Raw genomic sequence first — 56612 nt, forward strand, 5'->3', positions numbered from 1 at the left:
CGGCACGCCGCTGGCCGAAAAGCCCCTCGCCCTCGTCATCGCACCCACACGCGAGCTGGCGCTGCAGGTCAGCCGCGAGCTCGGCTGGCTCTATGGCGGGGCAGGCCTGCGCATCGCGACATGCGTCGGCGGGATGGATGCGAGCAAGGAACGCCGCAATCTGCGCGGCGGCCCGGCGATCGTTGTCGGCACACCCGGGCGCCTGCGCGATCATATCGAGCGCGGGGCGCTGGACCTCTCCGGCCTGATCGGCGTGGTCCTCGACGAGGCGGACGAGATGCTCGACATGGGCTTTCGCGAGGACCTGGAAGAGATCCTCGACGCGACGCCCGATGCGCGGCGCACGCTGCTGTTCTCCGCCACCATGCCGCGCCAGATCGAACGATTGGCCGAGCGGTACCAGCGCGATGCACTGCGCCTCTCCCTCGTGGGGGAGGATCGCGGGCATGGCGACATCGCCTATCAAGCAATCACCGTGGGCCCGTCGGAAATCGAGAATGCGGTGGTGAACCTGCTGCGCTTCCACGAGGCGGAGACGGCCATCGCATTCTGCGCCACGCGCGAGAGCGTGCGGCGGCTACACGCGACCTTGCAGAACCGCGGCTTCGGCGTCGTGGCCCTGTCCGGCGAGCATTCGCAGAGCGAGCGCAACAGTGCGCTGCAAGCCCTGCGGGACGGTCGCGCGCGGGTGTGCGTCGCGACCGACGTTGCGGCGCGCGGGATCGACCTGCCGTCGCTAAGCCTCGTGATCCATGTCGAGATCCCGCGCGATGCGGAAACACTCCAGCACCGCTCGGGCCGGACGGGGCGCGCCGGGCGCAAGGGGACTGCGGCCATCGTAGTGCCCTACAACCGCCGCCGCCGGGTCGAAGGCATGCTCCGCGGTGCCGGGATCGACGCGCAATGGATGGACGCGCCGACCCCGCAAGCGATCCGCAAAAAAGATCGCACGCGCCTGATCGAAGCGATCACCGAGCCGCGCGAGTTCGAGGACGACGACCGCGAGATCGCCGCCGACATCATGAGCCGCATGAGCCCGGAGGACATCGCCGCCGCGCTTGTCCATGCCCACCGCGCCGATCTGCCCGCGCCCGAAGAGTTGCTCGCCAACACGCCCGAGGCGCGAGAGAAGGCGAAGGCCGAAAAGCATCGCCCCGGCTTCGAGGATGTGGTGTGGTTCAAGATGGACATCGGCCGCCGCCACAATGCCGAGCCGCGCTGGATCCTCCCGTTGATCTGTCGCCGCGGGCACATCACCCGTAACGAAATCGGCGCGATCCGCATCGGCCAGCACGAAAGCTGGTTCCAGGTGCCGCGCGCCGTCGCTGGCAAGTTCGCCGACGCCGTGGCCCGCACCGCCTCGCCCGAAGACGAGCAGGACGCGATCGCCATCGTCGAATCGCCGGAGGGCCCCCGCGTGGAGGCGCGCCAGAACCGCAAGCACGGTGGAGCGAAGGTCCATGCCCGCCTGATGGGCAAGCGGGATCATGGCGGTCCGGGCAAGCGCCCCGGCGGAAAGCCTCCCTTCAAGAAGGGCAAGCCGGGCGGCGGCAAACCCTTCAAGGGGAAGCGCAAGCCTGCGAAAGGCTAAGCTGACCGCCCGCGCTCAGTGCGTGAGCAGCAGTGGCACCGTCACATCGCCCAACATGGCGCGGGTCGTTCCGCCGAAGATTCGCTCGGCAAGCCGGGTGCGGCCATAGGCGCCCATCACGATCAGCCCGACCTTGCGCGCTTCTGCGGCCTTGCGCAGCGCGGCGTCGACACCGTCCTCGTCCTCGCCGATCTCGACCATCTCGCAAGCGATGCCGTGGCGCGAGAGGTAGTCCGCTCCGGCGACCGGAGGCAAATCCGGCAAGCTGCCCGCGCGTCCCTTGCGCGTCTTTTCCTTTGCAGTTGCCAGATAGACGTGGCTCGCTTGGCGCAAAAAGGGCACCGCTGCTTTCAGCGCGTGGCTCGCTTCCGCCGACCCGTCCCAGGCGACCAGTACCGGTGCGCCCACTTCGAAGCGCTGGCAATCCGCCGGCAGCACCAGCACCGGGCAATCGGCGTTCACCGCCAGCTCCCCGGCAGTGAACGACGCGCCTTTCGCATTGGTGCGCGGTTCCTGCGCGCCGACTACGACGAGATCGTTGAGCGAGGACGCGTGCAGCAGCGCGAGGGCCGTCGGCCCGGCGGCATCGACCCAGTCCCACGACACGCCCTCGTTGGCCATGTCCTTCTGCGTTGTTTCCTTCAGCGCGGCCGCTTGCTCGCGCCAGACCGGAACCATCGCAGCGAAGGCTGCGCCATAGGGATCGACTGCGCCGGCAGCCTCGTAAGGGACCGCATGCAACAGGGTGAGATGCGCATCGAACGCGCGCGTAATGTCGAGCACCGCGTCGAGGCGCTTCGAAAAGCCGTCGTCGCCGGTGGCGTTGAACAGGATGGATTTCATGATGCGTCTCCTTCTCGATTGTTCCGCAACAGACATGCCCCCAGTGCCGTACTTGCCTGACAACGTTATTCCGAGTGCAAGGCCATTTCCTTGATCCGGCGCAAACGCGTCCGGAAATCGGCGGTGAGACGGTAACCCCGCATAACGCTAGGAGAACTGGAACGCGCCAGCCTGTCGGCCATTGCCCCTGTATGGACATTCAACGCGAGCAGCGGAATTTTCGCCAGAGCAAGCCGTCGCGCCTCGGCAGGGGCATCGAACGGCTCACCCACCCCTTGGGTAAGACCCTCGCCGATCTGGTGCCTAAGCGCGCAGTCGAGATGATCCTGAACGGCCTCGACCGGGCCGTCGACGCGCCGCAGCTGGTCCGCTTTGATCACGAACCCAAGGATTTTGACGCGGCCCATCGGGCTGCCGAGAAGGTCACCCGGGCGGCACGCAGCGTCAGCGCGACGACCGGTGCGGCGGCGGGCCTGGGCGGCGCATTGTCGATGAGCGCCGACATTCCAGCGACGATCGCGATTGCCCTGCGCGTCATCCGCGACACGGGCCGCGCTTATGGCTTCGAAGGCCAAGGCGAGGCGGAGAAGCTGTTCCGCCTCCAGATCCTAGAGCTCGCCGCGCTGAACGATCCGGAGCAGCGCAAGGCCCGCATCGCCGATCTCGAACAGGGCATCGGCGGGGAAGGCCAGCTGGTCCACGCCGACCACGAACGCATCACGCCCATCGTCGACCAGGTGGTCGAGCGCATCAGCCGCGCCCTTGCATTCGCCTCCGTCCGCAGCCGCATCGGCATGGTCGTGCCGCTGGTGGGATCGGTGGTCGGCGGAATCGTCAATTCCTCGTTCCAGAACGACGTCGGCAAGGCCGCCCGCTTCGCCTTCCAGGCGCGGCGGCTGCGCGCGGAAGAGGGTGTGATCGAGGGGTAAGCGGGCGCGAAGCCTGCTCTACCCCCCCGCGTGATAGAAATCGTAGATCTTCTGCGCGACCGCCGCGCTGATGCCGGGGGCGCGTTTCAGGTCGTCGAGCGCGGCCGCCCGCACCTTCCCCGCCGTTCCGAAATGCAGCAGCAGCGCGCGCTTGCGTGAGGGGCCAATGCCGGGGATTTCGTCCAGCGGGCTGGCCGTGATCGCGCGGCTGCGCTTGGCGCGGTGGGCCCCGATGGCGTAGCGGTGGACTTCGTCGCGCAGCGTCTGGAGATAGAATAGCAGCGGCGAGTTGACCGGCAGCGTCTTCTCGCGACCGTCGGGGAAGTGGAACACTTCGCGCCCCTCGCGGCCGTGGTGCGGGCCCTTGGCGATGGCGATCAGGGGCAAGTCCTCGATCCCCATTTCCGCCAGCGTATCGCGCACGCTGGACATCTGGCCCTTGCCGCCATCGATCAGGACGAGGTCGGGCCAGACGGTCTCGTGGCTGTTCTTCTTGCCCTCCTCGCCGTCCGGGTTCTCGGCGAGATTGCGGAAGCGGCGGCTCATCACCTCGCGCATCATGCCGAAATCGTCATTGGTTTGTGCGGTCTTGATGTTGAACTTGCGGTACTGGCCCTTCTCGAACCCTTCCGGCCCGGCGACGACCATCGCGCCCAGCGCCTTGTCGCCCTGGATATGGCTGTTGTCGTAGACCTCGATGCGCTGCGGCACATCCTCCAGCTCGAGGAATTCGGCGAGCTCGCGCTGGATTTTCGCCTTGGCACCGCTCTCCGCCTGCCGCCGCTCAAGCGCTTCCACCGCGTTGCGCGTCGCCTGCTGCATCAGCTTGCGCCGTGTGCCGCGCTGGGGAATGGAGATGGCGACGGCGTGTCCGGCCTTTTCGCACAACGCCTCGGCGATCAGCTCCTGCTCGGGGAGTTCGCGATCGACGAGGATGGTCTTGGGCGGCGGCACCTCTTCATAAAATTGCAGCAGCACATCGGCGAGCACCTCCGCCTCCTCCACATCGCCCGTATTGCGCGGGAAGATCGCGCGATGGCCCCAGTTCTGCCCGCCGCGGATGAAGAAGGCCTGCACGCCCATGTGGCCGCCCTTGGCCGCCAGCGCGAAGACATCCGCATCGCCGACGCCGCTGGCGTTGATCGCCTGGCTGCCCTGGATGAAAGTCGCCGCGCGCAGGCGGTCGCGCAGGATCGCAGCCGTTTCGAAGTCGAGATCCTCCGCCGCCTTAGCCATCTGCTTTTCGAGGTCGGATTGCACCGCGCTGGACTTGCCGCCGAGGAAATCCTTCGCCTCGCGCACCAGCGAAGCATAGCCCGCCTCGTCGATCCGGCCGACGCAGGGGGCGGAGCAGCGTTTGATCTGGTACAGCAGGCAGGGCCGGTCGCGATTGTTGAAGAAGCTGTCGGTGCAGCTCCTCAGCAGGAACAGCTTCTGCAGCGCGTTGAGCGTCTTGTTCACGCTGCCTGCGCTGGCGAAGGGGCCATAGTAATTGCCCTTGGCCCGCCGCGCGCCGCGATGCTTCTGGATGCGCGGATAGGCATGGTCGGCGCGCAGCAGGATGAAGGGGAAGCTCTTGTCGTCGCGCAGCAGCACGTTGAACGGCGGACGATAGCGCTTGATGAGCTGCGCTTCGAGCAGCAGCGCTTCAGCCTCGGAGTTCGTAACCACGATCTCCATCCGGCGGCACTGGCTGACCATGCGCTGCAACCGGTTGGTGAGCGCCTTCACCTGCGTGTAATTCGCCACCCGCGCCTTCAGGCTGCGCGCCTTGCCGACATAGAGCACGTCGCCCCGCGCATCGAGCATGCGGTAGACGCCGGGGCGGGGTTTCAGCGTCTTCACCGTCTCGCGGATCGCCGTGAGCCCGGCTTCCAGATCGGGTTGCGCGCTGGCGACGGTATAGGTCGCGCGTTCCTCGTGGAAACGCTCCTTGCCTCTCGGGTCGTGGGGGGAACCGGCTTTCGTGCGCGACATGGGTGGCAGATAGTGCGCGCACTCCGCTTGTGCAAAGCCGCGTTTGCCGCCATCCCCACCCGCCATGGACGGGAAAGACATCGCACCGCCGCGCACGGTCGGCTTCTGGGGGACGGCGCTGTTCCCGCTCAACGGGATGATCGGGGCCGGGATCTTCGCCCTTCCCGCCGTGCTGGTGGCGGCCGTCGGCAATTTCGCGCCGTGGATGATGCTGGTTGGCGGCGTGCTCTTCCTGCCGCTGGCGCTGTGCTATGCCTGGATGAGCGCGCGGTTCGAACATAGCGGCGGTTCGGTGCTCTATGGCGAGGCAGCGTTCGGTCGCTTCGTCGGCTTCCAGGCGGGCTGGGCACGCTATGTCAGCGCCATCGTCACGGCGGCGGCGAACATGCATGTGATGGTCGCCTATCTCGCGGTGGTATTTCCGGGACTGGACGGGCCGGTCGCAGCTCCGGTTGCAGTGGCTGTCGGGCTGGCGATCATCACCGCGATCAATCTTTACGGCATGCGCGCTTCGGTCGGGACGCTGGGCGTCATGACCGCAATCAAGCTGTTGCCGCTGGCCGCGCTGGTGGTGTCGGCATTCTTCGCCAGTGGAGAGCTGGGCGCTGTTACTCTCCCGCAGTTTAGCCAGGTCGAGACGGTGATCCTGCTTACATTCTACGCCTTCATCGGCTTCGAGGGCGTGATCGAGGCGGCGGGCGAATTCAAGAACCCCAAGCGCGACGTGCCGCTGTCGATCGTCACCATGGTGAGCGGGGTGACGCTGATCTACATGGCGGTGATCTGGGCCTTCATCCTGATCGGTCCCGAATTCGCGGGCGAGAACAATGCGCTGGCCGGCTCCGCCGAAGCGGCGATGGGCCAGATCGGGTCGCTCGCCATCGTGATCGCCGCCAGCTTCAGCATCGGGGCGAACAATTTCGCCAGCGGCGTCGCCCAGCCGCGGCTGATGTACGGCATGGCGCGGCGCGGCATGCTGCCGAGCTGGTTCGCCTATGTGCACCCGCGATTCTTGACGCCGTTCAACGCCATCCTGTTCTACGGCGTGGCGGCCATCCTGTTCGGGCTGTGGGAGGGCTTTACCGTGCTGGCGGTGGCGGGCACGCTGATCCGGCTGGTGACCTATATCGTGACCAGCTGTGCCCTCCCCGTGCTGGAGCATCGCGAGGGGCGGATCGTGCCACTGCACCTCGCTTGCGTGATCTTCGCGGTCGGCAGTTCGCTGTTCATCGCGAGCCAGACCGCGTTGCAGGCCTGGCTGGTGCTCGGCGGCATATTGGTGGTCGGCGCAGTGCTGTATTTCGTCGCCGCGCGGCAGCAGCCGGACTACGCGCTCGACGAGGGCTGACATGGCGGAGCGTTACGATGCGATCGTGCTGGGCGCAGGCGCCGCCGGGCTGATGTGCGCCGCGAGGGCGGGCCGGCGGGGCAAGCGCGTGCTGGTGCTCGAACGCGCGGAGAAGCCGGGGAAGAAAATCCTCATCTCGGGCGGCGGACGGTGCAATTTCACCAATATCGGCGCGGGTCCGGCGAATTACCTTTCGCAAAATCCGCATTTCGCGAAGAGCGCGCTGGCCCGATACACGGCGCGCGATTTCCTCGAACTGGTCGAGAGCTACGGCATCGCCTGGCACGAGAAGACGCTCGGCCAGCTGTTCTGCGACGGCTCGGCCAAGCAGATCGTGGCAATGCTGTTGGAGGAATGCGCGAAAGGCGACGCGGACGTGCGTTGCGGCGAGGAGGTCGCCTCGGTCGAGCATGACGACGATTTCACCGTTGCGACCCAGACAGCTGCTTACAGCGCACCGGCCCTCGCCATCGCCACCGGAGGGCCGTCGATCCCGAAGATGGGCGCAACCGGTTTCGCCTACGATCTCGCCCGCCAGTTCGGGCTCAAGGTGGTCGAGCCGCGCCCCGCCCTCGTCCCGCTGACTCTCGGCGGCGAAGAGGTGCTTTTCCGCGAGATCTCGGGCGTCTCCGCGCCGGTCGTCGCCAGCGCGGGCAAGGCCAGCTTCCCCGAAGCCGCCCTGTTCACCCATCGCGGCCTGTCCGGCCCGTCGATCCTACAGGCGAGCAGCTATTGGTCGCCGGGCGAGCCGGTGGTCGTGAACTTCCTGCCCGGTCACGCCGATGGCTGGCTGTTCGACGCCAAGCGCGAGATGCCGCGCGCCACTCTCAAATCATTGCTCCGCGATGCCCTGCCCGACCGATTGGCGGACATTCTCGCCGAAAAGCTGGGCATATCGACCGAACTGGGCAACGCGCCCGACAAGGCATTGCGGGCCGCGGAAGAGCGGTTGCGGCGTTGGGAATTCCGCCCCAATGGGACCGAAGGTTTCGCCAAGGCCGAGGTGACCGTCGGCGGTATTTCGACAGCCGAGCTTTCCAGCAAGACCATGGAAGCAAAGCGAATTCCCGGGCTCTACGCCATTGGCGAGGCAGTCGACGTCACCGGCTGGCTGGGCGGCTACAACTTCCAGTGGGCCTGGGCGAGCGGCGTCGCGGCGGCCGAGGCGTTGTGAATCGCTGCCGCTAGGGAAGGCATTGACGGGCGCGGCAAGTTGACCGGACCCGCGGAATCGCTAGCTTGCCATGTGACGGACCCGTGAAAACACGGGCCGCGCAGGGGATGCCGCCACACGCTCGCAACGGGTATGGGGTAGCGCGGAAAGGAACTACATGCGCCAACTCCAGGGCATGGATGCGAGCTTCGTCGCGCTGGAAACGCGCAATTCGCCGATGCACATCGGCTCGATCCTGATCTACAACCCGGAGACCGCGCCCGGCGGCTTCGTCCGCTTCAAGGACATTTTGAGTTTCTTCGAAAGCCGCATGCAGCTTTCCCGCACGATCCGCCAGCGGCTGGTGCGCGTGCCCTTCGACCTCGACTATCCCTACTGGATCGAGGACCCGGACTTCGACCTCGAATATCACGTCCGCCATATCGCTCTGCCCAAGCCAGGCGACTGGCGACAGCTGTGCATCCAGGCGGCGCGCATCTTCGCCCGCCCGCTCGACCTGACGCGCCCGCCGTGGGAGTTCACCGTGGTCGAGGGTCTGGAGAACATCGAAGGCGTTGCGAAAGGCAGCTACGCCATGGTGACCAAGGTCCACCACGCCGCGATCGACGGGATGAGCGGGGTCGATCTGCTGGAGGCGATGCACACGCTCGATCCGAACGAGGCCGCCCCGCAGTCCCCGGACGAATGGCAGCCGGAGAAGGTGCCCAATCCCGTCGAACTGCTCGGCAAGAGCTATTTCAACGCGATCACCAATCCGATGAAGCAGCTGGAAGTCGCGGCCAAGGCTGCGCCCGGCCTCGCCAAGGCTCTGAAGGGCATGGTCGCCAAGGAATTCGACCTGTCGCGCGAGATGATCGCGCCCAAGACCCGCTTCAACCGCAAGATTTCGGGTCACCGCGTGGTCGAAGGGCGCAGCGTGCCGCTTGCCGATATCAAGATGATCCGGCAGGCGGTCGACAGCGCAAAGGTCAACGATGTGTTCCTCGCTATCGTCGGCGGCGCGCTGCGGAAATACCTGCTCGCCAAGGACGACCTGCCCAAGAAAACGCTTACCGCGATGGCCCCGATCTCGGTCCGCACCAAGGACGAGAAGGGCGACATGGGCAACCAGGTCGCCGCCATGGTCGCCCCGCTGGGCACGCATATCGAGGACCCGCTGGAGCGGCTGCAATATTGCCACGACCGCACCAAGAACTCGAAAGCGATGACCGAGGCGATGGGCGCCCGCAACATGACCGAAGCGAGCAAGGTCAGCCCGGCCCTGTGGATGAGCCTCGGCGCGCAGCTTTATACCCGCCTCGGCCTCGCCAATCGGGGGGTCGGCCCGATCTTCTCGACCGTGGTGACCAATGTCCCTGGCCCGCCGGTGCCGATCTATTCGAGCGGCGCGCGGCTGGAGAGCCAGATGGGCCTCGTCTGCCTGACCGACGGCATGGGTCTGGGCCATGTGGTGCAGAGCTATACCGACGAAGCGACGATCAGCTTTACCGCCTGCCGCGAACTGCTGCCCGATCCCGATTTCTACATCGAGTGCATCGTCGAAAGCTTCGAGGAACTGCGCGATGCGGCCAAAGCGGCGGCGGAATCCCCGGCGAAGAAGCCCGCCGCCAAGAAAGCTGCGCCGAAGAAAGGCGCGACTACGACCAAAAAGCCTGCCGCGAAGAAGCAGGCTGCAACGAAAGCGCCCGCCAAGCCGAAGAAAACCGGCACGAAACGGGCCACCAGCCGTTCGACGGCCACCCGAGAAGGGAAAGGATCGCAAACATCATGACTACCGCAACTGCCAAGACGGCAACCGAAGCGCGCCCGCCGCACACGCTGCTTGCCCTGACCGAGCCGAGCCGAGCCATGGGCGAATTCGCCAGCTTCCTGGCGCTGCGGCCGCTGCTCAAGCGCCTGCCGAAGGGCGACGGACATGGCGTGCTGGTGCTGCCCGGCTTCATGGCGTCGGATGCCTCGACGCGGCCCTTGCGCACGATGCTGGAGCGGCTCGGCTACGATGCGGTCGGCTGGAACCTCGGGCGCAACCTGCGGGTCGACAACGCTCGGATCGAAGCGATGATGGCCTGCGTGGATGAAATCCACGCGCGCACCGGCGACAAGATTTCGATCGTCGGCTGGAGCCTCGGCGGGGTCTTCGCCCGCGAGCTCGCCAAGCTGGCACCCGAAAAAGTCCGCATGGTCATCAGCCTCGGCAGCCCGATCAGCGACGATCGCAATCACACCAATGCGCGGCGGCTGTTCGAACTCCTCAACGGACGCGAACCCGAACCGATGCAGACCGGCAATTTCCGCGATCTCGCCAAGGCGCCGCCGGTGCCGACCACCTCGATCCTGACCAAGGGCGACGGCGTGGTCCACTGGCGCGGATCGGTGCAGGCGGCCGATCACGAATGCTGCGAGAACATCGAGGTGATCGCCAGCCACATCGGCCTCGGCGTCAATCCGGCAGTGGTCTATGCCATCGCCGACCGCCTCGCCCAGCCGGAAGGCGAGTGGCATAAGTTCAGACCGCGCGGCATCGCCAATATCGCTTTCCCGCGATCGCGCCTGCACTGACCCGCTAGAACGCCTTCCTGACGTCGATGCCGAGATAGCGCCCCGTGGGGTCGATCCGCAGCGGATCGTAGGCATCTGGCACGACACCGTCCTCATCCACCACGCGGCGGCGCGCGTCGAAAATATTGTCGGCCTTGAGCGAGACCCGCAGGCCCTTGAGCCAGCCCTCGTCCTTGTCGAACACCTCGCCGAGATCGGCGAAGAGCCGAAGGTCGAGGGTCGCAAGATCGTCGAAGAACAGGTCGCTCGACCCGGGCAGACCGCTGCCGTTGAGCCGCGCCTTTCCGGTGTATCGGCCCGACAACCGCAAGCCGTAGCCCTGCCAGAATAGCCCACCCTCCAGCCGAGCAGAGTTCTCGGCAATTGCGCCGCCGCCCAGCACATCGCCGGCGAGCTGGTCGAACAGCGGCCCGCCGTCTGTTAGAAGTATCTCGTTCTCCAGCGCACGATCGAAATTGACGCTGAAGAAATAGCGTGGTCGCTTGTCCTCATCGTCGCCGCCGCGGTTAATAGGGTTCATCCCACCACGTCGCCCGCCACCTCGGCTGGCCTGACCTCCCGTCCGTGCGCCATCGGCAGAACACATCCGCTCACGCAGTGCCTTGAGCCGCTCGGGGTCGATCTCCCCATCCTCGTTCCTTAGCCGGGCCAGCATGGCCTCCGGCAAGCCATCGAGTTGGGGCGGATCGGCGCAGATGGCGGTGCGCATGGCGGCAAATCGTTCGCGCTGCTCGGCGCCCTCTCCGCAGAAACGCTCGCGCGCAGCGGCGATCTTCTCGGGATCGGGATTGCCGCTGTCGTCCAATAGGCGTGCGCGGAACTGTTCGGGGATCTGCGAGAGGTCCGGCATCTCGCCTTGCGGCACTCCGCAGAAGGCCTTGCGCAGCGCTTCCATGCGCGCAGGGTCGAAGCCGCCACGCGCGCCTGCCTCGCGCTGCTGCGCTTCACGCCCTGCTCCGCGCCCGGAACGTTCACCCCGCTCGGGCGCCTTGCCGATCTGCCCGCGCGCGTTGAACCCGATCGACAGAATACGGCTGCGCGTTTCGAACAGGGTTATCGGGCGGCGATCGATTGCCAATAGGTCGCCATCGGCATCGCGCGTCACACGGTCGGGGAAGGCTTCCTCGAAGGCGGCGCTGAAGCCGGGCGTAGAGGTAACATCGTTGGAGCGATTGATCCCGTATTCCAAGTTCAGCCGCGCATCCTCCCAGAAGGGCAGGCGCCAATTGCCGGAGAACTTCCAGTCCGATTGCGTTTCCGCGACGAGGTTAGGATTTCCGCCGGTGACCAGGGTGACCAGCTCGGTCGCCCCGCTGGCATAGTCGAACACCGGCACGTTGAACTCGTCGATCCGCGGGCTGCCCAGATTGGTCAGGCTCGGCGCGACTTCGCGGCGGAAATAGGTCGCGCCCAGCGTCAGGTTCTCGAACGGCCGCCAGGTTGCGCCAGCCGTCCAGTCGGTCAGCACGCTGAAGTCGGACAGTTCGTCGATCCCCGCGGACAGGTTCAGGCTGAGATCGCCGATGGCTCCCAGCGCTCCGTCGCGTTCGGCGATGGGTACGGCGAGATTGATGCCGCCGTCGACCCGCCTACGGGTGAGTGACAGATCCGTATCGGAGCGTGTGTCGGCGCTCTCGAGCCGCGTCCAGTCGAGACCCGCATCCAGCGTTACGGCCACGTCGCCCGCCGGAAGTGCGAGCGGATAGCCGGTGAGGGTCGCGTTGTTGGTGATGCTGTAGGTCTTGCTGTCGGCGACATCGAAGCCCGAGGCGCCGAACCGGTCGATTTGCGTTTCGCCATCCGTGAAAACCGCGTCCGAGATGAAATTGGCTTTCCAGTCGCCGAATGCGGAATTGAAGGTCCCGCCGAGCGAGATCGTGTCGGTTTCGCTACGCCGTTCGAGCGGTGTCAGACCGTCGTTCGCCAACCCCGACAGGCTACGGCTACGGTCGCGGTTGAGGGTGGCGTTCAGGCTGATGGAATCGCCACTCTCCATGAAGGCGCGCGCATAATTCGCGGTCAGCTCGCCAGCCCAGGTGTCGGACACCAACGAGCGGAATGGGGCTTCGTTTTCGCGCCCTTCGATGGCCAAGCCGCGCTCCGCCTCGGTGAGCAGGCTGCGATCCTCGACTTCGGCATTGAAGTTGAGCCGACCTTTCTCGCCGATCCGCAGATAGGTGAGTTCCTGCTCGTTATAGGAATAGCCGCCGCGCGAAGGCTGCTCGTATTCGACCTCCGCAGTGACGCTCTGGAAATTGGGCTTCAGGATGATGTTCACCACCCGCTGGTCGGGCGAATAGCCGAAGCGCTGGGCCACTTCCTCGGGAAAGACCTCGATCTTGGCGACAGACTCCGGCGGGTAGGAGCGGAATTCGCGCCAGCTCGACACGCGGATCCCGTTGATCAGGAAAACCGGGCGTCCGCCGCCGCGGCTGCCACGGGCTCCGCTACTGGTGGCAGGCTGGATCGCCTCGATGATGTCGGCGATCGAACCGCCGCCGAAAGCTGCGATGTCCTCTTCATCATACTCGGCGATGGGCGGCTGATCCACGATCAGCTGGCCGCGAATTCGCCTACTGGTGACGACGATCGTGTCGTCGTCGTATTCCGGCTCTTCGGTCTCCTGCGCGTCGTTAGCGGGCTCCTGCGCGATCTCGGACGCTTCTTGCGCGAGACCAGTATTCGCGGAAACAAGCGCGGCGAGCGAGACGGTAATTGCAAGGCAATGCTTCAAGGGATCAGCTTTCGTATTTCGATGTAACCGCCCCTCTCCTCCGTCAGTGTAGGAAACCCTTCACCGTTACAACAGGTGATGACGTATCGGATTGTAACCGGTCGAAGCGCATCCCACATTGGTCGGACAGCGACCCGTGGCGCGGCGACGAGCGCCGAGGCTTCCCTTTTCGCAGGCTTGCCGCTACAGGGCGCGACCACGAAGCTTCACTCAGATACGGATAGACAGACTGCATGGCCAAAGAAGAACTCCTCGAAATGCGCGGCAAGGTAGTCGAGCTGCTGCCGAACGCGATGTTCCGGGTTGAGCTCGAGAATGGCCATGAAGTGCTCGGCCACACGGCCGGCAAGATGCGCAAGAACCGCATCCGCGTGCTGGTGGGCGACGAGGTGCTGTGCGAACTGACGCCCTACGACCTGACCAAGGCCCGCATAACCTATCGCTTCATGCCCGGCCGCGGTGGCCCGGGCCAGGGCCCCGGCCCGCAGTAAACGCGCGTGAGCTCGCCAAAGCTCATCCTTGCATCGGCAAGTCCCCGCAGGCGCGAACTGATCGCGCGCCTCGGCGTCACGCCGGATGCCATCGCTCCCGCCGATATCGACGAGACGCCGCGCAAAGCCGAACTGCCGCGCGATTATGCCAAGCGTATGGCGCGCGAGAAAGCGGAAGCTGCCGCGGCCGACGATGGCTTCGTGCTGGCGGGCGACACGGTCGTGGCGGCCGGTCGCCGCATCCTGCCCAAGGCGGAGGACGAGGCGACTGCGCGCCAGTGCCTCGAACTGCTTTCCGGCCGCCGCCACCGCGTCCTATCGGCCATTGCCCTGCGTGCGCCCGACGGCACGATGCGCGAGCGGTTGAGCGAGACGGCGGTCCTGTTCAAGCGCCTCTCTGCAGAAGAGATCGACGCCTATCTCTCCAGTGGCGAATGGGACGGCAAGGCGGGCGGATACGCCATTCAGGGCATCGCGGAGGGCCTCATCAGCCGCATTCAGGGAAGCCATTCTGGCGTGGTCGGGTTGCCGCTGTACGAAACACGTGCATTGCTGAAAGCGGCGGGGTTCGACATTGCCTGAGACCAGGCCGGAGTGGTTCGTCGAGCATGGCATCGGCGAGACGCGCGCGCTGTCGATGGATGGCGACAAGCCCGTAGCCGCGAAATTGCGTTGGCCGGGCGAGCTTGTTCCCGGCGAGGCATTCGAAGGCAAACTGCTCCGCAAGTCTGGATCGCGCGGCATGGCCGCGCATCCGTCGGGCCGAGAGGTCCTTGTCGATCGCCTGCCTCGCGATGCGAGCGAGGGCGCGACCATCCCTCTCACAATCACGCGCACCGCCATGACCGAACGCGGTCGCTTCAAGCTGGCGGCTGCTCGCCCGACGACGGCGACATCCGCACCGGCGGACAGTCCGATCGAAGCCGGAAAACCCGTCCGGAGTTTTCCTGACGGTGCGTGGGAGGACATCTGGCACGCTGCATCCTCCGGCGAAGTGAAATTCAGCGGCGGATCGCTGCTATTCGCCGTAACGCCGGCGATGACGCTGATCGACATCGACGGGGACCTGTCCCCTCGCGAGCTTGCGTTGGCTGCCGTGCCGGAAATCGCGCGCTGGCTGCCGCTGTTCGATCTCGGTGGGTCCATCGGGATCGACTTCCCCACTCTTGCAACCAAGGCGGACCGCAAAGCGGTGGACGCAGCATTGGAACACGCGCTCGCGGACTGGCCCCACGAGCGCACCGCCATGAACGGCTTCGGCTTCGTCCAGATCGTCGCGCGGCTCGAAGTCCCCTCGCTGCTACACCGCTTTGCGACCTCCCGCGTCGGCATGGCCGTGCGCATGGCGCTGCGCCGGGCGGAAATGGTCGAGGGCCCGGGCGTGACCCTTCTGACGGTCCATCCCGCGCTGAAAGCCAAGCTGAAGCCGGAGTGGCTCGCAGAACTCGAACGCCGCACCGGTCGCCCAACGCGCGTCGAGACCGATCCCGGTCTTGCGATCGAGGCGGCGCAGGCCCAGATCGTGCCGCATGACTAAGCCTGCCAAGCCCTGCCCGATCTGCAAGAAAACCCGGAGCGAGGAATTCAGCCCGTTCTGCTCCAGCCGCTGCCGCGACCGCGACCTGTCGCAGTGGTTCGGCGATGGTTACAGCGTGCCCGGCCGCCCCGCCCTGCCCGAAGAAATCGCGGCGGAGGTGACGGGCGGGCGGGAAGACTGAATTCCCCCTTGCCAAGGCGCGCCAGCTTCGCCATAGGCGCGCTCTCATTGCTCGCGGGGGCTTGTTCGCCCCCTTTGCCGAAGCCGTGTGCCCGGGTAGCTCAGTGGTAGAGCAGACGATTGAAAATCGTCGTGTCGGTGGTTCGACTCCGCCCCTGGGCACCACTTCGCTACCCGAGCGATTTCAGCATTTCCGTGACTGCATTCACGCTTTTATCCAGCACCACCAGATCGCGCGGACGGGTCAGGCGATAGACCGGGACCTGTGCCGCGATCTGCGCCGCAATAGCACCTTGCTGCGTCCATAAGCCCATCTCCTCCAGCGCCTCGGGCCGGTAGATCGTCCCGGCGAGCACCGCCGTCAGCCCTGCGCCACCGGTCAGCCGATCCAGCGCGAGTTCGCTTCCGCTTTGGAGCACCACGATCGCGTCGAGCGGCATGGCGCCCGCGCCCGCATGGTGCGCGGGGACCCGACAGTGAAACTTGTCGTCGCGCAGCCAGTCCCGCACGATGATGCGGTCCTCCCAGCCGAGATGCTCGATCGCTTGGCTCCAAAGCTTCAGCCGGCTGCTCGACGGGTAGAGAAGCGCAGCGCCTTCGTCCGGTGCCGCACGGCTGAGATCGTCCGCCACTAGCGCCGCGCCGCCGGCGATCATCGCCGCCGCCATGGTGCTCTTGCCCTCGCCCGCCTCGCCGCAGAACAGCACGCACCGCCCGTCCAGCTCGACGGCGCTGCCATGCCACATCGCCTGTCCGCGCTGGTAGCCGAGCAGACCCCAAGCGCTGCCGAGCGTGAACAATTGCAACTCGCGCGGATCGGCGCTGAGCGAGGGATGCAGCAGGATGCGCCTTCCTTCCTGCACCTGCCAGCCCCCAACCCCGTCCACGGCGAACCGCACACCCTGCTCGCCGATGCCGGTGCGGCCGTCGCTCGGACAATCGGGACATGGTTCGTCGGACAGCAGTATCGCGATATCCGGCTCGCCCTCGTCATCGGTACGAAATGCTTCCCACGCCTCGAGTTCGATCTGCGAGCCGACGAGGAGGCCGGAATGGCGATAGCGCCATGGCAGGACAGGACTTCCCATCATGCGGAACCCCCGCGCTCGCTGCACGCTATGACCATCGAACCGAACAAAAAGGAATCCCCCATGACCCGCATCCTCGTGCTCTATTATTCGTCCTACGGCCACACTGCCAAGATGGCAGAGGCAATTGCCGAAGGCGTGCGCGAGGCGGGCGCCGAGGCAGCGGTACGTCACGTGCCCGAAACCGCTCCGCAGGAAGTGGTGGAAAGCGCAGGTTTCCAGCAGATGGAAGGCCACAGCTGCATCGGCGGGCCGGACGAACTGGCGGAGTACGATGGCATCATCGTCGGCAGTCCCACCCGCTATGGCCGGATGAGCAGCCAGATGGCAGCCTTCTGGGACCAGACCGGCGGACTATGGCAGAAGGGTGCGCTGATCGGCAAGGTCGGCGCAGCCTTTACCTCCACCGCGAGCCAGCATGGCGGGCAGGAGACGACGCTGTGGTCGATCCTCAACAATCTGCTGCACATGGGCATGACCGTGGTCGGTCTCGATTACGGTTTCGAAGGACTGGTCGGCGTCGACGAGGTCAAGGGCGGCGCGCCCTATGGTGCCACCACGATCGCCGATGGCGACGGATCGCGCCAGCCGAGCAAGGTCGAACTCGATGGCGCGCGCTATCTCGGCAAGCGGGTGGCGAACACGGCAGCGAAACTTTGCGGCTGAGGGTTGTGCTGGCGTGATGCCGCGCTAACCCCTCCGAGATGCACGAGACAGCCAGCAGCGCGCTATCCGCCTTCGAACTTGCCGCGATCCTCGTGGTCGCTTCGGCCCTGCTGGGCTGGCTTAATCATCACTTCATCAAGCTGCCGCACGTCATCGGGTTGACGGTGATGGGCGCGCTGGCGGCGATCGCGCTGACGGCGGTCGATGCGGTTGTGCCAGGCATCACGCTGGACGACTGGGTGACCGAGACGCTCCAGCAGCTCAATTTCACCGAAACACTGCTGCAGGGTATGCTGAGCTTCCTGCTATTCGCTGGTGCCTTGCATGTCGATCTCGACCGGCTGAAGGTCGCCTGGCTGCCGGTCCTGCTGCTGTCCACAGTGGGCGTTCTTGTTTCGACCGTGCTGGTCGGGCTCGCCATGTGGGGCGTCGGCATGCTGCTCGCTCTGCCGATCGCGCCGATCTGGTATTTCGTTTTCGGCGCGCTGATCGCCCCGACCGATCCGGTGTCGGTGCTCGGCGTGCTGAAGGAAGAGAACGTCCCCGCATCGCTCCAGAGCGCAGTTGCGGGCGAAAGCCTGTTCAACGACGGCGTGGGCATCGTGGTCTTCATCATCCTGTTGGGCGCGGCGGTGAGCGGCAATGATTTCTCCCTGTCCGAAGGCGCACGGCTGTTCGCGATCGAAGCGGGCGGCGGCATCCTGGTTGGGCTGCTGTTCGGCTGGATCGGCTATCGCGCGCTCGCCAGCATGGACGAATATACGCTGGAGGTGCTGATCACGCTGGCGGTGGTGATGGGCGGCTATGCGCTGTGCTCCTACCTCCACATCTCGGGCCCGCTGGCGATGGCGGTGGCCGGTCTGTTGATCGGCAACCAAGGGGTTACCTACGCCATGAGCGATGTGACTCGCGACTATGTCGTGAAGTTCTGGGAGCTGGTGGACGAGCTGCTCAATTCGGTCCTCTTCCTGCTCATCGGGCTGGAAATGATCGTGCTGACCGTCGGCTTCGACGAAGCGGCGCTGGCGCTGGTTGCCATTCCGATCACGCTGGCAGCGCGGGCGATCGGTATCCTCGTTTCGACCAAGGCCATTCCCGCCGCGCGATTGCAGGACAAAGGCGCAGGCCGCGTGCTTTGGTGGGGCGGCTTGCGCGGCGGCATCTCCATCGCGCTCGCCCTGTCTCTGCCGCCCGGCGAGACGCGCGACCTGATCCTCGCCGCAACCTTCGCTGCAGTGTTGTTCAGCGTCTTGGTACAGCGCGCCACGCTAGGCCGGCTGATCGAGAAGCTGAAGCGCGATCATGCTCCGGCAGTCGAAGAAGACGCCCCAACTGTCCACTGATTGCTTTAGCTGGGCCGCTTCTGTATGCGGCTTGCCGAACGCCCCGGGCAGCGGTCGCATCCGATTCCGCCACCGGGGCGCAGGCTTTTTAAGCGCGAAGGAACAGCTGCATGGCACGTCGCCGCCAGATTTACGAAGGCAAGGCCAAGATCCTCTACGAGGGTCCCGAACCCGGCACGCTGATCCAGTATTTCAAGGACGATGCGACCGCCTTCAACGCCCAGAAGAAGGGCACGATCAACGGTAAGGGCGTTATCAACAACCGCATCAGCGAGTTCGTGTTCACTCGCCTCAGCCACATCGGCATCCCGACCCACTTCATCCGCCGCCTCAACATGCGCGAACAGCTGATCCGCCAGGTCGAGATCATCCCGCTCGAAGTGATCGTGCGCAATGTCGCGGCGGGCTCGCTCAGCAAGCGCCTCGGCATCGAGGAAGGCGAGCTGCTGCCGCATACGCTGCTCGAATATTGCTACAAGGACGACAGCCTGGGCGATCCGCTGGTGTCCGAAGAGGAAATCGCCTGCTTCAACTGGTGCAGCCACGAAGAGCTGCAGGACATGGCCAGCATGGCGATCCGCATCAACGATTTCCTCTCAGGCATGTTCGCCGCGATCGACATCAAGCTGGTCGATTTCAAGCTGGAATTCGGCCGCATCTGGGACGGCGATTACAGTCGCGTGATCCTGGCCGACGAAATCAGTCCCGACGGCTGCCGCCTGTGGGATATCAACACCGGCGAAAAGCTCGACAAGGACCGCTTCCGCCGTGACCTCGGCGGGGAGAGCGAAGCCTATCAGGAAGTCGCCCGCCGCCTGAAGCTGCTGCAGGACGACGACAACGGCCCCGGCGAAGTGCTCGACATGAGCGCGCATCGCAGCCGCTTGCGCTCCCCGGTCAAACCCAAGAAATAGGCATAGGGCGCACGCACTATTGCGGCGCGCTCCGCTTGCGGCACGGCGATTTTGCCTTAGGCTGACGTCCGGACTTGCCGCTGTTGCGGCGCAATCGGGACGCATTTCATGACCAGCTTCACCCCGCGCCGGCGCATTGCCGGCCTGCCCCTGCTCGCTCTGGCAGCGGCGGCCTGCCTCATGCCTGTTCATTCAGTTGCACAGGAAACGGAGCAGGCCGCTGAGACGCAAATCGAGCCGCGCACTGTCACCGGCTGGAACTTCCCCGTCTACGACATCCCCGCCGACCCCGCCGTGCGCTTCGGCACGCTCGACAACGGCATGAAATACGCAATCATGCGCAATGCGACGCCGCAGAACGAGGTGGTGCTGCGCATGCGCTACGACGTCGGCTTCATCGACGAACTCGACGGAGAGCTAAACGCCGCGCACTTCATCGAGCACATGGCCTTCAACGGGTCGACCAATGTGCCCGAGGGCGAGATGATCAAGCTGCTCGAGCGCGAGGGGCTGAAGTTCGGCGCCGACACCAATGCCTCGACAGGCTTCGACGAGACGATCTACAAGCTGGCCCTGCCTCGCAATGACGAGAGCCTGATCGATACCGGTCTCATGCTGATGCGCGAGATCGGCTCGGAGCTAACGATCACGCAAGACGCGGTTGATCGGGAGCGCGGCATCCTGCAGTCGGAAATCCAGACCCGGAACAGCTATCAGGCGCGCAACGCCCGCACCTCCTTCAAATTGCTCGCTCCGGACACGCTTTACGCCACGCGCTATCCCGGTCCCGATGGTGCCGGCCCCACCGCCACGGTAACCGCCGAACAATTGCGCGCGATGTACGAGCGCTATTACCGGCCGGACAATGCCACGCTGGTGATCGTAGGCGATGTCGATCCCGACATGATCGAGGCCAAGATCCAGGAGCGCTTCGCTGACTGGCAGAAGCCGGAAGAGCCGCTATTCGTGACCGACGTCGGCGAGATCGATTTCGAACGCGCTCCCGCAGCGACCAATTTCGTCGATCCGGCAATCGATTATATCGTCGAGATAACCCGCCAGTCGCCTTACGTCGAGCGCCCCACGACCGTTGCCGAGGCGCGCCGGGCATTCCAGATCGGCGTCGCCTCGCAAATCGTCAATCGCCGTTTGCAGAAGCTGGCGCTATCGCCCGAATCTCCGGTCCTGCGCGCGGGGATGCGGATTGCCGATTTTCAGGATGTCGCAACGCATGCAGGAGTCACCGTCTACGCCCGCGAGGATCGCTGGGACGAAGCGCTCGCAGTCGGAGAGCAGGAGATCCGCCGCGCGCTCGAATTCGGCTTCACCGCCAGCGAGATCACCGAAGCGCTGACCAACCTCGATACGGCGCTGAAGAACGGCGCAGAGCGGCAGGCGACGCGGCCCAGCGCGACGCTGGCGAATGGCCTTATCGCAACGCTATCCGACGAGCGGCCCTTCGTGACGCCGGCAACCCGGTACGACGTGTTCAAGCAGATCCGCCCGGAACTGACGGCGGAGGCGGTCCATGCGACTTTCAGGCAAGCCTTCACCGGCTCTGGCCCGCTCATCCTAGTGGCCTCCAAAGTTCCGGTCGAGGGAGGCGAGGAGGCGATCCTGGCAAGCTATGAAATCTCACAAGAGGTTGCGGTCGCGCCGCCCGTCGAGGAGGCGACCGCCGACTTCGCATACACCGATTTCGGCACGCCCGGCACGGTGGTGGCGGACGAGCGGATCGACGATCTCGGCTTCCGCGCGCTGACGTTCGACAATAATGTGCGGCTCAATCTCAAGCCGACCGAATTCAAGGACAACGAAGTTCGATTTCATGTCCGCATCGGCGCGGGCGAGCTGGGCTACGGGCTGGACCATCCAGGCGCGACGATGATGCTGAATTCGGTCTACGGACTTGCAGGGCTGGAGCAGCACGGTTTCGAGGAGCTGCGCCGCATCCTGGCGGGGCGGAATGTGAGCCTCGGCATCGCCTCCGCAACTGATCACTTCCATGCCGCAGGAACCACCAAGGCAGCCGATTTTGAGCGTCAGATGGAAGTGACCGCAGCCTATCTGACGGCTCCCGGCTATCGCGCCGAAGCCGAGGCCCGTTGGAATGCGATCATTCCGCCCTTCATTGCGCAGACCGACGCCTCGCCGATCAACGTCTTCCGCAACGAGGTTCGCCGCGTGATCGCCGGAGGAGACAAGCGCTTCGGGACGCTGGACAAGCAGGAACTGCTCGGGCTGACGCTCGAAGACTTGCGTGCCGCCGTCGCGCCGGGGCTCGAACAGGGTGCGATCGAGATCGCCGTGGTCGGCGATTTCGAAGAACAGCAGGTGATCAACGCCGTCGCGCGGACCTTCGGTGCCTTGCCGGAGCGACCCGAGGCACTGCGCGACTACCCCGAAGCGCGGCAGGTTGCCTTCCCGCAGGATCGCAGCCTGCGCACGCTCTACCACAAGGGTGAGGCCGATCAGGGCCTTGTCCATGTCGCCTGGCCGACCGATGACGACGACGATCATAAGGCGGAGATTACCGGCCAGCTTGCCGCAGCTGTCATCAGCCTCAGACTGACGGAAAAGCTGCGCGAGGAGCTTGGCGCGACCTATTCGCCCGAGGCCTATTCCAGCATGTCGAGCGCGTTCGACGGCTTCGGCTATCTCGGCGCGCTAGCCATCGTCGAACCGGCGAAGCAGGCTTTGGCCTTCGACGCCATCGACGAAATCGCCGCCGAGATGCGTGAGACGGAAGTGGACGACGACCTGCTGGCACGCGCCCGCAACCCGCTGGTGGAGCGTATCGCCAAGCAGCGGCGCGAGAACAGCTATTGGGTCGGCGCGCTCGAAAGCGCCCAGCTGCGCGCCGACCGCCTCGACCGCATTCGTCGCTACGAGCCGCGGCTGCGCGAGATCACCGCCGCCGACATCCAGGCTTTCGCCCGGCGCTACCTGACCGCCAACGGCGTGCTGCGCATTGCCGTCGTCCCGGAAGGCAGCGGCGAATAAATCCGGCGGACGACAAAAAGGCCGGGAAGGCATTCACCCTCCCGGCCTTTTCCCCCGTGACGATTTCAATCAGTAGCGGACGCGGGCCGACACGCCGAAGACGCGCGGGTCGTTCACGAAACCGGTATTGTTGTTGAAATCGATGCCGCCCTTCACATTGTCGGCATCGGTAATGTTGCGCACGAAGGCCGCGACTTCGAGGCTGCCGTCGGTGCGGGCATAGCCGACGCGCAGGCCGCCTTCGATCTGGTTGTTCGCGTTGAACTCCTCGCTCTCGTAGAGGAAGAAGTTCGTCGCGCCCTGATAGGCCCAGTCGGTGAAGGCGAAGATTTCGCCGCCATTGCCGATCGGGAAACCGTAACGCGCCGTTACGTCCGCGATCCATTCGGGCGCATTGGGGAACGGGTTGCCGTCCACCAGCGCGCGCGTGGTGCCGGACAGGACGACGGTCGGATCGATGACGGTACACTGCGCGCAGATGCCTACGGCGAGGTTCTCGTCCTGGATCTTGGTGTCGTTCCAGCTGAGGCCGGCCGTAATCAGGAAATCGGGCGTCACCTGGAAGGCGCTGTCGAGCTCGAAGCCGAGGCCGCGGCCCTTCTCCGCATTGACCAGCTGCACAAGGTTGCCTGCGCCGCCGACGGCAGAGAACTGCGGATCTTCGATCGTGTAGTAATAGACCGCGCCGTTCAGGCGCACGCGGCGGTCGGCCAGCTCGGACTTGAAGCCGACTTCGTAGCTGGTGATCTTCTCCGACAGGGCTATCGAGGGCGGCGCGCCGAAGGCGACGTCGCGCCCCTGGATGGTCGGCGCACGGAAGCCGTTGGCGACGCGTGCGAAGACGCTGGCATCGTCGCTCACGTCGAGGAAGGCGGCGAGGTCCCAGCTAAGGCGCGAGTCCTCGACTTCGCGAAACTGCAGGCCGGGACCGGAGATGAAGGACGGCGAGGTCACGCCGAACTGCTTCTCGTCATCGGTCCAGCGGAGGCCGCCGGTCAGCTTGAGCACGTCGGTCACCTGCGCCGAGAGCTGGCCGAACACCGCCCAGCTATCGTTGGTGTGGCGGACCGTCACGGAAGGCGGGAAATCGAAGCCGACGGTGGTCACGTTGAAATCGCTCTCGAAGACGAACATGCCGACCTGCCAGTCCAGCGTGCCGCCGGTGTCGGAAGCAAGCCGCACCTCGTGGGTGAACTGGTCGAGCTCGATCGAGTCCTGCGTGTCGGAGGGGAACGGGATGAAGCCCGGGCCGCTCACCGGCAGGAAGGCCGCGCCGAAGCCGCCGTCGATATCGCCGCGGCTGGAACCCTCGCTGTTGGCCCAGGAGGTGATGCTGGTGACGGTGGCGAAATCGGCATCGTAGTCGACGCGGATGGTCGCGATGTCGGCCTCGTACTGCGCCTGGTTGCCCGCGCCCGCGTCGTAGAACACGGTCTTGCGGTCGTAATTCTAGTTCAGCTCGTTATCGCCCGGCCCGAGGATATTGGCACGGAACAGCGTCGAGGTGCCTTCGAGGTCGCGCAACTGATACGAACCGAGGATACTCAGCCGGTCGGTCGGCGTCAGCAGCAGCTGGATGCGACCTGCGAGTTCGTCATAGGCGCCATAGGCATCCTCTTCGCCGGTGAAGCCGTTGTCGATGTAGTCGCCGCGGCTCTGCCACAGCCCCGACACGCGGACGGAGGCGATATCCGCCAGCGGCACGGTGATGCCTGCATCGAGCGAGATGGAATCGAAACTGCCATAGCTGATCGAGCCTTGCGCTTCGAAGGTGTCGCCGGGGCGCACGGTGTCGATCTTGACGATGCCGGCAGGTGTGTTGCGACCGAACAGCGTACCCTGCGGACCGCGCAGCACCTCGATGCGCTCGATATCGAAGATGGGGAAGCTCTTGAGCGTCACGTTTTCGAGGACGACATCGTCCATCACCACCGAGACCGGCTGCGAGGCAGCAAGGTCGAAATCGGTATTGCCGAGGCCGCGAATGTAGAAGCGCGGGGCGGCACGCCCGTTCGAGCTCTCGACGAACAGGCCGGGCACGCGTGCGGCGAGTGCGGTGACTTCGGCCCCGGCGTCGAAGATGGTCTTCACCGTGTCGGCATCGAGCGTGGCGGCGGACACCGGCACGTCCTGCAGGTTCTCTTCGCGGCGGTTGGCGGTCACGACGATCGTGTTGAGCTGGCCATCGCCCTGCTGTTCGGCGCCGGTCGGCTCGTCCTGCGCGAAAGCGGGCTGCGAAGCGGCGGCGGCGAGCGCCACCAGGCTTATACCGAACAGGCGGCGGGCACGAATGCGATGGGTCATGGAAAGGTCCTGCTTGATCCCCGCGCGATCCTCGCGGGGCGTTTGGAGGGTAAGGTCGAATGCGACTTGTGGCTCGATAGCCGATTCGCCGGCTATCCGCCTGCTGCAACTGCGAGATGCGTCACCAATCTGTAACCTATGTTGCATCGCGGCTACAGAGTATGTCGCCGGAACACCGTCGCGATGCGGCAAAAGCCTGCCGCTCGTCTTGAAGTGCCGCGCGCTTCGCGGCATAGGCGCGCGCACACTCGCGCTAGCGAAAGGCATCTCATGAAAATCCGCGTTCTCGTCAGTCTCAAGCCCGGCGTGCTCGACCCGCAGGGCCGCGCCGTGCACCACGCGCTGGAAGGGCTCGGCTTTAAAGGCGTGGAGGATGTCCGCATCGGCCGGACGGTCGAACTCGATGTGGCAGACGGCACCAGCGACGAAGCGCTGGATGAAATGTGCCGCAAGCTGCTGGCCAATACGGTGATCGAGAATTACCGCATCGAGAAGGTCGGCTGATGTCTTTCCGCGCCGCCGTCATCACCTTTCCCGGCTCGAACTGCGACCGCGACATGGCAGTGGCGATCGAGCAGGTGTCCAGCAGCGCGCCGCTGCGCGTCTGGCATGGCGATGCAGATTTGCCCGAGCGGCTCGATTTCATCGCCCTGCCCGGCGGCTTCTCCTACGGCGACTATCTGCGGTCGGGCGCGATGGCGGCGAACAGCCCGGTCATGCGCTCGGTCAAGGCCGCTGCGGATCGCGGTGTCCCGGTGCTCGGCGTATGCAATGGCTTTCAGGTCCTGACCGAGGCCGGCCTGCTGCCCGGCGCGCTGATGCGCAATGCCAGCCAGCATTTCATTTGCCGCACCGTCCCGCTCAGGGTCGAGAACGCACAATCGCTGTTCACGAGCGGCTACGAGGCGGGCGAGACGATCAACATCCCGGTCGCGCATCACGACGGCAATTACTTTGCCGACGACGAAACGCTCGACCGCATCGAAGGCGAAGGCGGCGTCGCCTTCCGCTATGCCGAGAATTGCAACGGATCGCGCCGCGATATCGCCGGCGTCCTCAACGCGGCGGGCAACGTCCTCGGCATGATGCCGCACCCCGAACGCGCGATCGAGCCTGCCCATGGCAACACCGACGGGCGCAAGCTGTTCGAAGCGGCGATCAAGGCTTTGGCCTGACCCTAAGCCCGCTTGCGGACAGCCTCCGCATTGCTCCGCACGAACAGCATCCGCACATCGGTGGCAGGCATGGGGCGGCCGAAGTGATAGCCCTGGATCTTGTTGCAGCGCAGGCTGCGGATCATCTCGGCTTCTTCCTCATTCTCCACGCCCTCGGCCGTAGTGGTCATGCCGAGGCTCTCCGCCATGGCGACCACGGCGCGAATGATGGCGAGCGATTCCCGGCTCTGCTGCGCTGCCCCCTGAACGAAGCTGCGATCGACCTTGATGGTCGAGAACTTGAGTTTGCGCAGGTAGCCGAGCGAGGAATAGCCGGTCCCGAAATCGTCCAGCGCGACCGAGCAGCCGAGCGTCATGCACTGCTCCAGCGCCTTGCGGGCCACGCTCGCGTCGCGCAGGAAGATGCTCTCGGTCACCTCGATCTCGAGCCGCTTCGGGTCGAGGCCGCTGTGCGACAGCGCCTGCACCACGGTCGCGGCGAAATCGGGCTCCAGCAGCTGCTCCGGCGAGACGTTGATGTTGACCTTCACATGAGACGGCCAGTTGCCGGCCGCTTCCTTGCACGCTTCCTGCATCACCCAGGTGCCGATCGGCACGATTAGCCGCGTATCTTCCGCCAGCGGGATGAACTTGCCCGGGCTGACGAAGCCATGCTCGCTGCTGTTCCAGCGGACCAGAGTCTCGAAGCTGACGACCTTCTCGGTCTTGGCATCGACCACCGGCTGGTAGTGGAGCAGCATTTCGCCGCGTTCCAACGCCTTGCGGAGCGAAAACTCCAGCTGGCGCTTCTCTTCCGCATTTGCATGGAGCGACGGTTCGTAATCGCAATGCTCGGTACCGCCCGCATCCTTCGCCCGATAAAGCGCGAGGTCGGCATTGCGCAGCAGTTCCTCGACCGTCTTGCCATCGCGCGGACCCACGGCCGAACCGACGCTGGCGCCGACATAGAGGATCTGGTTTTCGATCTGGTATGGCTCTGACAGCTGTTCGATAACGGCGCGTGCGAGACGGTCGATGCGCTTGCGATCGGAGGCGTCGCGGATGACGACAGCGAATTCGTCCCCGCCCAGGCGACCGCAGATCTCGCCTTCACCCGTCAGGCTTTTCAGGCGACCGGCAACCTGCGCCAGCAGCTGGTCTCCGACGAGATGGCCGAGGGAGTCATTGACCGATTTGAAGCGATCCAAATCGATCATCAGGAAAGCGCAGCGCGTGCGCCAATGCGCCGCATACTCCAGCGCTTCGCCCAGCGTTTCATTGAGCAAGAGGCGGTTCGGCAATTGTGTGAGGGTGTCGTAGCGAGCAAGAAAGGCGATCTGGTCGGAGGACTCGCGCTGTTCGGTCACATCGGAGCCGACACCACGGAAGCCAATGAACTTGCCAGCTTCGTCGAGCATGGGGGTGCCGGAGATTTCCCACCAGCGTTCCGCACCGCGAATATTCACGCGGATGACTAGCTCCGAAAAAGATTCCTTGCGCTTCAGCTTCTCAGCGAACTCGCGCAGCCCATCGGAATCGGTAGCGGGATTCAGATCGCGGCCGGAAATAAGGTCGAAAAACAGCTTGCCTTCGGCATCTTCGGCGCTGCATCCGAGCGCAAAGGCGAAGCGTGGCGATACCGATTTCAGGCGGCGGCGCGGATCGATCTGCCAGAGCCAGTCTGCCTGGTTTTCCTCGAATTCCCGCAAGAGCATGGAGACGACTTCGCTTTTTTCCATCGCGGCAGTCTCGTTCAACCGCCCGGTCACTGCGACGCGGGCATTCTCGATAGTGCCGAACGCCGCGAATAACATCGTGAACGTGACAACGGTCAGAAGCAGCCAGTCGCCAGCAAGCAGCGCGGCGACCAGCCCGCCGATCCCTGTCGCGATGGTAAAGGCGATCGATCCAAGCGGGGCGCTGAAACGGCTTGCCGCATTGGCGAGAATTAGAACCGCAGGAATGCTCCAGACGATTGCCAGGTGGTTCGCTCCGCCGGTCTGCGCGAAGAGCATCAAGCCGATCCCCCAGACGACGCCCTTGGCAGCGCTCGCCACGGCATGGCGCCGCATCTCCCAGATGCCAAAATGGACAGTGTCTGCAAAACGCGCAGCCCGATCTTCGTGGGCAGCAAGCAGAACCGCGAAGAACAAGGCCACGCCCCAGGCTCCGATCAGTGCCAGATCGACTTCGCCCCACAGGATCAGGGCGACCAAGGCGAAACCGATCGCATGCGAAATGGCGCGCGCCATCATGCGCTTGCTCAGCTGGGTGTATTGATAGCCGTGGATGCGCGACCACTCGGCACCAGCGGGCGTCGATAGCCCGATAGCTTCCCCAATCGACATTGGTGCGATCCCGTTCGCGGGTGACTTCTCTTGGTCGCTCACCGGGAGACGGTTAACGCTCAATCGTTAGCTGCAGGTAAAGGCCCAATCGATTTTCGTGTAATTACCTGACGTTATCGCAGTTCGCTTTTCCGTAAGGAATACAGCGACGAACTCACTCCACCGTGACCGATTTCGCCAGATTGCGGGGTTGATCGACGTCGGTGCCTTTGACGCAGGCGACATGATAGGCGAGCAGTTGGACCGGTACTGCGTAAACGAGCGGAGCAATGAGCGGATGCACCTTGGGCATCTCGATCGTCGCCAGGCAGCCCTCGCCGGCCTGTTCCAGACCCTCGCGGTCGGAAATCAGGACCACCTGTCCACCGCGTGCGCGCACCTCCTCCATATTGGAAACGGTCTTTTCGAACAGCGGACCGGACGACGCGAGGACGATGACAGGCACATCTTCGTCGATCAACGCGATCGGCCCGTGCTTCATCTCGCCGCTCGCATAGCCCTCGGCGTGGATATAGCTGATTTCCTTGAGCTTGAGCGCGCCTTCCAGCGCCATCGGAAAATCGGGGCCGCGGCCGAGATACAGCACGTCGCGCGCGGGGGCGATCAGCGGGGCCATCGCTGCGATGTCGTCATCGTGATCGAGCGCCGCATTGAGACAGGCAGGTGCTTCCAAGAGGTGTTTGACGACTTCATATTCTTCGTCGCGGCTCATCAAGCCCTTCTTGACTGCCATATGCGCGGCCAGTGCAGCGAGGACCGCCAGCTGGCACGTAAACGCCTTGGTCGAAGCAACACCGATTTCCGGGCCCGCATGGGTCGGCAGCAGCAGGTCGGCCTCGCGTGCCATCGTACTCGTCGGTACGTTGACGACCACTGCGATAGTCTGGCCGTTTTCCTTGCAATGGCGGAGCGCCGCAAGGGTGTCGGCAGTCTCTCCGCTCTGCGATATGAAGAGCGACAGACCGCGCTCTTCCAGCACCGGCTCACGGTAGCGGAATTCCGAAGCAACATCGATGTCGACCGGTACGCGTGCGAATTGCTCGAACCAGTATTTCGCTACCATGCCTGCATAATACGATGTGCCGCACGCGACGATCGTGACCCGCCGGATGCTGGAAATGTCGAAATCGAACTGCGGCAGCGCGACCGAAACGTCTTCCCGTCGCAGATATGAAGAGAGGGTCTGCGCCACCACGGTGGGCTGCTCGAAAATCTCCTTTTGCATGAAGTGACGATAATTGCCCTTCTCGGTTGCCGCGGCCGACGCGCCTGAGGTGCGCACCTCGCGCTCTACCTTCTCGTTTTCCTCGTCGAAGATCTGCGCACCTTCCTGCGTGATCTCCACCCAGTCGCCTTCTTCGAGGTAGGATATCTTCTGCGTCAGCGGGGCGAGCGCGAGCGCATCCGAACCAAGGTAGGTCTCGCCTTCCCCATAGCCGACCACCAGCGGCGAGCCGCGACGCGCGCCGATCAGCATGTCGGGATGGTCGCGAAAAGCGATCGCCAGCGCGAAAGCACCGCGCAGACGGGGCAGCATGTTGGCAACAGCTTCGTGCGGCGTTTCACCATTTTCGAGGCGGCGCGTCAGCAGGTGGGCTACCACTTCGCTATCCGTATCGCTTTCCATCGTGCGACCGGCAGCCTTAACTTCGTCTCGCAATTCCTTGTAATTTTCGATGATCCCGTTGTGGACTATCGCTACCTTGTCGGTCGCATGCGGATGAGCATTGCTTGCCGTCGGCGCGCCATGGGTGGCCCAGCGGGTGTGCGCGATACCGATATCGCCGGGCGCGGGATTGCCGGCGAGAACCTCGACCAGATTGGCAAGCTTGCCTTCAGCCCGGCGGCGGATCAGTTCGCCGCCATCGACCGTGCAGATCCCGGCGCTGTCATATCCGCGATATTCCATTCGCTTCAGCCCGTCGACGAGCCGATCGGCTACCGCTTCCTTGCCGACGATTCCGATAATTCCGCACATTGCTTACTGTCCCCGCTTTGGCGTGGCGTGTGACTTAGCGGTTATCGCCCCGCTTTCAATCGTCTTTACCCGGCGCTGCCGTAGACCGCGCTACCGCTGGCCGCGCCGCAGGCGTGGAGCGCCAGAGCAGTAGCCCCGCCGCGATGATGATGCCCGCACCGGCAAGCGTCGCCACATCGGGAATATCGCCGAACCACCACCACCCCATGAACGTCGCGACCAGCATCTGGATATAAGTCGTGGGCGCTATGGTGGCCGCACCCGCGCGCATCGTGCCCAGATAGGTCAGCCAATGGGCCGTACTGGCCGTCACAGCAACGACCGCGCATCGCGCGATGACCGTCCAGTCGGGCATGGTGACGCGCAGTTCGTCCACGCCGGACCAGTGGCCGCCGAGCATCGCCAGCACCAGCCACGGCATGGCAGCGGTCGCGATAAAGGCCTGCATCGACAGCGCGCTCCCCTGCCCCGCGCTTGCCCGGTTGGCGACGACCATCAGCGCGAAGAAGCTGGCCGAGGCGAGCGGCAACAGCGCGACCCAGCCGAGAGCGGCGAGATTCGGGCGCAATACCAGCGCGACGCCAGCCAGCGCCACGAGGGAGGCGATCCATACGGCCGGGCGCACTTTCTCTTTCAACAGAGGCCCGCTCAATAGTGCGACGAACACCGGCGAAACGAACGCCAGCGCCATCGCCGAAGCGAGCGGCATGACGTAGATCGCCGAGAAGAAGCACAACGACGCTGCCGCCAGACAGAACCCGCGCGCTGCCTGCAGCCAGGGATGACTGGGCCTGAAGCCCGCCGCACCCTCACTGCGCAGGAGCAATGCCGACAAGGCCACCGCCCCGATTGCAAAGCGCAAGGTCGCCACGGCCAGCGGCGACCATTCGCCCGCCATCGTCTTGATCACCGCATCGCCGACGGACAGGGTCGCGAAACCGGCCGTCGCCAGCAGGATCCCGCGTCTCTCGTCGTCTTGCATGATCGGCCCCGCCGCTTGAACAGCATCGTCGCTAGACAATGTGCCGTCCGGTGACCAGCCGTTAACTCTCCCTCGTCCAGAGATCGTCTGCGCGCCGTACGGTTCATTCGGCCAAACCGCCAATGTCGCACCGGCACATTAGGGAAAAATCAAGGTTTCCAACTTATTCACCACGACGAGAAAGACAGCCCAGGCGATCCTGCGATCGAGGGGCTGTATCGCGAACGACCAGGTTTTTCGGGGGTTTAGGCAATGAGCGCATTCGGACGGAAGAACGGGCAGGCAGGCATGGCCTCCGGTGCGCGTCCGAAATTCGGCAGTGCCCGCCCGATGCAAGGCGGCGCACCTGCCCCTTCGCCGAGCGAGAACAAGAGCGACAGCAACGGCGGCGAGCAGTTTCCGCCGCTGCCGGCGGACGGTGGTCCGAGCGACGATGCGATGGCGCGTCTGTCGGAGCGCATGAACGCCCAGCATTCGAACCAGTCAGAAGTCGGCGGCTTCGAAGCGAGCGTCCACAAGATCAAGGAACAGGTGCTGCCGCGCCTGCTCGAACGCGTCGATCCCGAAGCAGCGGCAACGCTCACCAAAGACGAGCTGTCGGAAGAATTCCGTCCGATCATCATGGAGGTGCTGGCCGAGCTCAAGGTCACGCTGAACCGCCGCGAACAGTTTGCGCTCGAGAAGGTGCTCGTCGACGAGTTGCTCGGCTTCGGTCCGCTCGAGGAACTGCTGAACGATCCCGACGTGACCGACATTATGGTCAACGGGCCCGACCAGACCTATATCGAAAAGAAGGGCAAGCTGACGATCGCGCCGATCAAGTTCCGCGACGAACAGCACCTGTTCCAGATCGCCCAGCGCATCGTGAACCAGGTCGGTCGCCGCGTCGACCAGACCACCCCGCTGGCCGACGCCCGCCTCAAAGACGGCAGCCGTGTGAACGTCATCGTTCCGCCGCTGTCGCTGAAGGGCACGGCGATCTCGATTCGTAAGTTCTCGGAAAAGCCCATCACGCTCGACATGCTCAAGGACTTCGGTTCGATGAGCGAGAAGATGTGTACCGCGCTCAAGATCGCGGGCGCTTGCCGAATGAACATCGTCATCTCGGGCGGTACCGGTTCGGGTAAGACGACCATGCTCAACGCCCTGTCGAAGATGATCGACCCGGGCGAGCGCGTGCTGACGATCGAGGACGCGGCCGAACTTCGCCTGCAACAGCCGCACTGGCTGCCGCTGGAAACCCGCCCGCCGAACCTCGAAGGCCAGGGCGCCATCACCATCGGCGACCTCGTGAAGAACGCCCTGCGTATGCGCCCCGACCGCATCATCCTGGGCGAAATTCGCGGCGCGGAATGTTTCGACCTTCTCGCCGCCATGAACACAGGCCACGACGGCTCCATGTGTACGCTCCACGCCAACAGCCCGCGCGAATGCCTCGGCCGTATGGAAAACATGATCCTGATGGGCGACATCAAGATCCCGAAGGAAGCCATCAGCCGCCAGATCGCTGAGTCAGTCGATCTCATCGTACAGGTGAAGCGCCTGCGCGACGGTTCGCGCCGCACCACCGACATCACCGAGGTGATCGGGATGGAAGGCGACGTGATTGTCACCCAGAACCTGTTCAAGTTCGAGTATCTCGACGAGAGCGACGACGGGAAGATCCTCGGTGAGTTCCGCTCCTCGGGCCTGCGCCCCTACACGCTGGAAAAGGCGCGCCAGTTCGGCTTCGATCAAGCCTATCTGGAGGCGTGCCTCTAAGCGTCTAGCCTTGCATGATCGCAGGGACCGACACGGCGAGCATCCCACCGCCGAGCACTGCGAACATCACGAACAGCCCGGTCCACGGCACCCAGCCGACCTGGTTGATCTGCGTTCGTTTCAGCCGCCTGCGCTCCATAAGCGAGCAGATACCGGCGACGACCAGCAAGGCTACGCCCCATAATGCGAGTATTTCGGCATCGCTGGCGAACAGGAGAAAATCAGGCTCTGTCATCGCGCGCCATATGGTGGCGGCAAACAAGCCCCGCAACTCCTTCGGGAACCGGATCGGGAATGGGTCGTTTTGATCTTCAAGCTCGCTGTTGAGCCCTTCGGGAAAGGACAGGACATGCTGAAAAAGATCCTGCTTGCATTTGGAATTACCACGGTGGCTCTGACTGCCACGGCCTGCAACACCGTCCGCGGTGTCGGACAGGACATTCAGTCGGTCGGCGATGCCGGGGACGAAGTCATCTGACCCGACCCCTATCGCAGAGTTTTCAAGACGCCCGCCCTCACCGGCGGGCGTTTTCCTTTGCGGAGCAGATTACGCTTGCCGACGGTACACTACGGTGAGATTGTTCGCTGGCATGGGATAGCGTTTGGTGCGCCTGAATCCGCGGGCTTGGGCAAGTTGGTCAACGTCCGACAGATTTCGCAAACCCCATAACGGATTGCGGGCGTTCAGGCTCTCGTCGAAGGCGGTATTCGATGGCGCGGTTGCGACGTCATCCTCGACAAAAGGGCCGTAAAGTATCAGCGGATGCTCGGCATCGAGGACTGTGGCCGCATGCCGCACCAGACCCTCGGTAGCGCACCATGGGCTGATATGGATCATATTGATGCAGAGCACGGCCGCCGCGCTCGACACAGGCCAAGCCTCTGCTGCTGCGTCCAGCTTCACCGGCAATCGCAAATTGTCCAGCCCGTCCTCTTCGCGCCATGCCGCGATCGATGCGATCGCTTCGGGGTCGGGATCGCTCGGCTGCCAGACGAGCGCGGGAAAGCGCCGCGCAAAGGCCAGCGCATGCTCGCCGGACCCGCTCGCGATCTCCAGCACCAGTCCGCTTTCGGGCAATTCCTCAGCCAGAACATCGCCGATGGGCAGGACATTGCGCCCCGCCGCAGGCGCATACCGCTTCAATTTACCGCCCGATCGCGCCCTTCCCAATAGGGGGCACGCAGCTCCCGCCGCAGGATCTTGCCGCTTGCATTGCGCGGCATCGCCTCGATCACGTCGACCGTCTTCGGCACCTTGAAGCCTGCCAACCTCTCGCGCGTGAAGGCGATGATATCGGTCGGATCCACTTCGCTGCCAGGTTTGGGCACGACGCAGGCTTTCACTGCCTCACCCCAAGTATCGTCCGGAACACCTACCACGGCGACTTCGGCAACCGCCGGGTGGCCGTAGATCGCGCTTTCGACCTGCGCCGGATAGACGTTTTCTCCCCCGGAGATGATCATGTCCTTGATGCGATCCTGGATGAAGACATAGCCGTCCTCGTCCATATAGGCCGCATCGCCGGTGTGCATCCAGCCGTCGATCAGCGAGGACGACGTCGCCTCCGGCAGGTTCCAATAGCCTGCCATGTTCGACGGACTCTTGCAGATCAGTTCGCCGACCTCGCCGCGGGGCAGTTCCTCGCCATCCTCGCCGACAACCTTGAGCTCGGCCCCCGGTACGGCCTTGCCCGCCGATTTCATTCGCTGGTTGCCCTCGAGACTATGGTCTTCCGGCGGCAGCATCGCGATGGTGCCGGTCGTCTCCGTCATGCCGTAGCATTGCAGAAAGCCTGCATCGGGTATCGTCTGCACCGCCTCGCGCAGCAGGTCGAGCGGGATCGGCGCCGCGCCATACATGACGTATTTCACGCCGGACATGTCGGTATCCTTCGCGCGTGGGTGCTGGATCACCATCTGCAGCGCGGCAGGCACGATGAAGAGGCGGGTGATGCCCTGCTCGAAGCCGTCGAGGACGCCGTCGGGGGTAAATTCCGCCTGCACGATGGCGCGGATGCCCGCCGCCATCGCCATGATGCCGAGGCCCGTCCCGCCGATATGCGCGCAGGGCATGCAGACGAGGATTGCCTCGTCGTCATCCCAGCTCGACCACGGCTGCGCCGCCTCCTCTGCCGGAACGCGCAGCGAGAAGAGGTTGGCATTCGTAAGCACCGCGCCCTTGGGGTTGCCGGTGGTGCCCGAGGTGTAAAGCTGGAGGATGGCGTCGTCGGGACCAGCGGCTTCGAATTGTGCCGGATCTGTCGCTTCGATTTCCGCGAGCGCGCTTGGCGTGTCGACCACTTCGGGCGCGCTTTCCATCTGTCCGCACGCCTTGGCGGCAAGCTCGTCGAAACCGTTGTCGATGAAGAGCACCTTCGCGCCCGTGTCGCCGAGGATGTAGGCAATCTCGGGCGCGGCGAGTCGCCAGCCGATCGGGACCATCACCGCGCCAAGCCGGGCCGCGGAGTAGAACAGCTCGAAATAGTGGCGAGCGTTCTTGCCTAGCCAGGCGATCCTATCGCCCTTGGCGACACCATGTGCGCCCAGCATCCCGACGATTTTACGCGAGCGCAGTTCGAGTTCGCTGAAGGTCAGCGCATTGCCATCCTGCTCCAGCGCGACGGTATCGGGCTTCTCTTCAGCCCAATGCCGCATCAGTTCGTCGAATGTAAGTTTGTCCGTTGCCGACATAGGTCCTCTCCGCTGTTTTCAGCTGCGAGGCGCATCATGCCACATCGGTTGCATGGAGCAACCTGCTATTGCCATCGCCCCTGCTTGCGGGCGCTTCGCTCCCGGATTGCAAGCCACAGGAACAGGCCGAGCGGCCCTGCAAAAAAGGTTGCGAGCAGGATCGGTGCCTGCACGACGCGGGAGAACCCCTTGGCATCGGCATCGCGCGCGATCCACAGGCCGACGAAGAGATCGAAGGCTAGATAGTGGACCCAGCCGACGGTCACGCCCGCCTCGGTCGCGAAGATCGTCCGAACGCCTTCGAGTGTGGTGAAATCCGAGGCTGCGCCGCTTCCGCCGCCTTCGAGCAAGCCGCTGAACAGTCCGATCACGCAGACCGCATACGTCAGGCACAGCAGGCCGACACCTAGATAGAGAACCGCCGCAAGCAAAGCGGGCCAGCGCGGCAAGGCAATCAGGCCGATCCACATCACCAGCGCGAGGCCGTTTGCCAGTCCGAAAAGCGTCTCCCACATGGCGGCTTTATCCCTCGTCCAGTCGCGGCAGCGTCTTCGCCGCGCGCATGATCGCGTCGTTATCGTGGATGAAGCGACCGCGTGCCGCTCGGCGCGCCAGGGCCAGCGCCGCATCGGCGACCGTCTCGGCCCTGATCGCCCGATACTGGCGGAAACCGCCATGCAGCATGAGATTGACGAAAGGCGCTGCCGCGAGCCCGATCCGCTCGCCCGGGCGGCGGTCGTTATCCCGCTTGCCGCGCAGCAGGCCCGGGCGCAGGATATCGAGCCGGTCGAAGCGCAGTTTCGTCAAATCTCGCTCGACCTCGCCCTTCACCTTCAAATAGAAGTTTTTCGACGCGATCGCCGCACCGACCGAGCTGACGTGGACGAAGCGCTCCACCCCCTGCGCCTTGGCGGCCTCGGCCACGCTGAGCACGAGATCTTGGTCGACCGCGCGGAACGCCGCTTCGTCCTCGCCCGATTTCTTCCACGTGGTACCGAGCGCGCAGATCATCGCCCTGGGCTTGATCGCTTCGACGACCTCGCCCCATTTTCCAGGCTCGGCCACGAACAGCTCCATCCTGATGCCCTTCGGCAGCTGAGCTTCGCGCCGGGCGATCGCCGAGAGCCGCACATCCTCGCGCCCGACGCAGGCCTCCATCACCTTGCCGCCGATGAGACCGGTCGCACCGATCAACACGATCCGCAGCGCGTCAGACATTGCTCAGCCCTTCCGGGGCGCGCCCGTAGATGCGGCGCACCTGCTCGAGAGCGAAGCGGTCGGTCATGCCCGCGATGAAATCCGCGATGTTACGGCTGCGCTGCGGCTCGCCCTGCGGATGCTTCGCCAGCCAGTCGTCCGGCATGGTCGAGGGATCCTGGCTGTAAGCCGCGTAGAGCCGAGAGATTACATCGCGCGCGCGCTCTGCTGTGACAAGCTGTTCGGGGTGGTAGTACAACCGGTCATACATGAATTTCTTCAGCCGCCGTTCCTGCTCCGCCATTCCGGCAGAGAAGGCCGCGAGCGGTTTGCCCGCACCACGCACTTCGTCGACGCTCCCGACGCCATCGACGCGCGATCGGGTCTCGGTCAGCAGGTCGTTGACCATCAGGCCGATCTGCGTGCGGACCAATTCGCGCAGCTTGCGCTCATGTGGGGCGTGCGGGAAACGCGTCTCCACCGCCCGCCACTGGTCGGCCAGCAGGTCGAGCGTCAGCAGGTCGTCGAGCTCGAGAAAACCGGCGCGCAGGCCATCGTCGATATCGTGGTTGTCGTAAGCGATGTCATCGGCGAGCGCAGCCACCTGCGCTTCAAGCGAGGGCCAAGTGTCCAGTTCGAGCGGAAAGGCCGCGTCGATTTCCGCCAATGCCCAGTTCGGTGCCGCGACCGGACCGTTGTGCTTGGCGAGGCCCTCCAGCGTTTCCCACGTCAGGTTCAGCCCGTCGTGGTCGCAATAGGGGTTTTCCAGCCGCGCCAGCGTGCGGATGCCCTGCGCGTTGTGGTCGTAGCCGCCGGCCTGTACCATCGCCTCTTCCAGCGCAGTCTCCCCGGCATGGCCGAAGGGCGGATGGCCGATGTCGTGGCCCAGGCAGAGCGCTTCGGTCAGGTCTTCGTCCAGCCCCAGTTCGCGCGCGATGACCCGGCCGATCTGCGCCACTTCGATGCTGTGCGTCAGGCGGGTGCGGTAGTGGTCGCCATCGGGAGCGACAAATACCTGCGTCTTGGAGCGCAGTCGGCGGAAGGCGATCGAATGGACGATGCGGTCGCGGTCGCGCTGGAATTCGCTGCGCGGACCGCGCGTGCCTTCGCGTTCCTCGGGGAACTCGCGGCCCCGCGATTTGGCGGGATCGGCAGCATAGGGTGCTCTCGTCATCGGGGGCGGGGTTAAGCCAGCGCACCAGCGCGGACAACGTGAACAGAGGGCGAACCCGCAATCTTATCGGCTAAAAAGAAAGGGCCGCGCGACCAGTGCCGCGCAGCCCTCCTGTCATTCGGCTGCGATCAGTTAATGCCGATCGTGTCCGGATTGCCGTCCGGGTCGCCATTGACAGTGCCGCCGGAACGGATGCTGCCCAGCAGCAGCAGGCCGGCCGCGTGCGGGCTGGCCATCGAGGTGCCCGACAGCGTGGCGTAGCCACCGTCCTTGTAGGTCGACGGAATGGCCGAACCCGGCTCTGCGAAGTCTACCGGCGGGTTGCCGTAGTTCGAGAAGCTCGACCAACTGTCGTTGTTCCGCGTGAACGAGCTGATCGTGTAGATATTCGGGTGATTGGCCGACGCAGGCGACTTGGTGGTCGCGCTGGTGCTTTCGTTGCCGGCAGCCAGCGCGAACTCGAGCCCGCCCTGTGCCGCAGCGATGACGGCATCGTTCAGCGCCTGGCTGAAGCCGCCGCCGAGCGACATATTGGCTACGTCGTTGCCGTTGTCGATGCTGGCAGCATAGTCCACACCGGCGATCACGCCGCTGTTCGAACCCGAACCGCGACGGTCGAGCACCTTGATGCCCACCACGGTCGTACCCGGCGCAACGCCGACGACGCCGATGCCATTGCCCTTGATAGCCGCGATCGTACCCGCGACATGCGTACCGTGACCGTTGCCATCGTCCGCATTCTTGTCCCGCGTTGCGTTGAACGCGCTGGACAGCGCGACATCGACATTGAGGTCAGGGTGATCGAGATCGACGCCGGTGTCGATGACGAGCGCGCGGCCCGCAGCGCCGCTGAGCCCGCCACCGACGCGCGTCACACCCCACGGCGTGCTTTCGCTCGGCTGCGTGCCACCGCCACCGCTGCCCGGCTTGTTGCCGCGGCCCTGCGCGGTCGCCATCACCTGGTCCTGCTCGCAATAGGCGATGCGCGGGTTGTTCGCCTGCATTTTGGAGACGCCTTGCGCCGACGCATTCACCGAGAAACCACGAATGGTATTCTTGTAGGTGAAGCCGACAGCGCCACCCGCTGCCTTGGCCGAGCGGTTGGCTTCGGCTTTCACATTGCCCTTGGCGACGAGGCCGGGGTTGAAGACGCAGATGTAGGAATTTTCGATTTTCGCGCCCTTGGCAGGCGTCGATTGGGCATTGCCGGAATTGGCCAAGCCGGCAGCCGCAAGCGCAACGAGGCTAGCGGCCGCAATGCGACCGTACGTAATTTTCATGTTGTCAGTCCCTTCCCTCAAATAGGAAAAGGCAGCATGACGGCGATCCCGTCGCAATCAATATTGCGATGGTTAATTTCAGCCGAAAATCTGCGCGGTGTACCCGAAAAGACGCATTCCCATGCGCCGCTATATCAATTGATGATCCAGTCGGCTGCCGCACGGCAGTGGATATCGGTGGAATCGAACACCGGCAGCACATTGGCGCGCGTGTCGACGACCAGTTCGAGTTCGGTACAGGCAAGGACGATCGCATCCGCGCCTTCCTTGTCCTTCGACGTGATGAGCGTTTTCAACGCCCGCTCCGCATCCCGCGTTACGCGGCCCAGCATCAGCTCCTTGTAGATGATCCCGTCCACCATTTCGACATCCTCGGGATTGGGCGGCAGCAGCTCCACGCCATGAGCGATCAGACGCTGGCGGTAGAAGCTCTCCGTCATCACGGTGCGCGTGCCGAGAATGGCAGCGCTCTCGCATTCGGCAGCCTGCATCGCGTCGCCGACGGCGTCGGCAATGTGCAAGAGCGGGATGGACACGGCTTCGGCCACCTGATCGTAAACCCGGTGCATGGTGTTGGCGGCAATAACTAGGCCTTGCGCGCCCGCGCTTTCCAGGCGTCGGGCGGAATCGACGAGAATACCCGCCACTGCGTCCCAATCGTCGCCTTGCTTGGCTTCGTAGACCTTCGAATAATCGAGGCTTTCAATGAGCATCGGCGCGCTCGCCATCGGCGGCGCCTGCTTCTGCACGAATTTGTTGATGCGCTCGTAATAGGCGCGGGTCGAGATCCAGCTCATGCCGCCGATCAGCCCGAGTGTGCGCAAGATTAAACCCCTTTTACCCTGATGCAGCAGGCCCTTGGCGAACCCGTCTGCGTTTCAGGTGCTTAGAACGGACGTATCAGGTGCCGGTTCCTCGCTCGGCGACCTGTTCCGCGATCCCTTGCGACGACAGCCAGTCGCGCAGGTCTTCAACGGATTCGACGGGTGCCTCTTCCATCGGGATATGGCCGATGCCCGGATAGCTGACGAGCGTAGCATTGGGCAGGTGCTCCATGTACCAATCGGCTGCTACAAACGGCACGAGCGCGTCCTCTTCGCCCCACATCACCAGCGTCGGCACATCGACCGCGCCGACTGCCTCGGCGGTGAACGGCACACGCGCGGTGCCGAACCGCTCGCGAGTTGCCGCGCGATTTCCCGGATAGCGGGCCATTTCCCAATAGCGATCGACAGCCTTGGGCGTGACCACGTCCTGGTTGGAAACGCTCTGTGACAAGCTGCGCTCTATAAGGCTGCGTGGCATGACCTGGCTAAGAGCCGTGCCGACGCCCGGCATTGCAGCGAGCGTGAAGGCGAGATTGCCGCCGCCCTCCCGCTCGATCGGCGCGCCCGAGGCATCTACCAGCACCAGCCCCGCGAGCCGTTCAGGGTGTTCGATCGCATAGCCCATCGCGATGCTCCCACCCATGGAATTGCCTGCCAGCACGAAGCGGTCGAGATCGAGCTCTTCCGCGACCATGTGCAAATCGTCGACAAAGGCATCGCGGGCATAGCCGCCATCGGATGCGGGCCCGGTCAGCCCATGGCCACGCTGGTCGTAACGGATGACCCGAAAGTCCTCGCGTAGGTTCTCGGCCCATGGCTGCCAGGTCATCAGGTCGGCATTGGAGCCGTGGAGCAGTACGATTGCCGGGGCATCGCGCGGGCCTTCGTCGCGCAGATGCACTGTGCGGCCATCGGCCAACTGCAGCCTCTGCGAAGGCTCGCCGCCGTATTTCGCCCACATCTCGTTAGCATCGGTATCGGGAACGCGGAAAATCAGGAAGGCGACCGCTATGATTGCCGCCAAGCCGCCCAGAATACGCAGCGCCCATTTCACGGCGTCATCTCACCGATCCAGCGGCGGACCACCTCCAAACCGTCCTCGTCGACCGTTTCCTTGCCGATTTCCGGCATGGCGACGCCGGGCTCGGGGCTAGCCATGCGATAGGTCAGGATGGACTTGTCAGGCGATCCCGGAACGATGTCGAACAGATGACCACCCGCCCCGCGCCCTGCGGCTACGGGCCGCTTGCCGATGCCGAGCGCATGCGGGTCCTCTTGCTCCCAGCGCAGGTCGAGCCCGCTGTTCGAAGCGGTCGAGCCGGGGCGGTGGCAATGCGCGCAATTGACGTCGAGATAGGCCCGCGCCGCGGCGTTCAGACTTGCGCCTTCGCGTGCCTCCCACAGCGGCAGCTGGTCCGCGCCTTGCGGCATGCGGTCGAGATGTCCGGCTGCGACCATCTGCGCCAACCAATCGCCCGAAAGGTTGCGCGCCTTGGGACCGATGGGGACTACCGCATCGTCCAGCCCATGGCATTCCTTGCACTGGTTTTTGTTCGGCACGCGGTAGCTGATCGCCTCGCCTTTCGGCGTAGTCAGATCGATGCGCGCACCCGCGACCGCCAGCTGCGCATCGGTCTGCTCCTCGTTCCAGAGATAGGGCAGCGCCACCCAGCCATCTGCGCGATGCAGCAACACGCGCGTCTCGATCAGCCGCCGGCTCTCGCCTTCGCCGAACGCGAAAGTCTTTATCAGCGCCGCGCCGACCGGCATATCGATCAGTCCCTCGCCATCGGCGCGAAACTGTGTTCCGGGAGCGCGATAGACGAAGCGCAGCTTGTCCGCCCCGTCCGAATAGAGCGGCGTGTTGAGCCGGTAGGGATAAACGTGCGGCACCGGAACCTGCTCGCCGAGGTCGGCGAAGAAACCATAGTCCGACAGCAGGCGCGGCATACCTTCGCCGGCGATCGCCTCGTCGTTCACATATTGCGGCGGCGTGGCCTGCACGGAAAGCGCGCCCGCAAATGCGAGCGCCGCTGCGGCGAGGACCCCGCTGTGCCTCATCCCGCCAGCCGTGCCTCTAGTGCAGCCGGAGCGCCGATGCCGCTGCGGTCGAACTCGCCGGTCGGCTCCGCCACGCTCAGTGGGCCGGGCTGCGCGCCGCCGAGACCCTTGCCCGCCTCGGTCAGGTTGAGGCTCCACCCCGCCGTGCCCTCCACGGCAGCGACCGAGCCGAGCCCGTCCCACAGCACCGGCGGCAGCTCGCCGCCGAAGGCCGCCAGCAGCATCTCCGCCCCGTCGAGCTGCGGATCGTAACCGCCGCCGTCATATGTGTTCTCGCCGATCGTCACCTCGCGCGGCAGCGGGTTGTATCGCTCGTCTTCGAAAGGCTGCGTATAGGCGATCACCATCACTGGTGCGGTCGGATTGCCGGAGAGAATGTTGTTCTCCACCAGCACCTTGTCGTTGGCCATCACCATGATCCCGGTCCCACGCCGCACGCCCGCGACGATATTGCCGGCGGGCGCGAAATTCGGCGTATCGTTGGCGACGACGAGATTGTTCGCCACGATCACATTGCCTCCGCCCATGACCGGCAGACCGGGAAGGTCGAACACCAGAATTCCGCCCGTATTGCGGGTGGCGACGTTGTGCTCGACCAGCGCGTTGCGGCTGTTCTCGATCTCGATCCCGGCGACATTGGCCTCCGCGATCGAATTGCGCACGGTGATGCCGTTCGACTGGCCCACGTAAATGCCCGCATCGCTGGCGCCAGTGACCTTCACGCCATCGACCAGCACGCCCGTGCTTTCGACCGGGTAGATGCCGTAAGCGCCGTTCTCCTCATGCGGCCCGCGCGTCCAGGTGACGCGGATGCGGTGATAGACGATATTGTCCGCGCCCTTGGACTTGATTCCGTCGCCCTTCGGGTTCTCCAGCGCGAAGTCCCGTACCGTCACATTGTCGCTGGTGATCAAGAATCCCTCGCCCGCGCCCTGCTGGCCGGTGAAGTCGAGCACCGTCCCATCCATGCCCGCACCGCGCACGGTGACATTGTCGACATCGAGGCTGAGCCCGTCGGTCAGCGCATAGCGGCCGGCCTCCAGCACGATCTCGTCACCCGGCAGGGCAAGGATCAGCGCTTCCTGCAACCGCGCCTGCGCGCCCTCCCCCGGCGATACGGTATGCGTTTCGGCGAGCAGCGGCGATGCGCTGGCCAGCAAGGCGGCAGCAAAGGTCAGTCGGATCATGAGTCTCTCCCTTGCAACCCATTGTGCCGCAAGGGTTCGGGAATGCAAGTCAGATGGAGAAAGCGCAGACCGCCGCGGCGCTGCCGGTAACCTCGACGACCTCAGGATCGTCCACCCGGCGCAACCGCTCGAGCAGTTCGGCGATGGAGACCGGCACGTCGGCCTCGCCGTCCTGCGGGCGCAATCGCTCCAGCTTGGCCAGCTGCCGGGGTGAGAGGCGCTCGACCATGCGGGTCGCCATGCAATCGGCCATCGGTTCGGGCACGCCGCGAGTAGTCAGTTCGGTGACGATGCGGTCCTCGGTCCAGCTGTCGAGATTGAGGTAGAACACCAGCGCGCCCACGCCGATCGCCAGCAGGGCCAGGATGATAACGACCTTCCGCATGGGATCAGTCGAGCGCCTTCACGATTTCTTCGACCATCTTCTTGGCGTCGGACAACAGCATCACGGTCTGGTCCATGTAGAACACGTCGTTGTCGACGCCCGCATAGCCCACGCCGCCCATGCTGCGCTTGATGAAGAACACCTGCTTGGCCTTGTCCACGTCGAACACGGGCATGCCGTAGATGGGCGAGGACTTGTCGGTTTTGGCTGCGGGGTTCACCACGTCGTTCGCGCCGATGATGAAGGCAACGTCGGCCTGCGCGAATTCGCTGTTGATGTCCTCCAACTCGAACACGTTCTCGTAAGGCACCTGCGCCTCGGCGAGCAGCACGTTCATATGCCCCGGCATGCGCCCGGCGACGGGGTGGATGGCGTATTTCACCTCTACGCCCTTTTCCTCCAGCATGTCGGCCATTTCGCGCAGAGCGTGCTGGGCCTGCGCCACCGCCATGCCGTAGCCGGGGATGATGATGACCTTTTCCGCCTGTTCGAGCATGAAGGCCGCATCGGCCGCGCTGCCCTGTTTGTAGGGGCGCTGCTCCTTCGCCTCGCCGCCGCCTGCGCCGCTATCGTCCGCGCCGAAGCCGCCCGCGATCACACTGATGAAGCTGCGGTTCATCGCGCGGCACATGATATAGCTGAGGATCGCGCCCGAAGAGCCGACCAGCGCGCCGGTGATGATCATCGCCGTATTGCCCAGCGTAAAGCCCATCGCTGCCGCGGCCCAGCCCGAATAGCTGTTCAGCATCGAGACCACGACCGGCATGTCCGCCCCGCCGATGGGGATGATCAGCAGGAAGCCGATGAGAAAGGCGAGCACCGTCAGCGCGACGATCAGCGGCATGGTGTCGGATGGCCCCGCCATGGCGAAGAGCGCGGTCAGCACGATGATCGCGGCGAGCGTGCCGAGGTTGATGACATGGCGCGCGGGCAGGAGGATGGGCGAACCGCTCATCCGGCCCGAAAGCTTGGCAAAGGCGATGACCGAGCCGGAGAAGGTGATCGCCCCGATGGCAATGCCGAGGCCCATCTCGACCTTCGAAACCGCGCCGATTTCGCCGTCGACGAGCAACCCGAAAGCGCCCGGATTAAGATAGGCCGCCCAGCCCACCAGCACTGCGGCGAGACCGACCAGCGAGTGGAAAGCCGCGACCAGTTCCGGCATCGCGGTCATGGCGATACGGCGGGCGATGGTGATGCCGATGATCGCGCCGATGGCGATTGCGGCGAGAATTTCCAGTGTCGTCGCGCCGTCTATGACGACGTTCATCGCATCGGGGCCAGTGGTCTCGGTGCGCATGGGAAAATGCGTCACCAGCGTCGTCACCACCGCGATCAGCATCCCGATCATGCCGAAGCGGTTGCCCGTCCGGCTCGTCGCTGGCGAGGACAGGCCGCGCAGCGCGAGGATGAAGAACACGCCCGACACGAGATAGGCGAGCGCCACCCACGGGTTAACCGCCTCGCCGGTCGCGGCATGGGCGGGGGTGGCAAACAAACCGGCAAAAAGAACAAGCGTCACCCCGGACTTGATCCGGGGTCGGTGCTTCACCTTCGAATCTGCTGCCGAAGGAAGCACCACCCCGGCTCGGGGGCCGGGGCGACGAAGGAATGAGGTGAGCGCCCCCATCACTTCTTCTCCTTCTTCTTGTACATCGCCAGCATTCGCGCCGTCACCGCGAACCCGCCGAAGATGTTCACGCTGGCGAGCACGATGCCGAGCAGACCCAGCCACTTCGCCCCCGGCACATCCGCCGCCGCCGCCGCGATCAGCGCGCCGACGATGATCACGCTGGAAACCGCATTGGTCACCGCCATCAGCGGCGTGTGCAGCGCGGGCGTGACCGACCACACGACGTAGTAACCGACGAAACACGCCAGCACGAAGATCGACAGGATCGAAATGAAGTCCATGCGTGGCCCCTCCCCGGGCCCGGATTACGTGGCTTGAAGCCTCTCGTTCACGACCTTGCCGCCCTGCGTCAGCCTCACCGCGTCGCCGATCTCTTCGTCCAGCACTGGCTTGCCTGCCTCCTCGTCCCAAAAGGCGGAGAGGAAATTGTAGAGGTTGCGCGCGAACAGCGCGGAAGCGTCGGCGGCCAGATGGCCCGCCGTGTTCGAATAGCCCACGATCTTCACGCCGTGCTTCTCGACCGCCTCGTCCGGCGAAGAACCCTCGACGTTTCCGCCCTGCGCCACGGCGAGGTCGAAAATTACGCTGCCCGGCTTCATCGTGGCGATCTGCGTGTCCGAGATCAGCCGCGGTGCGGGTTTGCCCGGGATCAGCGCGGTGGTGATGACGATGTCCTGCTTGGAGATATGCGAGCTCACCAACTCGGCCTGCGCCTTCTGGTACTCTTCGCTCATCTCGGTGGCATAGCCGCCTGAGCCTTCGCCCTCGATCCCCTCGACATCCTCGACGAACACGGCCTTCGCGCCGAGCGACTGGATCTGTTCTTTAGTCGCCGAGCGCACGTCGGTCGCGCTTACCTGCGCGCCCAGTCGCTTGGCCGTCGCGATCGCCTGCAGGCCCGCCACGCCCACACCCATCACGAAGACCTTGGCCGCCTGCACAGTACCAGCGGCCGTCATCATCATCGGGAAGGCGCGGCCATATTCGTTGGCCGCCGTGATCACTGCCTTGTAGCCGGCGAGGTTCGACTGGCTGGACAGCACGTCCATGCTCTGCGCGCGGGTGATGCGTGGCATGAACTCCATGCTCAGCGCTTCGTAGCCGGCGGTCGCATAGGCATCGACCAGTTCGCGATTGCGGAACGGGTCGAAGGTCGCGGCGACCCATGCACCCGGTTTGGCACCTTGCAGCAAAGCGACATCGGGCGCCTGCACGCCCATCACGATATCGGCGTCCTTCACGGCATTAGCCGCAGGGACGACCTCTGCTCCGGCCTGCGCATAGTCTGCGTCGGGAATGGCGGCACCGGATCCGGCACCTTCCTCGACCGCGACGGTGGCCCCGAGAGCGATGAATTTCTTCGCCGTTTCGGGGGTCAGCGCCACCCGGTTTTCGCCGGGCGCACGCTCTTTCAACACCGCTATGCGCATCAAGCGCCGCTTACTCGGCGATCATGATGACGACGAGCAGCGCGATCACCGCAATCAGCGGAACCGACCATTTGAGGTTGGCGATGAACGAGGAATAGGTGCTGTTGTGTGCCTTGTGGTCGTTGGCGGATTCCATGGCGGTACCCCTGATCTGGAATATTGATTGGCGGCCGGTCTATCGCGCCCGTGCGACCTGCTCAAGCCCTTCATCGCGCGGCCCACGGGATAACAGGCTTAATCGGGTCTTTACCCAAGCCGGCTATAGCGCGATGATACCGGCCGGACATTGGCCACCAATCAAGGGAGTGCCACAGGCGCATGGCGAGCGAGACAACACGTCTGCTGATGCTGATCGATGACGAACCGGCGCAGAGCCGCCTCGTCACAGCGCTTGCCGCGCGCGAAGGGTGGCGAACGCTGGTCGTGGGATCGAGCGAGGAGGCGCTCGAAGCTCTGGGCGCGGAAGAGGGCGCCGATGTGCGCGCCGTCCTGCTCGACCAGTGGGTCCCCGGCGACGCCGCCTGCGAACTGATCCGCGACATCCGCGCCGCCCGGCCCGACGTGCCGCTGCTGATGCTCACGGCGAGCACCTCGCCCCTGCTGGCGGTCGAAGCGATGCGCGCGGGTGCGACCGATTATCTCATCAAACCGGTCGGGCCCGATCGCCTGATGGCCGCCCTGCGCAGCGCGACCCGCGACGAAGCGCCGCGCGACGAATTGCAGCCGATGACTGAAAAGCTGCCCGCAGAGCTCGATTTCGACGCCATGGTCGGCACCGCCGCCCCGTTCCGTACCGCCCTGGCCAAGGCGGCGACGGCGGCGCGGGGGCACGGCAACGTGCTGGTTGAGGGCGACAGCGGCACCGGCAAGGAAATGCTGATGCGCGCGATGCGTGCCGCATCCACCCGCGCCAAAGCGGTGATGAAGCTGGTCGGCTGCGGCTCCATGCCTGCAACGTCGCTGGAATCGCTCGTCTTCGGCCACGAGAAGGGCGCCTTCGCAGGTGCCTTCGATCGCCAGACCGGCCTGCTGGAGCATTGCGACGGCGGCACGCTGATCCTCGACGATATCGACCGGATGGACTTGCCGCAGCAGGACCGCCTCGCCGATGTCCTCGAAAGCGGCATCGTACGTCCCACCGGCGCAGCGCACGGCTTCAAGATCGACGTCCGCGTCTTCGCCTCGAGCGACGTTCCGCTCGAAGAGCTGGCGGCATCGGGCGCATTCTCGCAGCGACTTTACGACGCGCTCGGCACCACGCGCATTCACCTCCCTGCCCTGCGCGAGCGGATGGGAGACATCCCCGCCCTCACCCGCCACTTCCTCGCCAAGATCGGCCAGCAGCCGGGCTTCACCCACCATTCCATCGCCGACAGCGGACTGACCCTGCTCGAAGCCTACGACTGGCCCGGCAACGTCCGCCAGCTGCAATCCGTGCTCTACCGCGCCTGTGTGCATGAACAGCGCGAGGCCCTGACGGCGCACAGCTTCCCGCAGCTTGCCGAACTGCTTGGCGACAATCCCGACCGCGGCGAGAGCCGGGCGCGCGGGCTCGGCGTGTTGCTCTACGAAGAAGACGGCAACCTCCGCCCCCTCGAAGAGATCGAGGCCGACATCATCCGCCTCGCCATCGGCCACTACCGCGGCCGCATGACCGAAGTCGCCCGCCGCCTCGGCATCGGCCGCTCGACCCTCTACCGCAAGCTCAGCGAGCTCGGCATCGACAACGCGGCGTGACTTCATGGCAAACGATGAACTGATTGTTATGGCCACCACGGGACCCATCTACGGCCGCGATCTGGCGGAAGCAAAATTGCATGGTTACTCCGGTCATGACCTGACTATGGAAACCACGCAATTGCTGATCGAAATGCCAAAAGGTTGCGCGCTCAGCATCTGTAGCGATTTCCTTTACGAGGCTATCGGTCGAGAATGGCGAGAATTCCAGCGAGCAGAAAATGGCGCGCGCTCATCCGATGCGATGGCCGCTGGCAGGAATCTGGATTTCTTGGTTCAAGTCTTGGACCAACTAGAAGCTCTCCGCACAAATTCCGAATAAATATCCCATTGGCAATTTTGCATCTCGCCCGCCGCCTCGGCATCGACAACGCGGCGTGAGCGGCTTAGCCACACAGGCATGGCAAAACTCGACAACATGCTTTGCATCGTCACCGGCGGTGCGCGCGGGATCGGCAAGGCAGTGTGCGAAGCTTTCCTGGCCGAAGGCGCGCGAGTCGTGCTCACCGATATCGACGAAGAGGAAGGTAGGAAAGCGGCCGACGCGCTTGGCTGCACCTTCCACCGGCTCGGCGTGGCGAGCGAGGCGGAGTGGGACGCGCTTGCCGCAGCCTTTCCCGCCATCGACGTCCTCGTCAACAATGCCGGGATCACCGGCTTCGAGGACGGCCCCGCCGCGCACGACCCCGAGAACGCCAGCCTGGCCGAGTGGCACCGCGTCCATGCGGTCAATACCGACGGCTGTTTCCTCGGCTGCCGCTATGCCCTGCGCGCCATGCGAGCGAAGGGCACAGGCTCGATCGTCAACATGTCCTCGCGCTCCGGCCTTGTCGGCATTCCCGGTGCGGCGGCCTATGCGGCCAGCAAGGCGGCGATCCGCAACCACACCAAGTCGGTCGCGCTCTATGCCGCGCAGCAGGGGCTCGCGATCCGCTGCAACTCGATCCATCCTGCCGCGATCCTGACCGACATCTGGGAGCCGATGCTGGGCGACGGGCCGGACCGCGACGCGAAGATGGCCGGGCTGGTCGCCGACACCCCGCTCAAGCGCTTCGGCACGGTCGAGGAGGTCGCCGCGCTCTGCGTCTACCTCGCCAGCGCCGACAGCGCCTACATGACCGGCACCGAACTCACGCTCGACAGCGGGCTGCTGGCGGGCAGTGCCGCTTCGCCCGGCTAGCCCGGCAGGTCCCCGAAGTCCGTCAGCGCCGCATCGCGAAGGCCCCGCCATACGTTGCGCGCCTGAACGGTCTCCGGCACGTCGTGGACGCGGTGGAGTTGCACGCCGGCGTCCATACCTTTCACCGCCAGCGTCACGCTGCCGCCGAGGCGAGCATCGGCCTCCGCCTCGTTGGACATCGCGCCGATCAGCCGCTTGCGGCTCGCGCCGAGCAACAGCGGGTGGCCGAGGGCGTGGTACAGCGGCAGCGCGTTGATCAGCGCAAGGTTCTCGGCGAGCGTCTTGCCGAAACCGATACCGGGATCCAGCAGGATGTTGCGCGCCTCGATGCCTGCCTCCAACGCGGCATCGCGGCGGGCGCGCAACGCGTCGAACACGTCGAACACCACATTGGCGTAGTCGCTGCCCTCATGCAGGTCCTCTCCACTGCCGGGCGCGTGCATCAGCACCACCGGCACCCCGGCGCGCGCGACCACCTCGGCGGCGCGCGGATCGTGGGTCAGACCGCTGACGTCGTTGACCAGCGCCGCGCCTGCCTCGATCGCCGCCTCCATCACCGCCGCCTTACGCGTGTCCACGCTGACCGCGGCACCCATCGCCGAGCAGGCCTCGATCGCCGGGACGACGCGCGCGATCTCGTCGCCTTCCCAGACGGGCTTCGCGCCCGGCCGGGTGCTCTCGCCGCCCACGTCGATGATGCTCGCCCCCGCCTCCACCATCGCCGCGGCATGTTCGCGTGCGGCATCCGGACTGTCATGGGCGCCGCCGTCGCTGAAGCTGTCGGGCGTGACGTTGAGGATGCCCATCACCTGTGGCTGGTCGAGCCGCACGGTGCGCGCGCCAAGCTCCAACGCCGGATGCGCGAGCGTGAGATTGGCCCACTGCGCCTCCGCATCGCCCGCCACGTCGTCGGGCAGCTGCGCCAGAACCTCAGCCATCGTATCGGGCGCGGCGAGCCAGCGGTCGACCACCTCGCCCCCCCGTTCTTTGGCCCGCCGAAGGATCACCGCAAAACGGCTCGCATAGACCATCCCGCCTGCCAGCCGGATGGCATTGCCATGCTCGGCCTGCGGACCGGGGACGAAGCCGATGGGGCGGATGTAGGCGTGTTGGATCATTGTTGGAAAGCCTCAGGGAAACGCCGCGACATGGACCGCATGTTACACAGTCCAGGGCGGAAAAAGTGGTGGAGGTGGTTTGGGACAAGTGCCGGCGTAGTCCGATAGCCAGAATAAAACTCGGTCATATGACGGGGTAATAGCGGGATGGGCCGATGTAGGACAGCTATGGACTTTCATTCTTCGCCGGGAATGTCCCGCAACATAAGAAACACGCTAACATATGTTATTTAAAAGCTTTCTATCGGAAAAAAAGCCGGAACGTTGTGTCTCGCCACCCGCTAGTCGGCCAGCAGTCTGGAAAAGGAGAGACGACTATGGCCGAAATTCCCGTCGAGAAGAAATCAAGCTCAAGCTGGATCTGGTTGCTGCTCCTCCTGCTGCTCGGAGCCCTCCTGCTCTGGTGGTTGCTAAGCGAAAACGATGACGATGCGGATCTGGCAACGGCCGACACCGATATCGTCGCCGCAGATACCGTCGACGGCGTGGGACAAACCACTGCCGATAATGAGGTCAACAATGAAATGACCCTTGCGGCTATCGCAGCCAATCCTGCAAATTTTTACGGGCAGGACGGCTTCACAGGTCGGGTAAACATCGATGGTCCGTTGACCGATCGCGGCTTCTGGGTCGAGCATGAAGGCACGCGGATGTTTGCGCTGGTGATCGATGAGCCCGCCGAACGCCGCATCGATATCAATCCGGGTGCAACGCTCGAACTCAACGGCGGGACCGTGCGTCAGGCATCCTCGATTTCGGCAACCGATATCGAAGGCGATACCCTCGATGAAGACACCCAGCGTGTCATCTCCGACCAGGAAGTCGTGCTCGTCATCGATGAAGACAACATGCGTATCGTCGAGCCTGCTTGACGCTGCCAGGAAGGAACAACTCATGAGCAAGAATTACGAAGACCTGCACGAACTGGACTCGTACCAGCTTGAGAACGAAGACCAGGATTTGCGTGGCAGCACGCTCTATTCGACCGATGGCACGCGCATCGGCACCGTCCGTCGCATGCTTGTCGATCCCGATCGGGACCATGTCGCAGGGCTGGTGCTGGACGACGATCGCTTCGTTCCGGTTTCGGAAATCGAGATCCGCGATGGTGATGCCTATATCGATCCGGTAGAGGCCGTCGGCTTCAACGATACCAGAGCGCGTAAACATAATGTGTCGCGTAGCCACGTGACGGTGCGCCGCCGCACTGCCTGACGGTCAAAAGACTACAGCGAAAGCCGCCGTTCAATCTTGAACGGCGGTTTTTCTGTATCGGTCCTCTCCCGCCATCAGACACAGCTGCCGAGCGGGGTGGATCGGTCTACCTCACTACCACTTCAGGCGTCACAGCGGTGCTAGAAGGTGCGGTACGAAGTCGGGCTTAGGGAGCTCGAGCAGGTCGTCGGCCTGCGACTACCGCGCGAATGCAGATTAGCAAAGCCACGCGGACCTGACCCCGACTACAAAAAAGGCCCCGGCGTAAACCGGGGCCTTTTCCTTAACGTTCAGGACGGATCGATCAGAAACCGAGCTGGTCGCCCGAAATCCGTACGCCGGCGTAGAAGAACCGGCCGAGCGCGCTGACCGGGTAGAAGGTCAGGCCGACATCGGGTTCCTGGTCGAAGATGTTGTTCACCCCGACGTAGAAGCTCATGTCGTCATCCGTCGTCCAGCGCAGCTGCATGTCATGGACGAACTTGGCGTCGATCTTCAGATATTCCGGTGCAACGATATCGGGATCGGCTTCGATGTCCGCACGCGCGAAGCGAAGCGTTTCGTCCCAGTAGTTGATGCCGTAATTCAGGTTGAAGTTGTCGAGCGTCCAGTTGAAGTCGAAGTTGACCTGCCATTCCGGCGCGCCGAGAACACCTGCTTCCTCGACGATATCCGCGCCGGGGGTGCCCTGCGTCTTCAGCTCGATCAGGTGGTTGCCGATCACGCTGAAGTTGAACGTCCCGAGATTGTCGGTCGGCTGACGGTAGCGTACCGAGAAGTCGACGCCCTTGGTGGAGAAAGCCGCGACGTTCTGCGGGCGCAGGGTGAAATCCCGGACCACGCCTGCATCGTTGGGATCGAAGCCGGCGCCGACCGGCGTGCGATCGATGTTGTCGCAGAATTCGTTATCCAACGTTTCGGCATCGACGCAGAGTTCGAGCAGTGTGTTGGCCGTCGGGGTCGAAATCGCATCCTCGATTTCCACGTCGTAATAGTCGACCGACATGACCAGGCCCGGAATGAAGCTGGGCTGGAAGATGGCACCGACGGTGATGGTCTTGGCAGTTTCCTCGCTCAGATCGACATTGCCGGTGCTGAGGCCCGGCAGGCTGGTGCCGGCATCGCCGGTGAAGCCTGCGATCTGGGCCGGAGTCAGGCCGAGATTGGTAAGAAGAGCGGTGCAGTTCGCTTCGCGCGTTGCACTGCCGTTGTCGATATTGTCGAAGGCACAGGGATCGTCGATGAATGCGAACGTCTGGTTGGACGGAGCAAACAGTTCGCCGATGTTCGGCGCGCGAACCGCCTGGGCGTACGTGCCGCGGATCCGGAAATCGGGAACCGGAGCATAGACCAGGCCGCCCTGATAGGTGAAGGTGGTCCCGACGGTTGAATATTCCGAAACACGGGCAGCGCCGTTCGCGGTAAGATCGTAGAAGCCCGGACGATCCTGAACGATCGGCACGCGCACTTCCACGAAGCCTTCATAGACGTCGAAGGACCCCGTTTCCGGGAACAGCGCGTTGCCGAAGGTCAGGCCGGTCGTGTTGACCGGATCCGGAATGCTTTCGCTGATTTCCTTGCGATATTCACCGCCGAGCGCGAATCCGATCGGATCGCCCCACAGCGCGAAGCCGTCACCGAAATCGCCACTGAATGCCGCCGTGGCAACATGCTGCTTGACCGTGCTGGTGTCGACAGCCGTCGTGTTGATGAAGGCCAGCGACGCCGGGTCCTGAGCGTTCGAGAAGATGTTGAACGGTACGCAGCCGCTGTTCGCGCCGGGCGTGAACGACAACTGGTCGAAATCGTCGAAGAAGAATGCGCCGGTAACGTTCTGGTTCGAGCTGGTCGCATCGCCGGTGAGGTTCGAGCGGCAGACGATATTACCGTTGGGCGTGCCGGTCAGGAATTCACCTTCGTCCACTGCATCGATCGCCGCATAGAACCGGTCGTTGAAGCGCGTGTTCGTCTGGCGGACCGTCGCATCCGACTGGCCGTAGACATAGGAAGCGTCGAACCGGATCGTATCGGTGACGTCGGCTTCGATCCCCGCGACGCCGCGATAGGTTTCGCGGCGGTTGGTTTCGCCGCGGCGGCCGAGGTCCAGATTGTCGCGACCCGTGACAAGAACGATGCCGAGCCCGTCGAAAACGTTCACTGCAGGATCGTTGATGTTGTCCGGAATGAAGGGGTTATCGGTGGGCACGCCGATGAAGAAATCGAAGGTCGGCTGGCCGAAGGATTCCGAATCGACCCGAGCATATTTGCCTTCCGCGAAGAAGCGGACGCTGTCGGTCAGCTCGTAGCTGAAAAGCAGATTGCCGATGTACCGATCGATCTTCGGCAGGATTTCCCCGCTGTAGGTCGACACGGGGGTGCCCGAACCACCGCTTTCAAAGAAGCTGCCCAGGAAGGTGCCGGGAATATAGGGGCGGCCATCGCCGAGAAAATCGGGCAGGAAGTCGCCGTCCACGTCGATCGCACCGATCGGGCTGGAGTCCAGATAGTTGACGTCCGATGCCAGGATCAGGTCCGGAACGTTCGGATCGTCACCCGCAGCCTGGTCGTCGAGATTGTCGTAGAACGAGCGGAAGCTGGGTCCGAATTCCCGGCGGTCCGAGAGCAGCAGATTGTCGTCGTGCCCGTATTCGAAGTTTGCGGCAATGTTGCCGCGTCCACCGGCGAAGTTGGTACCGACGGTGGCCGAGACGAAGCCCGTGTAGCCATCGCCTTCCTCGCTGATGCCGCTCTGCGCGCGCACCGTATAGCCTTCGAAATTGCGCTTGGTGACAAAGTTCACCACGCCGGTAACCGCGTCGGCACCGTAGATGGCGGAGGCACCGCCGGTCACGACATCGACGCGCTCGATCAGGTCGATCGGTAGCGAGTTGGTATCGACCGAGGACGAGCCGGGAACTGCCGCGACGTGGCGGCGGCCGTCGATCAGTGTCAGCGTCCGCTGCGTACCGAGGTTGCGCAGGTCGAGGAGGTTGAGGCCTACCCCGCCGATACCGGCATTGGCACCCGAACCATCGTTCGATGTATAGGAACCGGTAAGAGCCGGAGCTTCCGTGAGGAAGTCGGTCAGGTTGGTGACACCGCTGTTCTGGATGGCCGTGTCGTCGATGGCGACGACCGGGTTCGCAAAGTCGTACTCGTTCGTGCGGATACGTGTGCCCGAAACGACAATGGCGTTCTGCTCGACCGCGCCCGCAACATCGTCGCAATCGCCGTCGGCATCTTCGTCGATGCAGGTTTCGTCTTCCGCAGCTTCCTGTGCCTGAACGCTCATCGGTGCGACCAGCGCCAGAACGGCGGCGCTTGCCAGCATCGAGCGCTTGCCCACGGCAATCGACGTAAATTTCATATGTAACCCTCGGTTTTTATAATTCGGAAAGTTCGAATGAGGGCGCTAACAGCCAAAAGGCGTGTGCGAGGCAAGGACGTTGGTCGAAAAACCGCTCTTGTGCGATTTTGTACATGTCAGTGCGACATTTCCGCCACACAGGCGATCCGGTTAGTCCTCCACCGCCAGCAAATACAACTGCCGCGCAGCGTCGATCGGTTTTGCCTCGCCGCCAGTCTCGTAGTGCCAGAAGGTCCAGCCGTTGCAGCTGGGTGCGCCCTGTAGCTCCTTACCGAGGCCGTGGATGCTGCCGGTCTGCTTGCCTCCCTTTCCATCGACAACAGCGAGCGAGCCGTCGGCGCGAACCGTCGCGGTCCAGCGGCGCTTCTTGTCGAAGACCTCGGTGCCCGGCTTCAAATAGCCGTTTTCCACCAGCGCGCCGAAAGCCACCTTGGGGGCGCTGCGGCCGGCCTGCATGGTCGTGAGCGCGCTTTCGTCGAGCGGGAGTTCCTTCTCGATCCGCTTCAGCGCCGCCTCGCGATAGACGCCCTCGCGCTCGCAACCGATCCACTGGCGGCCGAGCCGCTTGGCCACGGCACCGGTGGTACCGGTGCCGAAGAACGGGTCGAGCACGACGTCGCCCTTCTCCGTGGTAGAAAGCAGCACGCGGTAGAGCAGGCTTTCGGGCTTCTGCGTCGGGTGGACCTTGTGCCCGCCCTCCTTCAACCGCTCCGCCCCGTTGCAGATCGGCAGGACCCAGTCGCTGCGCATCTGGAGCTCGTCGTTGAGCGTCTTCATCGCGCGGTAGTTGAAGTGGTACTTCGCCTTCTCGCCCTGCGAACACCACAGTAGCGTTTCATGCGCATTGGTAAATCGGGTGCCGCGGAAATTGGGCATCGGGTTGGATTTGCGCCAGACGATGTCGTTTAGGATCCAGAACCCCAGATCCTGCAGGATCGCGCCGACGCGGTAGATGTTGTGATAGCTGCCGATCACCCACAGCGCGCCGTCGGGCTTGAGGATGCGCTTGGCCTCGATCAGCCAGGCGCGGGTGAAATCGTCGTATGCCTTGAAGGTGTCGAACTTGTCCCAATCGTCGGTCACGGCATCGACGTGGCTGCCGTCGGGCCGGTTGAGATCGCCGCCGAGCTGGAGGTTGTAAGGCGGATCGGCAAAGACGAGATCGATGCTGGCGGTTGGAATGGAGCGCATGGCTTCCACGCAATCGCCGTCGAGGATGCGCCCTA

51 protein-coding genes and 1 tRNA gene (2 of these 52 cut by a window edge) are annotated in these 56612 nt (G+C 64.3%); 24 read left to right on the plus strand and 28 right to left on the minus strand.

Annotated features, from left to right (window positions below; translation table 11 throughout):
* A protein-coding gene (locus tag P8R33_RS01700) for a DEAD/DEAH box helicase (protein ID WP_278327259.1) crosses the window boundary here: on the plus strand, positions 1-1591 show its 3' portion. It extends 197 nt beyond the left edge of the window; the window shows 1591 of its 1788 coding nt (coding positions 198-1788); its start codon lies off the left edge, out of view; its stop codon occupies positions 1589-1591.
* A gap of 15 nt (positions 1592-1606) precedes the next feature.
* Here the strand turns inward: P8R33_RS01700 and P8R33_RS01705 are convergent, their stop codons facing one another.
* The gene (locus tag P8R33_RS01705; protein ID WP_278327260.1) at positions 1607-2434 is read right to left on the minus strand and encodes a universal stress protein; all 828 of its coding nucleotides are present in this window, start codon (positions 2432-2434) and stop codon (positions 1607-1609) included.
* A 191-nt stretch (positions 2435-2625) separates the two neighbouring features.
* On the opposite strand from P8R33_RS01705, the gene P8R33_RS01710 reads away from it, so the two are divergent.
* Positions 2626-3363, plus strand: coding sequence for an EcsC family protein (locus tag P8R33_RS01710; protein WP_278327261.1), 738 nt, complete (start codon positions 2626-2628; stop codon positions 3361-3363).
* An 18-nt stretch (positions 3364-3381) separates the two neighbouring features.
* On the opposite strand, the gene uvrC is transcribed toward P8R33_RS01710, so the two are convergent.
* Complete coding sequence (gene uvrC / locus P8R33_RS01715; RefSeq protein ID WP_278327262.1) at positions 3382-5340, minus strand: excinuclease ABC subunit UvrC; 1959 nt, start codon at positions 5338-5340, stop codon at positions 3382-3384.
* Between the two features lie 64 nt (positions 5341-5404).
* On the opposite strand from uvrC, the gene P8R33_RS01720 reads away from it, so the two are divergent.
* From P8R33_RS01720 to P8R33_RS01735, 4 genes are all read left to right on the plus strand, one after another.
* Positions 5405-6688: an APC family permease gene (locus P8R33_RS01720; protein WP_278327263.1), complete on the plus strand. Its 1284-nt coding sequence runs from the start codon at positions 5405-5407 to the stop codon at positions 6686-6688.
* A 1-nt stretch (position 6689) separates the two neighbouring features.
* On the plus strand, positions 6690-7862 hold the full coding sequence (locus P8R33_RS01725) for a BaiN/RdsA family NAD(P)/FAD-dependent oxidoreductase (RefSeq protein WP_278327264.1): 1173 nt from the start codon (positions 6690-6692) through the stop codon (positions 7860-7862).
* Between the two features lie 157 nt (positions 7863-8019).
* Positions 8020-9633, plus strand: a complete 1614-nt coding sequence (locus tag P8R33_RS01730) for a WS/DGAT/MGAT family O-acyltransferase (RefSeq protein WP_278327265.1) — start codon at positions 8020-8022, stop codon at positions 9631-9633.
* The gene (locus P8R33_RS01735; RefSeq protein ID WP_278327266.1) at positions 9630-10421 is read left to right on the plus strand and encodes an esterase/lipase family protein; all 792 of its coding nucleotides are present in this window, start codon (positions 9630-9632) and stop codon (positions 10419-10421) included. The genes P8R33_RS01730 and P8R33_RS01735 overlap by 4 nt, the downstream gene beginning before the upstream one ends.
* Before the next feature lie 4 nt (positions 10422-10425).
* On the opposite strand, the gene P8R33_RS01740 is transcribed toward P8R33_RS01735, so the two are convergent.
* The gene (locus P8R33_RS01740; RefSeq protein ID WP_278327267.1) at positions 10426-13155 is read right to left on the minus strand and encodes a TonB-dependent receptor; all 2730 of its coding nucleotides are present in this window, start codon (positions 13153-13155) and stop codon (positions 10426-10428) included.
* A 233-nt stretch (positions 13156-13388) separates the two neighbouring features.
* Between P8R33_RS01740 and infA the strand changes: the two genes are divergently transcribed.
* The 5 genes from infA (at position 13389) to P8R33_RS01765 (ending at position 15528) form a co-directional block, all read left to right on the plus strand.
* Positions 13389-13646, plus strand: coding sequence for a translation initiation factor IF-1 (gene infA / locus P8R33_RS01745; RefSeq protein ID WP_011413465.1), 258 nt, complete (start codon positions 13389-13391; stop codon positions 13644-13646).
* Between the two features lie 6 nt (positions 13647-13652).
* Complete coding sequence (locus P8R33_RS01750; RefSeq protein WP_278327268.1) at positions 13653-14228, plus strand: Maf family protein; 576 nt, start codon at positions 13653-13655, stop codon at positions 14226-14228.
* Entirely contained in the window at positions 14221-15183 is a 963-nt protein-coding gene (locus P8R33_RS01755; RefSeq protein ID WP_347569023.1) for a ribonuclease E/G, read from the plus strand. The genes P8R33_RS01750 and P8R33_RS01755 overlap by 8 nt, the downstream gene beginning before the upstream one ends.
* Positions 15176-15364, plus strand: coding sequence for a DNA gyrase inhibitor YacG (yacG, locus tag P8R33_RS01760; RefSeq protein ID WP_278327269.1), 189 nt, complete (start codon positions 15176-15178; stop codon positions 15362-15364). Before P8R33_RS01755 ends, yacG begins: the two co-directional genes overlap by 8 nt.
* An 89-nt stretch (positions 15365-15453) precedes the next feature.
* Positions 15454-15528: transfer RNA gene (locus P8R33_RS01765), tRNA-Phe, on the plus strand.
* 5 nt (positions 15529-15533) lie between these two features.
* Here the strand turns inward: P8R33_RS01765 and P8R33_RS01770 are convergent.
* On the minus strand, positions 15534-16454 hold the full coding sequence (locus tag P8R33_RS01770) for a phosphoenolpyruvate carboxykinase (ATP) (RefSeq protein WP_278327270.1): 921 nt from the start codon (positions 16452-16454) through the stop codon (positions 15534-15536).
* A 60-nt stretch (positions 16455-16514) separates the two neighbouring features.
* On the opposite strand from P8R33_RS01770, the gene wrbA reads away from it, so the two are divergent.
* The 4 genes from wrbA (at position 16515) to P8R33_RS01790 (ending at position 22377) form a co-directional block, all read left to right on the plus strand.
* Positions 16515-17117, plus strand: coding sequence for an NAD(P)H:quinone oxidoreductase (gene wrbA, locus P8R33_RS01775; protein ID WP_278327271.1), 603 nt, complete (start codon positions 16515-16517; stop codon positions 17115-17117).
* A 38-nt stretch (positions 17118-17155) separates the two neighbouring features.
* Positions 17156-18460, plus strand: coding sequence for a cation:proton antiporter (locus tag P8R33_RS01780; RefSeq protein ID WP_278327272.1), 1305 nt, complete (start codon positions 17156-17158; stop codon positions 18458-18460).
* A gap of 110 nt (positions 18461-18570) precedes the next feature.
* Positions 18571-19374: a phosphoribosylaminoimidazolesuccinocarboxamide synthase gene (purC, locus tag P8R33_RS01785; RefSeq protein ID WP_278327273.1), complete on the plus strand. Its 804-nt coding sequence runs from the start codon at positions 18571-18573 to the stop codon at positions 19372-19374.
* Positions 19375-19482: 108 nt separating this feature from the next.
* Complete coding sequence (locus P8R33_RS01790; RefSeq protein WP_278327274.1) at positions 19483-22377, plus strand: M16 family metallopeptidase; 2895 nt, start codon at positions 19483-19485, stop codon at positions 22375-22377.
* Positions 22378-22446: 69 nt separating this feature from the next.
* Here the strand turns inward: P8R33_RS01790 and P8R33_RS01795 are convergent, their stop codons facing one another.
* Both P8R33_RS01795 and P8R33_RS01800 read right to left on the minus strand, forming a co-directional pair.
* Complete coding sequence (locus P8R33_RS01795; RefSeq protein ID WP_278327275.1) at positions 22447-23808, minus strand: TonB-dependent receptor; 1362 nt, start codon at positions 23806-23808, stop codon at positions 22447-22449.
* A gap of 18 nt (positions 23809-23826) precedes the next feature.
* Complete coding sequence (locus P8R33_RS01800; RefSeq protein ID WP_278327276.1) at positions 23827-24681, minus strand: TonB-dependent receptor; 855 nt, start codon at positions 24679-24681, stop codon at positions 23827-23829.
* A gap of 270 nt (positions 24682-24951) precedes the next feature.
* Between P8R33_RS01800 and purS the strand changes: the two genes are divergently transcribed.
* A complete protein-coding gene (purS, locus tag P8R33_RS01805) occupies positions 24952-25185 on the plus strand; it encodes a phosphoribosylformylglycinamidine synthase subunit PurS (RefSeq protein ID WP_278327277.1) in 234 nt (77 codons plus the stop codon).
* On the plus strand, positions 25185-25856 hold the full coding sequence (gene purQ, locus P8R33_RS01810) for a phosphoribosylformylglycinamidine synthase subunit PurQ (RefSeq protein ID WP_278327278.1): 672 nt from the start codon (positions 25185-25187) through the stop codon (positions 25854-25856). Before purS ends, purQ begins: the two co-directional genes overlap by 1 nt.
* 2 nt (positions 25857-25858) lie before the next feature.
* On the opposite strand, the gene P8R33_RS01815 is transcribed toward purQ, so the two are convergent.
* From P8R33_RS01815 to P8R33_RS01825, 3 genes are all read right to left on the minus strand, one after another.
* Entirely contained in the window at positions 25859-28183 is a 2325-nt protein-coding gene (locus P8R33_RS01815; protein WP_278327279.1) for a putative bifunctional diguanylate cyclase/phosphodiesterase, read from the minus strand.
* Between the two features lie 154 nt (positions 28184-28337).
* Entirely contained in the window at positions 28338-30161 is a 1824-nt protein-coding gene (gene glmS, locus P8R33_RS01820) for a glutamine--fructose-6-phosphate transaminase (isomerizing) (RefSeq protein ID WP_278327280.1), read from the minus strand.
* 55 nt (positions 30162-30216) lie between these two features.
* On the minus strand, positions 30217-31143 hold the full coding sequence (locus tag P8R33_RS01825) for a DMT family transporter (protein ID WP_278327281.1): 927 nt from the start codon (positions 31141-31143) through the stop codon (positions 30217-30219).
* A 252-nt stretch (positions 31144-31395) separates the two neighbouring features.
* Here P8R33_RS01825 and P8R33_RS01830 point away from each other — a divergent pair, with 252 nt between their 5' ends.
* Positions 31396-32904: a TadA family conjugal transfer-associated ATPase gene (locus P8R33_RS01830; RefSeq protein ID WP_278327282.1), complete on the plus strand. Its 1509-nt coding sequence runs from the start codon at positions 31396-31398 to the stop codon at positions 32902-32904.
* Between the two features lie 4 nt (positions 32905-32908).
* Here the strand turns inward: P8R33_RS01830 and P8R33_RS01835 are convergent, their stop codons facing one another.
* Positions 32909-33139, minus strand: a complete 231-nt coding sequence (locus tag P8R33_RS01835) for a hypothetical protein (RefSeq protein ID WP_278327283.1) — start codon at positions 33137-33139, stop codon at positions 32909-32911.
* Between the two features lie 114 nt (positions 33140-33253).
* On the opposite strand from P8R33_RS01835, the gene P8R33_RS01840 reads away from it, so the two are divergent.
* Positions 33254-33382 (plus strand): entericidin A/B family lipoprotein, encoded by a 129-nt coding sequence (locus P8R33_RS01840; protein WP_278327284.1) that lies wholly within the window; start codon positions 33254-33256, stop codon positions 33380-33382.
* Between the two features lie 69 nt (positions 33383-33451).
* Here the strand turns inward: P8R33_RS01840 and P8R33_RS01845 are convergent, their stop codons facing one another.
* The 15 genes from P8R33_RS01845 to P8R33_RS01915 form a co-directional block, all read right to left on the minus strand.
* Complete coding sequence (locus P8R33_RS01845) at positions 33452-34048, minus strand: DUF938 domain-containing protein (RefSeq protein WP_278327285.1); 597 nt, start codon at positions 34046-34048, stop codon at positions 33452-33454.
* A complete protein-coding gene (locus P8R33_RS01850; protein WP_278327286.1) occupies positions 34045-35595 on the minus strand; it encodes a long-chain-fatty-acid--CoA ligase in 1551 nt (516 codons plus the stop codon). Before P8R33_RS01850 ends, P8R33_RS01845 begins: the two co-directional genes overlap by 4 nt.
* A gap of 65 nt (positions 35596-35660) precedes the next feature.
* Positions 35661-36110, minus strand: a complete 450-nt coding sequence (locus tag P8R33_RS01855; protein ID WP_278327287.1) for an ABA4-like family protein — start codon at positions 36108-36110, stop codon at positions 35661-35663.
* Positions 36111-36117: 7 nt separating this feature from the next.
* On the minus strand, positions 36118-36813 hold the full coding sequence (locus P8R33_RS01860) for an NAD(P)H-binding protein (protein WP_278327288.1): 696 nt from the start codon (positions 36811-36813) through the stop codon (positions 36118-36120).
* Positions 36806-37966, minus strand: a complete 1161-nt coding sequence (locus P8R33_RS01865; protein ID WP_278327289.1) for a deoxyguanosinetriphosphate triphosphohydrolase — start codon at positions 37964-37966, stop codon at positions 36806-36808. The genes P8R33_RS01860 and P8R33_RS01865 overlap by 8 nt, the downstream gene beginning before the upstream one ends.
* A 128-nt stretch (positions 37967-38094) precedes the next feature.
* Entirely contained in the window at positions 38095-39246 is a 1152-nt protein-coding gene (locus P8R33_RS01870) for a S8 family serine peptidase (protein WP_278327290.1), read from the minus strand.
* A 134-nt stretch (positions 39247-39380) separates the two neighbouring features.
* A complete protein-coding gene (locus P8R33_RS01875) occupies positions 39381-40070 on the minus strand; it encodes an aspartate/glutamate racemase family protein (protein ID WP_278327291.1) in 690 nt (229 codons plus the stop codon).
* A 76-nt stretch (positions 40071-40146) separates the two neighbouring features.
* Positions 40147-41127: an alpha/beta fold hydrolase gene (locus tag P8R33_RS01880; protein WP_278327292.1), complete on the minus strand. Its 981-nt coding sequence runs from the start codon at positions 41125-41127 to the stop codon at positions 40147-40149.
* Positions 41124-42134, minus strand: a complete 1011-nt coding sequence (locus P8R33_RS01885) for an SO2930 family diheme c-type cytochrome (RefSeq protein ID WP_278327293.1) — start codon at positions 42132-42134, stop codon at positions 41124-41126. Before P8R33_RS01885 ends, P8R33_RS01880 begins: the two co-directional genes overlap by 4 nt.
* Positions 42131-43321 (minus strand): parallel beta-helix domain-containing protein, encoded by a 1191-nt coding sequence (locus P8R33_RS01890; protein ID WP_278327294.1) that lies wholly within the window; start codon positions 43319-43321, stop codon positions 42131-42133. Before P8R33_RS01890 ends, P8R33_RS01885 begins: the two co-directional genes overlap by 4 nt.
* Before the next feature lie 49 nt (positions 43322-43370).
* Positions 43371-43706, minus strand: coding sequence for a hypothetical protein (locus P8R33_RS01895; protein ID WP_278327296.1), 336 nt, complete (start codon positions 43704-43706; stop codon positions 43371-43373).
* 4 nt (positions 43707-43710) lie between these two features.
* Positions 43711-45204, minus strand: a complete 1494-nt coding sequence (locus P8R33_RS01900) for an NAD(P)(+) transhydrogenase (Re/Si-specific) subunit beta (RefSeq protein ID WP_278327917.1) — start codon at positions 45202-45204, stop codon at positions 43711-43713.
* A gap of 131 nt (positions 45205-45335) precedes the next feature.
* Positions 45336-45620: an NAD(P) transhydrogenase subunit alpha part 2 gene (locus tag P8R33_RS01905; protein WP_278327297.1), complete on the minus strand. Its 285-nt coding sequence runs from the start codon at positions 45618-45620 to the stop codon at positions 45336-45338.
* A 24-nt stretch (positions 45621-45644) separates the two neighbouring features.
* Positions 45645-46769: a Re/Si-specific NAD(P)(+) transhydrogenase subunit alpha gene (locus P8R33_RS01910; protein ID WP_278327298.1), complete on the minus strand. Its 1125-nt coding sequence runs from the start codon at positions 46767-46769 to the stop codon at positions 45645-45647.
* A gap of 10 nt (positions 46770-46779) precedes the next feature.
* Positions 46780-46905: an aa3-type cytochrome c oxidase subunit IV gene (locus P8R33_RS01915; protein ID WP_278327299.1), complete on the minus strand. Its 126-nt coding sequence runs from the start codon at positions 46903-46905 to the stop codon at positions 46780-46782.
* A 182-nt stretch (positions 46906-47087) separates the two neighbouring features.
* On the opposite strand from P8R33_RS01915, the gene P8R33_RS01920 reads away from it, so the two are divergent.
* The 3 genes from P8R33_RS01920 to P8R33_RS01930 all read left to right on the plus strand — a co-directional run bounded on the left by P8R33_RS01920 (position 47088) and on the right by P8R33_RS01930 (position 49686).
* Complete coding sequence (locus tag P8R33_RS01920; protein ID WP_278327300.1) at positions 47088-48506, plus strand: sigma-54-dependent transcriptional regulator; 1419 nt, start codon at positions 47088-47090, stop codon at positions 48504-48506.
* Positions 48507-48510: 4 nt separating this feature from the next.
* On the plus strand, positions 48511-48828 hold the full coding sequence (locus P8R33_RS01925) for a hypothetical protein (protein WP_278327301.1): 318 nt from the start codon (positions 48511-48513) through the stop codon (positions 48826-48828).
* A gap of 78 nt (positions 48829-48906) precedes the next feature.
* Positions 48907-49686: an SDR family oxidoreductase gene (locus P8R33_RS01930; RefSeq protein ID WP_278327302.1), complete on the plus strand. Its 780-nt coding sequence runs from the start codon at positions 48907-48909 to the stop codon at positions 49684-49686.
* Here P8R33_RS01930 and folP read toward each other — a convergent pair.
* Positions 49683-50804, minus strand: coding sequence for a dihydropteroate synthase (gene folP / locus P8R33_RS01935; protein ID WP_278327303.1), 1122 nt, complete (start codon positions 50802-50804; stop codon positions 49683-49685). The two genes, P8R33_RS01930 and folP, sit on opposite strands and share 4 nt — an antisense overlap.
* A 317-nt stretch (positions 50805-51121) precedes the next feature.
* Between folP and P8R33_RS01940 the strand changes: the two genes are divergently transcribed.
* Both P8R33_RS01940 and P8R33_RS01945 read left to right on the plus strand, forming a co-directional pair.
* Positions 51122-51676 (plus strand): hypothetical protein, encoded by a 555-nt coding sequence (locus P8R33_RS01940; RefSeq protein WP_278327304.1) that lies wholly within the window; start codon positions 51122-51124, stop codon positions 51674-51676.
* 22 nt (positions 51677-51698) lie between these two features.
* Entirely contained in the window at positions 51699-52019 is a 321-nt protein-coding gene (locus P8R33_RS01945) for a PRC-barrel domain-containing protein (RefSeq protein WP_278327305.1), read from the plus strand.
* Positions 52020-52323: 304 nt separating this feature from the next.
* Here P8R33_RS01945 and P8R33_RS01950 read toward each other — a convergent pair whose 3' ends face one another.
* Entirely contained in the window at positions 52324-55386 is a 3063-nt protein-coding gene (locus P8R33_RS01950; protein WP_278327306.1) for a TonB-dependent receptor domain-containing protein, read from the minus strand.
* Positions 55387-55536: 150 nt separating this feature from the next.
* Positions 55537-56612 carry the 3' portion of a site-specific DNA-methyltransferase gene (locus P8R33_RS01955; protein WP_278327307.1) on the minus strand. It continues 94 nt past the right edge of the window, so only the last 1076 of its 1170 coding nucleotides appear in the window; its start codon lies off the right edge, out of view — the gene reads right to left on this strand; the stop codon is at positions 55537-55539.

The sequence above is a fragment of the Qipengyuania flavescens genome (assembly GCF_029688735.1).
Classification (GTDB): Bacteria; Pseudomonadota; Alphaproteobacteria; order Sphingomonadales; family Sphingomonadaceae; genus Qipengyuania.

Coding starts and splice junctions, on each gene's coding strand:
- P8R33_RS01710 (WP_278327261.1), top strand. CDS start 2,626: ATGGACATTCAACGCGAGCAGCGGAATTTTCGCCAGAGCAAGCCGTCG.
- P8R33_RS01855 (WP_278327287.1), bottom strand. CDS start 36,110: ATGTGGGAGACGCTTTTCGGACTGGCAAACGGCCTCGCGCTGGTGATG.
- P8R33_RS01890 (WP_278327294.1), bottom strand. CDS start 43,321: ATGATCCGACTGACCTTTGCTGCCGCCTTGCTGGCCAGCGCATCGCCG.
- P8R33_RS01815 (WP_278327279.1), bottom strand. CDS start 28,183: ATGTCGATTGGGGAAGCTATCGGGCTATCGACGCCCGCTGGTGCCGAG.
- P8R33_RS01940 (WP_278327304.1), top strand. CDS start 51,122: ATGGCCGAAATTCCCGTCGAGAAGAAATCAAGCTCAAGCTGGATCTGG.
- P8R33_RS01830 (WP_278327282.1), top strand. CDS start 31,396: ATGAGCGCATTCGGACGGAAGAACGGGCAGGCAGGCATGGCCTCCGGT.
- P8R33_RS01945 (WP_278327305.1), top strand. CDS start 51,699: ATGAGCAAGAATTACGAAGACCTGCACGAACTGGACTCGTACCAGCTT.
- P8R33_RS01790 (WP_278327274.1), top strand. CDS start 19,483: ATGACCAGCTTCACCCCGCGCCGGCGCATTGCCGGCCTGCCCCTGCTC.
- P8R33_RS01705 (WP_278327260.1), bottom strand. CDS start 2,434: ATGAAATCCATCCTGTTCAACGCCACCGGCGACGACGGCTTTTCGAAG.
- P8R33_RS01925 (WP_278327301.1), top strand. CDS start 48,511: ATGGCAAACGATGAACTGATTGTTATGGCCACCACGGGACCCATCTAC.
- P8R33_RS01905 (WP_278327297.1), bottom strand. CDS start 45,620: ATGGACTTCATTTCGATCCTGTCGATCTTCGTGCTGGCGTGTTTCGTC.
- P8R33_RS01735 (WP_278327266.1), top strand. CDS start 9,630: ATGACTACCGCAACTGCCAAGACGGCAACCGAAGCGCGCCCGCCGCAC.
- P8R33_RS01910 (WP_278327298.1), bottom strand. CDS start 46,769: ATGCGCATAGCGGTGTTGAAAGAGCGTGCGCCCGGCGAAAACCGGGTG.
- purS (WP_278327277.1), top strand. CDS start 24,952: ATGAAAATCCGCGTTCTCGTCAGTCTCAAGCCCGGCGTGCTCGACCCG.
- infA (WP_011413465.1), top strand. CDS start 13,389: ATGGCCAAAGAAGAACTCCTCGAAATGCGCGGCAAGGTAGTCGAGCTG.
- P8R33_RS01850 (WP_278327286.1), bottom strand. CDS start 35,595: ATGTCGGCAACGGACAAACTTACATTCGACGAACTGATGCGGCATTGG.
- P8R33_RS01920 (WP_278327300.1), top strand. CDS start 47,088: ATGGCGAGCGAGACAACACGTCTGCTGATGCTGATCGATGACGAACCG.
- P8R33_RS01835 (WP_278327283.1), bottom strand. CDS start 33,139: ATGACAGAGCCTGATTTTCTCCTGTTCGCCAGCGATGCCGAAATACTC.
- P8R33_RS01725 (WP_278327264.1), top strand. CDS start 6,690: ATGGCGGAGCGTTACGATGCGATCGTGCTGGGCGCAGGCGCCGCCGGG.
- purC (WP_278327273.1), top strand. CDS start 18,571: ATGGCACGTCGCCGCCAGATTTACGAAGGCAAGGCCAAGATCCTCTAC.
- P8R33_RS01720 (WP_278327263.1), top strand. CDS start 5,405: ATGGACGGGAAAGACATCGCACCGCCGCGCACGGTCGGCTTCTGGGGG.
- uvrC (WP_278327262.1), bottom strand. CDS start 5,340: ATGTCGCGCACGAAAGCCGGTTCCCCCCACGACCCGAGAGGCAAGGAG.
- P8R33_RS01825 (WP_278327281.1), bottom strand. CDS start 31,143: ATGCAAGACGACGAGAGACGCGGGATCCTGCTGGCGACGGCCGGTTTC.
- P8R33_RS01930 (WP_278327302.1), top strand. CDS start 48,907: ATGGCAAAACTCGACAACATGCTTTGCATCGTCACCGGCGGTGCGCGC.
- purQ (WP_278327278.1), top strand. CDS start 25,185: ATGTCTTTCCGCGCCGCCGTCATCACCTTTCCCGGCTCGAACTGCGAC.
- folP (WP_278327303.1), bottom strand. CDS start 50,804: ATGATCCAACACGCCTACATCCGCCCCATCGGCTTCGTCCCCGGTCCG.
- P8R33_RS01730 (WP_278327265.1), top strand. CDS start 8,020: ATGCGCCAACTCCAGGGCATGGATGCGAGCTTCGTCGCGCTGGAAACG.
- P8R33_RS01840 (WP_278327284.1), top strand. CDS start 33,254: ATGCTGAAAAAGATCCTGCTTGCATTTGGAATTACCACGGTGGCTCTG.
- P8R33_RS01885 (WP_278327293.1), bottom strand. CDS start 42,134: ATGAGGCACAGCGGGGTCCTCGCCGCAGCGGCGCTCGCATTTGCGGGC.
- P8R33_RS01800 (WP_278327276.1), bottom strand. CDS start 24,681: ATGACCCATCGCATTCGTGCCCGCCGCCTGTTCGGTATAAGCCTGGTG.
- P8R33_RS01870 (WP_278327290.1), bottom strand. CDS start 39,246: ATGAAAATTACGTACGGTCGCATTGCGGCCGCTAGCCTCGTTGCGCTT.
- glmS (WP_278327280.1), bottom strand. CDS start 30,161: ATGTGCGGAATTATCGGAATCGTCGGCAAGGAAGCGGTAGCCGATCGG.
- yacG (WP_278327269.1), top strand. CDS start 15,176: ATGACTAAGCCTGCCAAGCCCTGCCCGATCTGCAAGAAAACCCGGAGC.
- P8R33_RS01770 (WP_278327270.1), bottom strand. CDS start 16,454: ATGATGGGAAGTCCTGTCCTGCCATGGCGCTATCGCCATTCCGGCCTC.
- P8R33_RS01950 (WP_278327306.1), bottom strand. CDS start 55,386: ATGAAATTTACGTCGATTGCCGTGGGCAAGCGCTCGATGCTGGCAAGC.
- wrbA (WP_278327271.1), top strand. CDS start 16,515: ATGACCCGCATCCTCGTGCTCTATTATTCGTCCTACGGCCACACTGCC.
- P8R33_RS01915 (WP_278327299.1), bottom strand. CDS start 46,905: ATGGAATCCGCCAACGACCACAAGGCACACAACAGCACCTATTCCTCG.
- P8R33_RS01865 (WP_278327289.1), bottom strand. CDS start 37,966: ATGACGAGAGCACCCTATGCTGCCGATCCCGCCAAATCGCGGGGCCGC.
- P8R33_RS01895 (WP_278327296.1), bottom strand. CDS start 43,706: ATGCGGAAGGTCGTTATCATCCTGGCCCTGCTGGCGATCGGCGTGGGC.
- P8R33_RS01780 (WP_278327272.1), top strand. CDS start 17,156: ATGCACGAGACAGCCAGCAGCGCGCTATCCGCCTTCGAACTTGCCGCG.
- P8R33_RS01860 (WP_278327288.1), bottom strand. CDS start 36,813: ATGTCTGACGCGCTGCGGATCGTGTTGATCGGTGCGACCGGTCTCATC.